Source organism: Pseudomonas sp. G3-39 (assembly GCF_054790485.1).
In genome coordinates this window covers 5827413-5885083 of record NZ_CP186497.1, presented here as the reverse complement: position 1 = coordinate 5885083, position 57671 = coordinate 5827413, and the positions used below count along the sequence as shown (strand labels likewise).

The following is a 57671-nucleotide window of genomic DNA, read 5'->3' as shown; positions in this document are numbered from 1 at the left end:
CTATCGCGAGCAGGCTCGCTCCTACAAGTTATTGCATCACAATAACTGACGGGCGCAGGGGATGCGCCCGTCATTCACCTGTCAGCGTTGCGCTGCAGGCACGCCTTGCGGCTCGACTGCGGTCTTGCCGGCGGCTGGCGCCTCGGTCGGCCAGGCCTTCAGGTCCAGATCCAGATCGGCAAATTTGCTGGAGTCGAACACGGGCTGCTTGATGCCGGCGCGGCGCTGTTCGTCGTAGTCGCGCATCACGCGCATGCCGACCTTGAACAGCATGGCCAGGGCCATCAGGTTGACGAAGGCCAGGCAGGTCATGGTGATGTCGGCGAAGGCGAACACGGTCGACAGATCCTGCATCGAACCCCATACCACCAGCGCCAGGACCAGACCGCGGAAAACCATCAGCAAGGCGCGGTTGCGGCTGAGGAACTGCAGGCTGTTTTCGCCCAGGTAGTAGTTGTAGAGGATGCAGGTGAAGACGAACAGCGACAGCGCGACGCTGACGAAGATGCGGCCCCAGTCACCGACCACGGCGGCCAGCGAGTTCTGGGTCAGGACGATGCCGTCACCTTCGAAGCCCGGGGTGTAGAAGCCCGACAACAGGATCAGCAGCGCGGTGCAGGTGCAGATCACGAAGGTGTCGAGGAACACGCTGAAGGCCTGAACCACGCCCTGGGCGCCCGGGTGTTTCACCGAGGCCACGGCGGCGACGTTCGGCGCACTGCCCAGGCCCGCTTCGTTGGCGAACACGCCACGCTTCACGCCCATGACGATGGCGCTGCCGAGCAGGCCGCCGAAGGCCGGGTCGAGACCGAAGGCGCTCTTGAAGATGGTTTCCAGCATCGCTGGCACGTGTTCGATCTGGGTGCCGATCACGTACAGGGTCACGCCGATGTACGCCAGGGTCTTGACCGGTACCAGCAGATCGGACACTGCAGCGATGCGCTTGATGCCGCCGATGAAGGTGATGGCCAGCAGCACCGCCAGGACGATCCCGGTGTGGCTTGGGTCGAAGGCAAAGGCGTTTTGCAGCGAGTGGGTCACGGTGTAAGACTGCAGGCCGATGAAGGCGAAGCCGTAGGTGACCAGCAGCAGGACCGAGAACACCACTGCCATGCCTTTCAACTTCAGGCCGTGCTGGATGTAGTAGGCCGGGCCGCCACGGTACAGACCGTCGCCATCGGCGCGCTTGTAGACCTGCGCCAGGGTGCATTCGAAGAAGCTGCTGGACATGCCGACCAGTGCGGTCACCCACATCCAGAACACCGCACCCGGACCACCGAGGGTCACGGCGATGCCGACACCGGCGATGTTGCCTGCACCGACGCGGCCGGCAAGGCTGAGCATCAGGGCCTGGAACGAGCTGAGTTGCCCGCCGCTGCTTTTCAGGCTGTCGCGGAACACCGCGAACATGTGGAAGAAGTGCCGCAATTGAACGAAACGCGAGCGAATCGTGAAGTAGCTACCGAGCCCGACAATGAGCACGATCAGTACTTTCCCTGAGAGGAAGTCGTTGATGACTTCGAGCATGGATTTTTCCTCGCTGTTTTTTGTGTAAGCAAATGCTGGATGTTCAGAAACATCGCGTTACACCGGTTTGCGCGCGGCACGACAGGTGAGGCGAAGGTTTCGTCCCGGATCCATTTCGCGGGTTTGTTATTAGTTCGGGTTTCGCATGGGTTATGGCCTCGTTACCGACGACCGCTCACGCGAAGAGGGGCGGCACTATACCGATCAGTGCGGCGCCCGTCTGCACGCTCGTGGTGCAAGCGACGAAACGAAGCGTTGAAACACCCGGCGTTACCGGCGCCGGGCTTGTGCGGGAACTGCTCTTCTGTTGATGCAAACCCTGTGGTGAGGGGATTTATCCCCCCTCATCACAATGACTCACCTCTACATTGTTCAGTCCCCAGACATACGGGTCTCAGGATCAGAAAGTTAAAAAAAAGGGCTTGGGGACAAATCCCCAAGCCCTCAAAAGGTGAGAGGTGTCTAGTCCCTCGACCTGGTGAGCGGTGCTACAAATAACGCGTCGGCTCAGGCTTTGAGCGGAACCAGACGCGGGGCAATCATGTTTTCCGGGCGCAGGATGTCGGCGAGCATGGCTTCGTCGAGCAGACCTTCTTCGCGCACCAGTTCCAGCACGCCGCGGCCGCTTTCAAGGGCGATACGGGCGATGCGGGTAGCGTTTTTGTAGCCGATGTACGGGTTCAGTGCGGTGACCAGACCGATCGAGTGCTCGACCAGTTCGCGGCAGCGGGCTTCGTTGGCGGTGATGCCGACGATGCAGTGCTCGCGCAGCATGTCCATGGCGCGTTGCAGCAGACGGATCGAGTCGAGGATCTTGAACGCGATCAGCGGCTCCATCACGTTCAGTTGCAGTTGGCCGCCTTCGGCTGCCATGGTCAGCGCCAGATCGTTACCGATGACCTGGAAGGCCACCTGGTTAACGGCTTCCGGAATCACCGGGTTGACCTTGCCGGGCATGATCGAGCTGCCTGGCTGACGCGCTGGCAGGTTGATCTCGTTGATGCCGGTGCGTGGGCCGCTGGACAGCAGGCGCAGGTCGTTGCAGATCTTCGAAAGCTTGACCGCGGTGCGCTTGAGCATGCCGGAGAACAGCACGAAGGCGCCCATGTCGGAGGTGGCTTCGATCAGGTCGGCGGCGGGCACCAGCGGCTGACCGCTGATCAGTGCCAGGCGTTGTACGGCCAGCGCTTGATAGCGCGGGTCGGCGTTGATGCCGGTGCCGATCGCGGTGCCGCCCAGGTTCACTTCGGTCAGCAGTTCCGGGGCCAGCGTCTTCAGACGGGCCAGGTCTTCGCCCATGGTGGTGGCGAAAGCACGGAATTCTTGACCCAAAGTCATCGGTACGGCGTCTTGCAGCTGGGTACGGCCCATTTTCAGGACGTGATCGAATTCTTTGCCCTTGGCCGCGAAGGCCTGAATCAGGCTGTCGAGGCTGGCCAGCAGCGCGTCGTGACCCAGCAGCAGACCCAGGCGGATCGCGGTCGGGTAGGCGTCGTTGGTCGACTGCGCCATGTTGACGTCGTCGTTCGGGTGCAGGTACTGGTACTCGCCTTTCTGGTGACCCATTGCTTCGAGCGCAATGTTGGCGATCACTTCGTTGGCGTTCATGTTGGTGGACGTACCGGCGCCACCTTGAATCATGTCGACCACGAACTCTTCGTGGAAATCACCGCGGATCAATCGGGCACAGGCTTCGCTGATGGCAGCGTGCTTGGCTTCGCTCAGATGACCCAACTCACGGTTGGCGTCAGCGGCGGCCTGTTTGACCATCGCCAGACCCACAACCAGTTTCGGGTAATGCGAAATCGGAACGCCGGAGAGACGGAAGTTGTTCACCGCTCGCAGGGTCTGGATGCCGTAATACGCTTGAGCCGGTACTTCGAGGGCGCCAAGCAGGTCGTTTTCTGTGCGGAAAGATGCAGCGGAGGACATGATAGAAATCATCTCGATATGGACCCGGTCTGTGCCGGAACGCTGCGAATGCTAGGCTTGTGGGATTTTTTGGGCCAATGCTGTTAAACACTGGCCTATGCACATTCGGCATAATGCCCGTGTGACGCCGCGTGTGCGGCAGACGTGTGACCTGTTTTGGTGCGTGTCCGGGAGGGCGTGATGAATCTGGAAAGCAAATGGCTCGAGGACTTCAGTGCCCTGGCCGCCACTCGCAGCTTCTCGCAGGCGGCCGAACGGCGCTTCGTGACCCAGCCTGCATTCAGTCGGCGGATCCGCAGCCTGGAGGCGGCGCTTGGGCTGACGCTGGTCAACCGCTCGCGCACGCCGATCGAGCTGACGGCAGCGGGACAGCTGTTTCTGGTGACCGCGCGCACCGTGGTCGAACAGCTCGGCGAAGTGCTGCGCCACCTGCATCACCTGGAAGGCGGGCAGGGCGAAGTGATGCAAGTCGCCGCCGCCCACTCTTTGGCGCTGGGCTTCTTCCCGCGCTGGATTGCGCAACTGCGCAACGAAGGGCTGAACATCGCCACGCGATTGGTGGCAACCAACGTCGGCGACGCGGTGCATGCATTGCGCGAAGGCGGCTGCGACCTGATGCTGGCGTTCTACGACCCGGACGCGGCGATGCAGATGGACCCGGAAATCTTCCCGTCGCTGCACCTGGGCCAGACCGAAATGCTGCCGGTGTGCGCGGCGGATGCCGAGGGCAAGCCGCTGTTCGATCTGGAGGGCGACGCCAGTGTGCCGCTGCTGGCGTACAGCGCCGGGGCGTTTCTCGGGCGTTCGGTGAATGGATTATTGCGCCAGCGTCAGCTGCGCTTTACCACTATTTACGAAACCGCGATGGCTGACAGCTTGAAGAGCATGGCGCTGGAAGGCCTGGGGATTGCCTGGGTACCGCAACTGAGCGTACGTGCCGAGCTGGCTCGTGGCGAGCTCGTCGTCTGCGGTGGCCCGCAATGGCACGTGCCGCTGGAGATTCGTCTGTATCGCTGCGCATTGGTGCGTAAAGCCAACGTGCGGCTGTTGTGGCGCAAGCTTGAAGGCGGCGCCGCACAAAATTCCTGACCCATCGCGGATCCAATTGTGGGAGCGGGCTTGCTCGCGAATACGGTGTGTCAGTCGAGATTCATGTATCTGACCTGACGCCTTCGCGAGCAAGCCCGCTCCCACAGGGGGGATTTGCGGTGTTCTGTCGCTGACCTTCAAGTCAATAAAACCGGGCCTTTCGCTGATTTGACGGATGGTCGTTTCGGGGGCTGTTTATTGCTTTCTTTGCGGTATACTGCGCGGCCTTCGGCCGGTACGTCCGGCCATTTTTCGTACAATCAAGCCACGCAATCCTGCGTGGCTTGTTGTTTTTGACGCGCCTGCGGGCGCCCAGAGAGAAGAGGCGCGACGATGAGTGCACTGGTTGGCGTGATCATGGGCTCCAAGTCCGATTGGTCCACCCTTAGCCACACCGCCGATATGCTGGAAAAGCTCGGCATCCCGTACGAGGTCAAGGTGGTTTCTGCTCACCGCACCCCGGATCTGCTGTTCCAGTACGCCGAAGAGGCTGAGGGCCGCGGCATCGAGGTGATCATCGCCGGTGCCGGTGGCGCAGCCCACTTGCCAGGCATGTGTGCGGCCAAGACCCACCTGCCTGTACTGGGCGTTCCGGTGCAGTCGTCGATGCTCTCGGGTGTCGATTCGCTGCTGTCGATCGTGCAGATGCCGGCGGGCATTCCGGTTGCCACCCTGGCCATCGGCAAGGCCGGCGCGATCAACGCCGCGCTGCTCTCGGCGAGCATCCTTGGTGCCAAGCATCCACAGTTCCACGCGGTACTGAAAACCTTCCGTGCCGAGCAGACAGACAGCGTCCTGGACAATCCAGACCCACGTATTGCCTGAGGTTGTTGAGATGAAGATCGGTGTAATCGGTGGCGGCCAGTTGGGCCGCATGTTGGCGCTGGCGGGTACTCCGCTGGGCATGAACTTCGCTTTCCTCGACCCGGCGCCGGACGCTTGCGCCGCAGCACTGGGCGAACACCTGCGGGCCGATTACGGCGATCAGGATCACCTGCGCCAACTGGCGGATGAAGTCGACCTGGTGACGTTCGAGTTTGAAAGCGTCCCGGCTGAAACCGTGGCGTTCCTCTCCCAATTCGTCCCGGTCTATCCGAGCGCCGAAGCCCTGCGCATCGCTCGCGACCGCTGGTTCGAGAAGAGCATGTTCAAGGACCTGGGCATCCCGACCCCGGCCTTCGCCGACATTCAATCGCAAGCCGACCTGGACGCCGCCGTGGCTGCCATCGGTCTGCCGGCCGTGCTGAAAACCCGCACCCTGGGTTACGACGGCAAGGGTCAGAAAGTCCTGCGCAAGCCGGAAGACGTGGTCGGTACGTTCGCCGAGCTGGGCAGCGTGGCCTGCCTGCTGGAAGGCTTCGTGCCGTTCACCGGCGAAGTTTCGCTGATTGCCGTGCGTGCCCGTGATGGTGAAACCAAGTTCTATCCGCTGGTACACAACACCCACGACAGCGGCATCCTCAAGCTGTCGGTGGCCAGCACCGATCATCCGCTGCAGGCGTTGGCTGAAGATTACTCCAGCCGTGTGCTCAAGCAGCTGGATTATGTCGGTGTGATGGCGTTCGAGTTCTTTGAAGTCGACGGTGGCCTCAAGGCCAACGAAATCGCCCCGCGCGTGCACAACTCCGGGCACTGGACCACCGAAGGCGCCGAGTGCAGCCAGTTCGAAAACCACCTGCGTGCCGTGGCCGGCCTGCCGCTGGGTTCGACCGCCAAGGTCGGCGAGAGCGCGATGCTCAACTTCATCGGCGTGGTTCCGCCGGTTGAGAAAGTGATCGCCATCGAAGATTGCCATCTGCACCACTACGGCAAAGCCTTCAAGGCCGGGCGCAAGGTCGGTCACGCCAACCTGCGCTGCGCCGACATGGCCACGCTGCAAGCACAGATCGTCAAGGTCGAAGCGCTTATCGCCGAGTAACCACAGTTTCATCTGGCAACGGCGGAACCTTCGGGAGCCGCCGTTCTCTCATGGCAGGATGCCAAAGTCTGACTAGGCTTTGGCATATCTACCATTCAGAGTCAGAGGGAAATGCCATGGGAATTATCGGAACCATCTTTATCGGCTTGATCGTCGGCCTGCTGGCACGCTTCCTCAAACCGGGCGATGACAGCATGGGCTGGATCATGACCATCCTGCTCGGTATCGGCGGTTCGCTGGCGGCCACTTACGGCGGCCAGGCCCTGGGTATCTATCAGGCAGGTCAGGGCGCAGGCTTCATCGGTGCACTGGTCGGCGCGATCGTGCTGCTGGTGATCTACGGCCTGATCAAAAAGAACTGATCCAAGCGACCAAGTCCTCTCTGCCAACGTGGCAGGGGGGGCTAGAATGCTCGGCGATTCAACGTCCTTCCTTTATCCGAGCATCTTTTACCGAGCACCTCCATGCGCCGTCTTCTGTTGACTCTTCTTTTGCTGGGCAGCGGTCTGGCCCACGCCGGCGAACTGCCGGAAACCGACTGGCTGGAACTGATGCCCAAGTCGGACCAGAAAGCCCTCGAGGCCATGCCCGAAATCGACCACAACTCCCCGGAAGCCACCGGCACCTTCACCGAGAAGGGCGGGATGAAACAGGCTAAAGGCCTGCCGGCGGTGATGTATTCGACCAAGACCGTGGCGTCGATGAACGACAAGCACATCCGCATCGGTGGCTACCCAGTGCCGCTGGAATCCGACGCCAAGGGCCGCAGCACGCTGTTCTTCCTCGTGCCGTATCCGGGCGCCTGCATCCACGTGCCGCCGCCACCACCGAATCAACTGGTGCTGGTGCGTTATCCCAAAGGTTTGAAGCTGGATGACATCTACACGCCGCTGTGGGTGACCGGCACGCTGAAGATCGAGAAGGTCAGCAATGACCTGGCCGATGCGGCGTATGCGCTGGAAGCTGACAAAGTGCGGGTGGTGCAGGAGTCTGATCTCTAACATCTGAACAATTGTAGCGAGGGGATTTGTCCCCGATGGGTTGCGAAGCGACCCCCGCTTTGAATCAAGGGCAGGGGCCTGCTCCGCAGGCCATCGGGGATAAATCCCCTCACCACAAAGGCTTTCACCCACATTGATATTGCGGTGTTGGTTAGAGCGGTTTGCTGCCGATGCTGACGCCCATCGTATGGCTCGCACCCGACGCCAGGTTCACCACATCATCCATCACATTCGCCGTCTCGATGCACAGCATGCGCTGCCAGCCATCGTTGTCCATGTCGGTCAGCGCTGCCGCGCGGTCGATCCACGGGTTCCAGATCACGGCGGTGCGTGAGCCAGTGGCGGTCAGCACGATGCGTCGTTCCCAGGTCGGGTCGACGATGCTCAACTGCGGCGGGGCGTCGAGGTAGATGCGATCGGTTTCGCCGGCAAAATAAAGGTCACCCTTCTGGGCGTTGGTCTTCCAGTTGTCCAAGGTCTCGATGTAATCCAGACCGTCCACACCGTCGACCTGCACGTTGCGAACATCGCTGACCGCGAAATAAGTGTGCAGCGCCTGGCTGATGCTGACGGTTTCGACACCCCGATTGTGGCTGGTCAGGCTGATGTGCAACTGATCACTCAGATGCAGGGTCAGGGTCAGATCGACCTGATGCGGCCAGCCCGGCAGGCCACCTTCGGGGTAGGGCAGCCTGAATTCAACCTTGACGCCGTCAGCCTCTGATTCGATGCCGCCCAGCTCCCAATCCATCGCCCGTACCAGACCGTGCGCGGGTGCTGGTTGCTCACCGGTGTACATGGCCTGCACGCTCTGCGGGTTGCGTTCGAACTTGCCGAACCATGGCCAGCACACCGGTACACCGGCACGGATGCTCTTGCCGGTCTTGAACACGGCCTTGTCGTTGAGCCAGATGATCGGCGGCTGGCCGTCGATCTGGTAACTGAGGATGTGCGCGCCTTGCTGGGCCACCAGCACTTCGGCCTGACCGTGGCGGATGCGCCAGCAGTTCAGTTCATCCAGTTTCACCGCTTCAACGTTGGGCGTGTTCATGGGGCAACTCTCGATCAGACACTTGGGACGACTATCGACCGCAAAACCGCGGCGATGTTTAACGCGCGCGCGGCGGCACCGAGCGGGTGCGACCGCTGCCGTCGATGGCGACGAAGACGAACACCGCCTCGGTCACTTTACGCCACTCGCTGGACAGCGGATCGTCGCTCCACACTTCGACCATCATCTGGATCGAGCTGCGGCCGATTTCCAGGGTCTGGGTATAAAAGGACAATTGCGCGCCCACCGCGACCGGCACCAGGAAGGCCATGCGGTCGATGGCGACAGTGGCTACGCGACCACCGGCCACGCGGCTGGCCATTGCGGTACCCGCCAGATCCATCTGCGCCACCAGCCAGCCGCCGAAAATATCGCCAAAGCCGTTGGTTTCGCGCGGGAGTGCGGTAATTTGCAAGGCCAGGTCGCCTTGCGGGATCGGATCTTCTTGTTCGAGCTCTATCATGCCGGGGGTGCCTCTGACCCGTGACTCTTCGTTGGTATTGCTGGTGGTAGCCGTCTTCAGGAAAAACGATTCAGCACCGAACATACTGCGTTCGTCACGTTTTCCATAGGCGCCTAAAGGGGAAACTCTGCGAAACCGGCTGATCCCGTTCAAAGGCCGGGCCAACGACGTTTTCGCACAGCAACCCCCTACAAACCGGAGCAAGGTTGCGAGTATATCGGTCGGTAGACTCCGCGACGACCATCGGGTTCTGATTTTGACCGGCAAATACGCGCCTCTATGTGCTTTTTCGAACAATTTGCTATGGTGCCGAACCTGCCCAAGCCACAGCCAGCGTTGTTGTGGCGGTAGATCCGCCTATAAGAGAAGCCCTTGCCATGACCACAGCGCCTTCGAGCCTCGCGCAGCCCGAGCAACCTGCACGCCCCCTGACCCGCAATGACTACAAGACTCTGTCGCTATCGGCCCTGGGCGGTGCGCTGGAGTTTTACGATTTCATCATCTTCGTGTTCTTCGCCACCGTGGTCGGCAAGCTGTTCTTCCCGGCCGACATGCCCGAGTGGCTGCGCCTGATGCAGACCTTCGGCATTTTCGCCGCCGGTTACCTTGCGCGGCCGCTGGGCGGCATCGTCATGGCGCACTTCGGCGACCTGCTGGGGCGCAAGAAGATGTTCACCCTGAGCATTTTCATGATGGCCGTGCCGACCCTGATCATGGGCCTGCTGCCGACCTACGCGCAGATCGGTATGTGGGCGCCGATCCTGCTGTTACTGATGCGAGTGATTCAGGGCGCGGCGATTGGCGGGGAAGTGCCGGGAGCGTGGGTCTTCGTTTCCGAACACGTGCCGCAAAAGCACATCGGCTACGCCTGCGGGACGCTGACCAGCGGTTTGACCGCCGGCATCTTGCTTGGCTCGCTGGTCGCCACGGCAATCAACAGCATTTATACACCGGGGGAAGTCGCGGATTACGCCTGGCGGATCCCGTTCCTGCTCGGCGGCGTATTCGGCCTGTTCTCGGTCTATCTGCGCCGCTGGCTGCACGAAACTCCGGTGTTCGCCGAGCTGCAACTGCGCAAGGCGCTGGCCGAAGAAGTACCGCTGCGTGCGGTGCTGCGTGACCATCGCGGGGCGATTGCGGTCTCGATGCTGCTGACCTGGCTGCTGTCCGCCGGGATTGTCGTGGTGATCCTGATGACCCCGACCGTGCTGCAGACGGTCTATCACTTCTCAGCGACAGTGGCGCTGCAATCCAACAGCCTGGCGATCGTGTTCCTCAGCGTCGGTTGCATCATCTCCGGTGCCCTGGCCGACCGCTTCGGCGCCGGCCGGGTGTTTGTCTTCGGTTGCCTGGGCTTGCTGATCAGCTCCTGGACCTTCTATCACAGCCTCGCCGATCACCCGAACTGGCTGTTCCCGCTGTATGCGTTGACCGGTCTGCTGGTCGGCACCATCGGTGCGGTGCCATACGTGATGGTCAAGGCATTCCCGCCGGTGGTGCGCTTCAGCGGATTGTCGTTCTCGTACAACGTGGCGTACGCGATCTTCGGTGGCCTGACGCCGATGGTGGTCAGCCTGCTGCTTAAAGAGAGTGCGATGGGCCCGGCCTACTATGTGGCGGTGCTGTGCGCGATGGGGATTCTGGTGGGGGCGTGGCTCTGGAAAAAGGGGCGCTGATCCGGAATTTCCTCCAGCAGTACCGGCTCTTTCGCGAGCAGGCTCGCTCCCACATTGGAATGCATTTCAACTGTGGGAGCGAGCCTGCTCGCGAATGAGGGCGACTCGAATCATTCAGTAAAACCCGGATGCTGGCCTTTCATCCAATTGTCATATTTCAGCCATAGAGTGTTCACACGGCCTGCTGATACTTGGCCCCGACTTAACACACCCTATCTGCTAGGAGTAAGGCATGAAACTGAAGCGTTTGATGGCGGCAATGACTTTTGTCGCTGCTGGCGTTGCGACTGCCAACGCGGTTGCCGCTGTTGACCCTGCTATCCCGAGCTACACCAAGACCACTGGTGTGTCGGGCAACCTGTCCAGCGTCGGTTCCGATACCCTGGCTAACCTCATGACCCTGTGGGCTGAGAACTACAAGAAAGAATACCCGAACGTAAACATTCAGATTCAGGCCGCTGGCTCCGCCACCGCGCCACCTGCGCTGACTGAAGGCACCTCCAACCTCGGCCCGATGAGCCGCAAGATGAAGGACACCGAACTGGCGGCCTTCGAACAGAAATACGGCTACAAGCCAACCGCTATCCCGGTGGCCGTGGACGCCCTGGCGGTGTTCGTGCACAAGGACAACCCGATCCAGCACCTGACCATGGAACAGGTTGACGCGATCTTCTCGTCCACCCGTCTGTGCGGCGCCAAAGCCGACGTGAAAACCTGGGGCGACCTGGGCGTGACCGGCGACCTGGCCAACAAGCCAGTGCAACTGTTCGGTCGTAACTCGGTATCCGGCACTTACGGCTACTTCAAGGAAGAAGCCCTGTGCAAAGGCGACTACAAGCCTAACGTCAACGAGCAACCAGGTTCGGCGTCGGTCGTGCAGTCGATCAGCTCCTCGCTGAACGGCATCGGTTACTCGGGCATCGGCTACAAGACTGCCAGCGTGAAGACCGTTGCTCTGTCGAAGAAAGGCAGCACTGACTTCATCGAAGACACCGAAGAAAACGCCCTGAACGGCAAGTACCCTCTGTCGCGCTTCCTCTACGTTTACGTGAACAAGGCCCCGAACAAGCCTCTGGCCCCGCTGGAAGCCGAGTTCGTGAAACTGGTTCTGTCCAAACAGGGCCAGGAAGTTGTGGTGAAAGACGGCTACATCCCACTGCCGGCCAAGGTTGCTGCAAAAGCACTGGCTGACCTGGGTCTGCAGGAAGGCGGCGCTGAAGTCGCAAAAAAGTAACAAACTGAGTCCGAGGTGAACCCCACCGGACTCAGGTAAAAGGCCGGCTCTGCCCGCAGACCGGCCTTTTACACACCTCAAATTTTCGATCCTCTGCCAGTCCCGCTGGCGGTGGATTTGCTGCGTCACTGCACTGTCATCTTTCTGTCATACAGGATCGCTAGGGTGAGCGCATGAATGATCTGGCCAATTCCCCAATGACTACGACTTCCCCTCCCAAGCGCATTGATTTCAATACGCCTGAGCTGCAACGCAAGCGCCGCATTCGCGCGCTCAAGGATCGCTTCACCCGTTGGTACGTCCTCGTTGGCGGTCTGGCGGTGCTGGCAGCCATCACCCTGATCTTCTTCTTCCTCGCCTACGTCGTTGCACCGTTGTTCCAGGGTGCCAGCCTGACCGCGAAAGAGGCCATTACCCCAGCCTGGATGCAGGACGCCGGCAAGCCGCTGATGATTTCGCTCGAAGAGCAGAATCAGGTGGCGATGCGCGTTTCCGACAAGGGCCAGGCGCTGTTCTTCGACATCGACAGTGGCGCTGAATTGAAGCGCGTCGATCTGCCGGTGCCTGCCGGCGCCAGCGTAACTTCCATTGGCGAAGATCAGCCAGGTCATCCGCTGGTGGCGGTGGGCCTGTCCAACGGCCAGGCGCTGGTGTTCCGTCACACCTATAAGGTCAGCTACCCCGATGGCAAGAAAACCATCACTCCAGCCATCGAGTTTCCTTACGGCAATACACCGATCGCGGTGAACGAGAGCGGCGGTGCGCTGGAGCACGTCAGCCTCAACGCCACCGATTCGACGCTGATGCTGGTCGGCTCGACCGGTTCGCAACTCAATGTGCTGGCGCTGACCAGCGAAGAAAACATGATGACCGGTGAAGTCACCAACGAGCAGAAGCGTATCGAGCTGCCGCAGATGACTGAACCGGTGAAAAACATCTTCGTCGACCCGCGCCAGCAATGGCTGTACGTGGTCAACGGGCGTGCCCAGGCCGACGTGTTCAGCCTGCGCGACAAGAGCCTCAACGGTCGCTACAAACTGCTGGAAAACGCTGACGCCGAAGTCACCGCGAGCACGCAACTGGTGGGCGGCATCTCGCTGATCATCGGTGATTCCAAGGGTGGTCTGGCCCAGTGGTTCATGGCTCGCGATACCGATGGCGAGCTGCGCCTGAAGCAGATCCGCACCTTCCAGATGGGCACCACGCCGATTGTTGAAATTACCGCCGAAGAGCGTCGCAAGGGCTTCGTGGCCCTCGATGCCAGCGGCAAGCTCGGCGTGTTCCACAGCACCGCGCACCGCACCCTGCTGGTCGAGCCGGTGGCCGAAGGCCAGGGCCTGTTCGGTCTGTCGCCGCGCGCCAACCGGGTGATCGTCGAGGCCGGCGGCAAGCTGCAACCGCTGCTGCTCGACAACCCGCACCCGGAAGTGTCGTGGAGCGCGTTGTGGAGCAAGGTCTGGTACGAGAACTACGACGAGCCTAAATACGTCTGGCAATCGACGGCGGCGAACACCGATTTCGAACCGAAACTGAGCCTGTCGCCACTGACCTTCGGCACCCTGAAAGCCGCGTTCTACGCCATGCTGCTGGCCGCACCACTGGCGGTTGCCGCAGCGATCTACACCGCGTACTTCATGGCCCCGGGCATGCGCCGCAAGGTCAAACCGGTGATCGAACTAATGGAAGCGATGCCGACAGTGATCCTCGGGTTCTTCGCCGGTCTGTTCCTCGCGCCGTATGTAGAAGGGCATCTGCCGGGCATCTTCAGCCTGTTGATGCTGTTGCCGATCGGCATTCTGGTCGCCGGCTTCACCTTCAGTCGTCTGCCTGAGTCGATCCGCCTGAAGGTCCCGGACGGCTGGGAAAGTGCGCTGCTGATTCCGGTGATCCTGTTTGTCGGTTGGCTGTCGCTATACATGAGTCCGTACATGGAGAACTGGTTCTTCGGCGGTGACATGCGCATGTGGATCTCCCACGACCTGGGCATCACCTACGACCAGCGCAACGCTCTGGTAGTCGGTCTGGCGATGGGTTTTGCGGTGATCCCGAACATCTACTCGATTGCCGAAGATGCCGTGTTCAGTGTGCCGCGCGGCCTGACCCTCGGTTCCCTGGCGCTCGGTGCCACGCCGTGGCAGACCATGACCCGCGTGGTGATCCTCACCGCCAGCCCGGGCATCTTCTCCGCACTGATGATCGGCATGGGCCGTGCGGTCGGCGAAACCATGATCGTGCTGATGGCCACGGGTAATACCCCGGTCATGGAAATGAACCTGTTCGAAGGCCTGCGCACCCTGGCCGCCAACGTCGCGGTGGAAATGCCCGAGTCGGAAGTCGGCGGCAGCCACTACCGCGTGCTGTTCCTCTCGGCGCTGGTGCTGCTGTTGTTCACCTTCGTCATGAACACCCTGGCAGAACTGATTCGTCAGCGTCTGCGCAAGAAATACTCGTCGCTTTAAGAAAGGTAGAAGTCTGTGAAACAGAACTCCCTGAATGGATGGTTCAAGAGCGGCGCCCCGGGCGTCTGGATCAGCGGTGGCGCGGTGTCCATCGCGGTCATCATGACCATTGGCCTGCTGGCGGTGATTGCCGTGCGCGGTCTGGGTCACTTCTGGCCGGCGGACCTGATCCACGCCAGTTACGACGTACCGGGCCAGGCCAATCATCTGGTCATCGGCGAAGTGGTACAGAAAGAAGAAGTGCCGCGTGCCCGCCTGAAAAGCGCCGGCCTGCCGGTGCCTGATCAGGGCCCGGAATTCATGACCCGCGAGCTGATCAAGGTCGGCAACCGTGACCTGAACGGCAACGACTTCACCTGGGTGGTCGGCGAGTGGCTGACCAAGCAGACCACGCCGCCGGAACTGATGGCGATCGAGCGTCGCGAGTGGGGCAACTTCTACGGCTACCTGGTCAACGTCAAACAGGACGGCAAGGTGATCGCCGAAGGCGAAGCGGCCTGGCCTGAGCTGCAAGCGCGGATCAACCGGGTGAACGGCCTTGCTGCACAACTCAAATCGCTGGAAAAGACCGACATCGGTGCGATCAACGCAGGGCTCGAGCGCATCCGTCTGCACGGGCGCAAACTGGAACTCGACGGCAAGCTCGACGCCACCGCGCAAGCGGACATGGACGCCGAGCGTGCCGAGCTGAACGCGCGTTATCAGGACATCGAAGCGCGTCTGAGCGATCTGCATGCGCAGTTCAACCGCGACGCGTTGACTGCCCGCGATGCCAACGGCAAAGAGATCGAAATCAGCCTGGGCAAAGTGGTTCACGCCTATCAGCCGAATGCCATGGGCACGATGACCAAGATCGGTTTCTACTTCAGCAAGGTCTGGGAATTCCTTTCCGACGACCCGCGTGAAGCGAACACCGAAGGCGGGATCTTCCCGGCGATTTTCGGCACGGTGATGATGACTTTGATCATGGCGATGATCGTCACCCCGTTCGGCGTGCTGGCGGCGGTCTACCTGCGTGAGTACGCCAAGCAGAACGCCCTGACCCGGATCATCCGCATCGCCGTGAACAACCTCGCCGGCGTTCCGGCGATCGTCTACGGCGTGTTCGGTCTGGGCTTCTTCGTTTACGTGCTGGGTGGTTCGGTCGACCGATTGTTCTTCCCCGAAGCACTGCCGGCGCCGACGTTCGGTACTCCGGGTCTGCTCTGGGCCTCGCTGACCCTGGCGCTGCTGGCGGTGCCGGTGGTGATCGTGGCGACCGAGGAAGGTCTGGCGCGTATCCCGCGCACCGTCCGTGAAGGCTCGCTGGCGCTGGGCGCGACCAAGGCGGAAACGCTGTGGAAGATCGTCCTGCCAATGGCCAGCCCGGCCATGATGACCGGGATGATCCTCGCCGTGGCCCGCGCCGCCGGTGAAGTGGCGCCGCTGATGCTGGTGGGTGTGGTGAAACTGGCGCCGTCGCTGCCGGTGGACGGCAACTACCCGTACCTGCACCTGGACCAGAAGATCATGCACTTGGGCTTCCACATCTACGACGTCGGCTTCCAGAGCCCGAACGTCGAAGCGGCGCGGCCACTGGTGTACGCCACGGCGCTGCTGCTGGTGCTGGTGATCGCCACGTTGAACCTGTCGGCGGTGTGGATCCGTAACCACCTGCGCGAAAAATACAAAGCTTTGGACAGCTGATTTTGCAGCACTGATTTCTATGTGGGAGCGAGCCTGCTCGCGAAGGCATCACCGCGGTTTCATAGACAAACCGCAGCGCCTGAATCGCCAGCAGGCTGGCTCCCACAAAAACCGAACCGAATTTGTTAGCACAGGGAGCCTCCCATGCAGCACGAAACACATACCCACGGCATCAACATGTCGGCCCTGGGTCGCGACAAGCAGAGCCTGAGACTTGAGCAGGAAACCGTGGCCATCGAAGTCCCGGGCCTGAGCCTGTTCTACGGCGAGAAGCAGGCGCTGTTCGACGTCAGCATGAACATTCCGAAACAGCGCGTGACCGCGTTCATCGGCCCGTCCGGCTGCGGTAAGTCCACGCTGCTGCGCACCTTCAACCGCATGAACGATCTGGTTGACGGTTGCCGTGTCGAAGGTGCGATCAACCTGTACGGCAACAACATCTACCGCAAAGGTGAAGACGTTGCCGAGCTGCGTCGCCGCGTCGGCATGGTGTTCCAGAAGCCCAACCCGTTCCCCAAGACCATCTACGAAAACGTGGTCTACGGGCTGCGCATCCAGGGCATCAACAAGAAGCGCATTCTCGACGAAGCGGTCGAGTGGGCATTGAAAGGCGCGGCACTGTGGGACGAAGTCAAAGACCGTCTGCACGACTCGGCACTCGGCCTGTCCGGTGGTCAGCAGCAGCGTCTGGTGATCGCGCGCACCATCGCCGTTGAACCGGAAGTGTTGCTGCTCGACGAACCGTGCTCGGCCCTCGATCCGATCTCGACCCTGAAAGTCGAAGAGCTGATCTACGAGCTGAAGTCCAAGTTCACCATCGTCATCGTGACCCACAACATGCAGCAGGCCGCGCGGGTTTCCGACTACACGGCGTTCATGTACATGGGCAAACTGGTGGAATTCGGCGACACCGATACCCTGTTCACCAATCCGGCGAAGAAACAGACCGAAGACTACATCACCGGTCGTTATGGCTGACAGTTGCGGTTATTCACAGAATTGACGCTGCGGCCCACCGCACCTTACCGGACGCTCCAAGGACGCCACCATGATTAGTAAAGAAGGCCTTACCCACCACATCTCCGCGCAGTTCAACGCCGAGCTTGAGGAAGTGCGCAGCCACCTCCTGGCCATGGGCGGGCTGGTCGAGAAGCAGGTCAACGACGCGGTCACCGCGCTGATCGAGGCCGACTCGGGTCTGGCTCAGCAGGTGCGCGAGATTGACGACCAGATCAACCAGATGGAACGTAACATCGACGAAGAATGCCTGCGCATTCTCGCCCGTCGTCAGCCGGCGGCATCCGACTTGCGTTTGATCATCAGCATTTCCAAGTCAGTGATCGATCTGGAGCGCATCGGCGACGAAGCGACCAAGATCGCCCGCCGTGCCATTCAGCTGTGCGAAGAAGGCGAAGCGCCGCGTGGTTACGTCGAGGTCCGTCACATCGGCGATCAGGTGCGCAACATGGTTCGCGATGCGCTGGACGCGTTTGCCCGCTTCGATGCCGATCTGGCCTTGTCGGTGGCGCAATACGACAAGGTCATCGACCGCGAATACAAGACCGCCCTGCGCGAGCTGGCGACCTACATGATGGAAGACCCGCGCTCTATCTCGCGGGTTCTGAGCATCATCTGGGTGCTGCGTTCGCTGGAACGCATCGGCGATCATGCGCGCAACATCTCGGAACTGGTGATCTACCTGGTGCGCGGCACCGATGTGCGCCACCTGGGCCTCAAACGCATGAAAGAAGAAGTTGAAGGTACAAGCGGCGAAACCGCTAATGTTCCGGGCAATGCTGACGATAAGTAAGATTGCCTGAGAAAAGCGCCCGGCCCTTTGGCCGGGCGTTTTTGTTTAGGGCGCCTGAATCAGGAAATCGAATTAAAAAGCAGCACCCGCGAACGAAAAGTCCCGGCGTGACTGAAGATTGTTGGCAATGTGCCATCAGTAAAAGCGGTATGCTTGCCGGGATTTTTATAGGGGTGTTGGATGAGCAAGATCAGTGTGTTGGTCGTGGACGATGCTTCGTTCATTCGTGACCTGGTGAAAAAGTGCCTGCGTAATTACTTCCCGGGGATCCGCACCGAGGACGCCGTCAACGGCAAAAAGGCCCAGGCCATGCTGGCCAGGGAAGCGTTTGACCTGGTGCTGTGCGACTGGGAAATGCCGGAAATGTCCGGCCTCGAGCTGCTGACCTGGTGCCGCGAGCAAGACAATCTCAAGACCATGCCGTTCGTCATGGTCACCAGCCGTGGCGATAAAGAGAACGTGGTGCAGGCGATCCAGGCCGGGGTTTCCGGCTACGTCAGCAAGCCGTTCACCAACGAACAACTGCTGACCAAGGTCAAGCAGGCGCTGAACAAGGTTGGCAAGCTCGACACCCTGATGAACAGCGCGCCGACCAAGATGAACTCGGCGTTCGGCAACGATTCCCTGAGCGCATTGACCGGCGGCAAGCCTGCCGTGGTCGGTGCTGCGCCGGCGGCCGCTGCTGCGGTCAATCCGTTCGCCAAGCCAGCGGTTGTCGCGCCAACGCCAGCTGCTGCGCCGTCGCGCGGTTTGCTTAACAGCCCGCCGGTGCAGGCACCGGCTGCCTCGAAAGCGCCAGTCGGTGGTCGTGGCCAGGGCCAGTTGCGCCTGCCAAGTGGCACCCAGCAATGCGTGATCAAGGCCCTGAGCATCAAGGAAGCGCTGCTGGTAGTGAAACGCACCGACACCCTGCCGCAGATCCTCGACAGCGCCGTGCTCGACCTGGAGCAGGGCGACAACGCCGAAATCGCCCGCCTCAACGGCTACCTGCACGCCATCGTTGCCCACGAGCAGAAAGCCGACAGCGACTGGCTGCAACTGACTTTCCGTTTCGTCGACCAGGATGCGCAGAAGCTCGATTACATCTCCCGCCTGATCGCCCGCGGCACGGCGCAAAAGCACTTCGTTCCGGGCGCTTGATCCTCGTCGCCTGACACACCGCCTTCGCGAGCAGGCTCGCTCCCACCCTTGAAATGCATTTCAAATGTGGGAGCGAGCCTGCTCGCGAAGGGGCCATCAAATGCACCACCCATCTCCCGCACCTACCAATTTGAAACATCTGTCGACTAGCCTGGTCTGTCTCAGCTGCTAGGCTCATTTCCAGGCCTTCCTTCGACAGACTCTTTGCCCATGCTCGCGCGCCTGCTGTTTTTCTGTGGTCTTTTCCTGGCCTCCACCTCGACTGTGGCCATGACCATCTACAAATCCACCGATGCCAACGGCGTGGTCTCGTACAGCGACCGGCCGAGCAAAGGCTCACAGGTGTTCGTATTTCAGGACCGCATGGTCGAGCACCTTGAGCGCCAGGTGTATCTCGATATCAAGAAACAGAAGGGCAGCGACGTGGTGTTTGTGCGCAACGATCTGTATGCGCCGGTCGAGATTGCACTGGCGTTTACCGGCCTGAGCAATGTGCGTGGCGCTCCGGCGCAGACGATTCGCCGGGTGCTGCCGGCGCGCAGCAATACGCGGTTGGCGTTGCTGACGGCGATCAGCCGGGGTCAGCCGCTGGTGTATTCGCCGCAATTCCAGTACTCGCTGGGTGATCCCACAGGAGCCGCGCAGAGCTATCGCTATCCGTTGCCGTGGCGGGGCGGGCCGTTCCGTCTCAGTCAGGGTGCCAACGGTCAGTACAGCCACTATGGGCCGAAGAACCGGTATGCGATGGACATCGCCATGCCGGTAGGGACGCCGATCATTGCCGCACGGGCCGGGGTGGTGGTGAAAACCGAAAATTCACAGAGCGGGCGCGGCAATGATGCCTCCGGCAATTTCGTCCGGGTGCTGCACGACGACGGCACGATGGGTGTGTACCTGCATCTCAAGCAGGGCTCGGTGAGCGTACGCGAGGGGCAGCGGGTGACGGTTGGCAGCCCGCTGGCGCTGTCCGGCAATACCGGCAACAGCAGCGGCCCGCACCTGCACTTTGTGGTGCAGCGCAATACCGGGCAGGGGCTGGTGTCGATTCCGTATCAGTTCAATCAACCACTGGGGGCGTTGCCCAACTTTGCGTTGGGCAAACAGTGATGTGTTGTATCTGTTGGCCCCTTCGCGAGCAGGCTCGCTCCCACCCTGGAATGCATTTCAACTGTGGGAGCGAGCCTGCTCGCGAAGGAATCGGCGCGGTGCCCGATCAGCCCATCAATCCAGCATCAACACCTTCGCCAGCACAATCTTCGGCCCTTTCATCTTCTTGATGATGATCCGCAGGCCTTCGACTTCCAGCACTTCTTCCTCTTCCGGCACTCGTTTCAGGGTCTCGTAGACCAGACCGGCGAGGGTTTCGGCTTCGATGTGATCCAGGTCGATTCCGAGCAGGCGTTCAACCTTGAACAGCGGCGTATCACCACGCACCAGCAGCTTGCCCGGCTGATACGCGAGGATCCCGCGCTCGGCCTTGCGGTGTTCGTCCTGGATGTCGCCGACCAGCACTTCCAGCACGTCTTCCATGGTCAGGTAGCCGATGATGTTGCCGTCGGCTTCTTCCACCACGGCGAAGTGCGAGCCGCCCTTGCGGAACTGCTCCAGCAGCTGCGACAGCGGCATGTGCCGCGACACGCGCTCCAGTGGACGGGTCAGTTCAGCCAGGTTGAACGACTCCGGAATGTGGTCCAGCGCCGCCAGCTCCAGCAGCAGGTCCTTGATGTGCAGCAGGCCGACGAACTCCTGGCGTTCGCTGTCGTACACCGGATACCGGCTGAACTTGTGGCGACGGAACATCGCGAGGATTTCTTTCAGCGGCGCGTTGAATTCCAGGGTGATCAGGTCTTCGCGGGAGTTGGCCCAGTCGACCACTTCCAGTTCGCCCATCTCCACCGCCGAGGCCAGCACGCGCATGCCTTGGTCGCTCGGGTCCTGGCCACGGCTGGAGTGCAGGATCAGTTTCAGTTCTTCGCGGCTGTAATGGTGTTCGTGGTGCGGGCCGGGTTCGCCCTGGCCGGCGATCCGCAGAATCGCGTTGGCGCTGGCATTGAGCAGGTAGATCGCCGGGTACATCGCCCAGTAGAACAGGTACAGCGGCACCGCCGTCCACAGCGACAGCAGCTCCGGTTTGCGGATCGCCCACGACTTGGGCGCCAGCTCACCGACCACGATGTGCAGGTAGGAAATGATGAAGAACGCGGTGAAGAACGAAATGCCTTTGACCACTTCCGGCGACTGCACGCCGACCGCGCTCAGCAGCGGTTCAAGAATGTGCGCGAATGCCGGCTCACCGACCCAGCCCAGACCGAGGGAGGCGAGGGTGATACCGAGCTGACACGCCGAGAGGTACGCATCGAGCTGACTGTGTACGGTGCGCAGGATATGCCCGCGCCAGCCGTTCTTGTCGGCGATGGCCTCGACTCGGGTCGAGCGCAGTTTGACCATGGCGAATTCCGCCGCAACGAAGAAGCCGTTGAGCAAAACCAGGATCAGAGCGAAAAGAATCATGCCGAAATCGGCGAAAATCGTAGCGAGGGACAAGCCAGGGGAAGGGTCCATGATGGAGTTTTGCGGGTTCCGTGTGATTCAAAAGAGAGAAAAGTCGCGCCTGAAAGGCAGGCGCAAGTCAGCCAATGTAGCGGCTGACCTGGCGATTGCCTAGTGCGACATTACTCAGCGGTGCTGATCGCCCGTGCGCTGGCCACTTGCGCCGGAGCGAAATGACAGGTGAACGTGCTGCCATGACCCGGCACGCTGCTGATCTCCATCCGCGCGCGGTGGCGCAGCAACACGTGTTTGACGATCGCCAGGCCCAGCCCGGTGCCGCCAGTGTTGGAGTTGCGGCTGGAGTCGACACGGTAGAAGCGTTCGGTCAGGCGCGGCAGGTGTTTGCTGTCGATGCCGATCCCGGAGTCCTGCACGCTCAGGTGCGCGCCTTGCTCGTCGCCCCACCAGCGAATGCGGATGTTGCCCTCGGCCGGGGTGTACTTCACCGCGTTGAACACCAGGTTGGAGAAGGCGCTGCGCAGTTCCGCCTCGCTGCCCTTGAGCAGGATGCGCGCATCGGCTTCGAGAGTGATTTTCTGGTTCTTCTGCCCGGACAACTGCTGGGCGTCGCTCTTGATTGACTGCAGCAGGGCGTCGATCTGCACTGGCTGGTTGTCCGACGGGTAATCGGTGGCTTCCAGTTTCGCCAGCAGCAGCAGGTCGTTGAGCAGCGTCTGCATGCGCCCGCCCTGTTGTTGCATCTGCTGCAGCGCGCGGCTCCAGCGCGGATTCACTTCCTCGACGTTGTCGAGCAGGGTTTCCAGGTAGCCGCAGATCACCGTCAGCGGCGTGCGCAGTTCGTGGGAGACGTTGGCAATGAAGTCTTTGCGCATCTGTTCCAGCTGATGGATGCGCGTGACGTCTCGCACCAGCATCAGGTGTTCGTTGTTGCCGTAGCGCGTCAGGTACAGCTGAATGCGCACCCGATCATTGGTCGGCGAGGGGATTTCCAGCGGTTCGGCATAGCTGTCCTGCTCGAAGTATTCCTTGAAGCGCGGATGCCGTACCAGGTTGGTCACCGGTTGGCCACTGTCCTGCGGGGTCTTGAGGCCGAGCAGGGTTTCGGCAGCGCGGTTCCACCATTCCAGGTTGCCGTCGCTGTCGAGCATGATCACCGCGTCTTTGAGCGCGGCGGTGGACTCCTGCACCCGGTCGATCACCGCTTGCAGGCGCCCGCGCACCCGTTGGTCGCGGCGTTGCAGGTGGTAGATGCTGTCGAACACCTCGCCCCACAGGCCATAGCCGTCGGGCGGTGCTTCATCGGGTTGGTGCAGGCGCAGCCATTCGTGCAGACGCAACAGTTGCTTGAGCGTCCAGGCCAGGTAAATACCCAGGCCGGCAGCGAGGCTCCAGCCGTAGTAGCCGGTGATCAGGCCAATCACCAGACACGCTGTGACCAGCAACAGCATGTGGCGAATCAGGGTGCCATGCCAGTTTTGATTCACGGAAAATACGGTCCTTGTCAGCGAGTCTGGCGGTCGGATCAGGCCTTGGTGGAAAACCGGTAGCCGGTGCCGCGCACGGTTTGTACCAGATTTTCGTAGGCGTCGCCGAGGGCCTTGCGCAGGCGGCGGATGTGCACGTCGACGGTGCGCTCTTCAACATAGACGTTGCCGCCCCAGACCTGATCCAGCAACTGCCCGCGCGTGTAGGCGCGTTCCTGGTGGGTCATGAAGAATTGCAGCAGACGGTATTCGGTCGGGCCCATCTCGGCCGGACGGCCGTCGATGGTTACGCGGTGGCTGATCGGGTCGAGCAGCAGGCCGCCGACTTCGATTGGCGCTTCGCCATCGGTCGGGCCGGCGCGGCGCAGCACAGCCTTGAGGCGTGCGACCAGTTCGCGTGGAGAAAACGGTTTGGTGATGTAGTCGTCGGCGCCGACTTCAAGACCCTGGATCTTGTTGTCCTCTTCGCCCTTGGCGGTGAGCATGATGATCGGGATGTCTCCGGTCAGCTCGTCGCGCTTGAGACGGCGGGCCAGTTCGATGCCGGAGGTGCCAGGCAGCATCCAGTCGAGCAGGATCAGGTCCGGTTTACGGTCAACAATGATGGCGTGTGCCTGCTGCGAGTTCTCCGCCTCGAGGCAGTCATAGCCGGCCATTTCCAACGCAACGGCGATCATTTCGCGAATGGGCGCTTCGTCGTCGACGATCAGAATGCTCCTGCCAACCATGCCTTAATCCTCTTGTCATTTAACTGTCTTGCGCCGCATTAGATAACGGAATTATTGCAGTCGTGTGACAGTATTTTAGTCGCCCGGCGGTTGGCGTGATCCTGGACTAAGCTCTAAGTCCGAATCCTGACAACCACAAAAGAAGGTTTCCATGACTCAAATGACTGCTTCTTTCAAAGCTCTGCTGATGGCTGCTGCCGTTGCTTTACCGACCATGGCGTTTGCTGCTGAGCCAGCGATGGAGAAGGACGGCATGTTTACCGATCACAAGGGCATGACCCTGTATACCTTTGCCAAAGACTCTGCGGGCAAGTCCATGTGCAACGACAAGTGTGCGGCGAACTGGCCACCGCTGATGGCCACGGCCGGCGACAAGTCCATGGGCGACTGGACCGTGATCAAGCGCGATGACGGCAAGATGCAATGGGCCTACGAGGGCAAACCGCTGTACACCTTCGTCATGGACAAGAAGGCTGGTGACATGACCGGTGAGGGCAAAATGGACGGCGCCTGGCACGTCGCCAAGGCCAAGTAAACGCAAATCCCCTGTGGGAGCGGGCTTGCTCGCGAAAGCGGTGTGTCAGTTGACGAAGAGGCCAACAGGCAAGACGCCTTCGCGAGCAAGCCCGCTACCACATGTGGATTTCATCGCAGCGCGTAATCCAGCACTATCCCGACAAAAATCGCCAACCCGGCCCAGTGGTTGTGCAAAAACGCCTTGAAGCAACGCATCCGGTCGCGATCACGGGTGTACCAGAACTCCCACGCATAGCATCCAGCGGCCACCAACAGGCCGAGATGGAACCCGATGCCCAGCTCGAACTTCGACCCGGCCAGCAACAGGCAGCCCAGCGACAGCGCCTGCAACGTCAGGATGATCACCCGATCCGCCTCGCCGAACAGAATCGCCGTGGATTTCACGCCGATCTTCAGGTCGTCGTCACGATCGGTCATCGCGTAATAGGTGTCGTAACCCACCGTCCACAGCAGATTGGCGATCCACAGCAGCCATGCCGCCGCCGGCAACTCACCGGTTTCAGCGGTGAACGCCATTGGCATGCCCCATGAGAACGCCGCGCCCAGTACCACTTGCGGGTAATAGGTGTAGCGCTTCATGAACGGGTAGGTGAACGCCAGTGCCAGACCGCCCAGCGACAGCCAGATGGTCGGCGCATTGGTGCACAGCACCAGCAGAAAACTCACACCCATCAGCAGCGCGAAGAACACCAGCGCCTCTTTCGAACTGATCTTGCCGCTGGCCAGCGGTCGTTGCGCGGTGCGTTTGACGTGGCCGTCGACCTTGCGATCGGCCCAGTCGTTGATCACACAGCCACCGGCGCGGGTCAGCACCACACCGAGGACGAAAATCACAATGTTGGCCAGCGACGGCGAGCCCTTACCGGCAATCCATAGCGCCCACAGGGTCGGCCACAGCAGCAAGTAAATGCCGATCGGCTTGTCCATGCGCGTCAGCTGAATGAAATCCCAGGCGCGCGGGTTCAAGCGGTTCAGGGACTTGAGCAGGCTCTGGTACATCAGCAGTTCTCCGGATGGGTGCGGGCGGCGCTCCACAGGGTCGGCAGGAAAATCTCCGCCACCAGTACGCTCAAGGCGCCACGGTCAAAGCGCGAGCGGCGGCCCCACAGCTCCGGGGCGCGGCAGGCTGGCGGCAGCCAGTCTTGCGGGTAATGACAAACCTCGATGGCGCGGCGCTGGAAGGCGTGGTCGCAAAACAGCAGTTCGCCCAGCGAGCGGCTGCCCAGTTCGTCCATGTGCAGGCCGTCGCCTTGCAGGGCGGCGCGTGACGCCACGCTACGGGCGAACACCCAAGCCTCGCCGTGACCGCGCAGATACACCTCGCGCACCCAGCCTTCGCTGCCTTCGGCCAGATCCAGCGCCGCGCATTCGTCGCTGCGCAGGGTGCCCCAGCCTTCGAACAACGGCGTGACACTGAAGCCGTCATTCGACAGCCGGGTCAGGCGGCGGGTCAGCGAGCCTTCGTCGAACAACCAGTTCAGGGTCAACGAATCGGTAAGGGGCGTCAGTCGGCTTTGAGTCAGCCAGAGCGGGGCCGGGCAGGCATTTGAATGTTGCACAATGAGTCATTATTGGCCGCAAATGAGGCGGCGAGCTTAACATGGCGTGCTGCGAATTTGATGGATCCGGGGCGCCGTTGCGCCGAACAGGCTTGCATCTGCCCGGCACCCTCAGTACAAAACGCCCTGAGCCGGATGGCAGCGCAACCACCATCGACCATCCGCGCCGACAAAAGCCTGAATTGAGGAAGTACCTGAATGAAAAAGTGGCAATGCATCGTCTGCGGCCTGATCTACAACGAAGCTGACGGTTGGCCGGATGACGGCATCGCGCCGGGCACCCTGTGGCAGGACGTGCCGGAAGACTGGCTGTGCCCGGACTGCGGCGTGGGCAAGTCGGACTTCGAAATGATCGAAATCAACTGAGAAAAACCAAGGAGTAAGGCATGAACGCACCTGTCGTAATTGTCGGCACCGGGCTTGCGGGCTACAACCTGGCCCGCGAGTTTCGCAAACTCGATGGCGAAACCCCGCTGCTGCTGATTACCGCCGATGACGGGCGCTCTTACTCCAAACCGATGCTCTCCACCGGTTTCGGCAAGAACAAGGACGCCGATGGCCTGAGCATGGCCGAACCCGGCGCCATGGCCGAGCAGTTGAAGGCCGAAGTGCGCACCCACACGCGCATCAGCGGCATCGACGCCGGCCACAAGCGTCTGTGGATCGGCGAAGAAGCGGTGTACTACCGCGACCTGATCCTCGCCTGGGGTGCGGAAACCGTGCGAGTGCCGATCGACGGTGACGGTGCTGATCTGGTGTTTCCGATCAACGATCTCGAAGATTACGCGCGCTTTCGTGCAGCCGCTGCGGGCAAGCGCCGCGTGTTGCTGCTGGGGGCGGGCCTGATCGGCTGTGAATTCGCCAACGACCTGATCCTCGGCGGCTACGAGGTGCAACTGGTGGCGCCGTGCGAGCAAGTTATGCCGATGCTGCTGCACCCGGCCGCTGCAGCAGCCGTGCAGGCCGGGCTGGAAAGCCTGGGCGCGCGTTTCCACCTCGGCCCGGTGCTGACCCGCCTGCAAAAAGTCGCAGACGGTCTGGAAGCGCATCTGTCCGACGGGCAGGTGATTGCCTGCGATGTGGTGGTGTCGGCCATCGGCCTGCGCCCGCGCATCGATCTGGCCGCGGCGGCCGGGGTGCAGGTCAATCGCGGTGTCGTAGTCGACCGGTATCTGAAGACGTCCCACGCCAATATTTACGCCCTGGGCGACTGCGCCGAGGTCGATGGGCTGAATCTGTTGTACGTGATGCCCCTCATGAGCTGTGCGCGTGCACTGGCACAAACCCTGGCCGGCAATCCGACGGCCGTAAGTTACGGCGCGATGCCGATCACGGTGAAAACCCCGGTGTGCCCGTTGGTCGTTTCGCCACCGCCACGGGGCAGCGAAGGCGTCTGGACCGTCGAAGGGCAGGGCGCCGACATCAAAGCCCTGTGCCACAGCGCCGATGGCCAACTACTCGGTTACGCGCTGACCGGCACGGCGGTGATGGAAAAACTCGCCCTGAACAAACAGCTACCGGCCCTGCTGGCGTAAATACCGGTCGTTCTGTCGGAATCACCCCGCTTTTGCCCCCACAAAGGTCGCGGGGAGACTGGCGCCGCCGGTATCCGCGTGCCATTCTCACTCCCGTCTGCCGCAGAGTAGAGCCTGCGGCGCCTTGGGCGCTGTTCCAACGAGAACAGCACGGACATAACAACAAAAAACCGTCAAAGGGGCTTCACTAATGCGTAAACCAGAACTCGCCGCTGCAATCGCTGAAAAAGCGGATCTGACCAAAGAACAGGCCAACCGCGTTCTCAACGCCGTCCTCGAAGAAATCACCGGCGCTCTGCACCGCAAGGACAGCGTCACGCTGGTGGGCTTCGGCACCTTCCTGCAACGTCACCGCGGCGCCCGCACCGGCAAGAACCCGCAAACCGGTGAGCCGGTGAAGATCAAGGCCAGCAACACCGTGGCATTCAAGCCAGGCAAGTCGTTGAAAGACAGCGTCAATCCTTAAATTGCGGCGAACTCCCTGAATGACGGGGAGTACCGCAATAAAAAATGGGCACACCGATTGCGGTCGGGTGCCCATTTTTTGTGGCTGCAAATGGCTTATTGACGCCGGAAGCAGGCCTTGCCGTTGCCGAAATCCACGGCCAGGCAATTCGGTTCGATCGCCAGTTGCAGATCCTGGAACAGGCCGGACAAATCGCTGTTCGACGCCGGTTTGGTATTGCTTTTCAGCGTCACGGTGTTGTTTTCCACCTGCCAGGTGCCCTTGGCAAACCCGTCAGCGCTGCCATACGCCACGCCCGCGTCAAACGTGCCGTCCTTGCGCAGCAGCAATTCGGCGCCCATTTCCATTGCGCCGGTCAGATAGTAATGACCGTCCAGTGACGGGGTATCTGCAGAGGCCTGAGTGACGGGTAGCCACATGAGTGCCGCGAACAACAGGGGTTTCAATTCCATGAGGTAAAGCTCCTTGGCGGCTCCGGGGTCAGGAGCCGAATGAGATGCAGGCTTCGGACCGTGGCTCAACAGTCAGCCAGTCTGGTTGACATTGCCGGTCGAAAAGAATTTACCAAGGCAAGCTGGCAACGTGGGAAATAAAACGATGTAAGAATTATCCCTGACATTTGTCAGAGTATTTTCGGCGTGGAAGTGTTGCGTAAGTGGTGGAAATGACTGTTGGATCGCACTTCGATAATTATTGAGTTGGCACTGAAGTACAGCATTCACGAGATGAATAAAGTTTCAGAAAAATGAATTGCCATCAAATTGATGGCACTTTTGTTGTTGCGCGTTGTCGCCGGTGAATTGTTTGTAAAATCCAGCGGGTTTTCGGAAGAATCCTACTTCTATTTTTTTCGAGAGTTGTCATGCTGGCCGCCGTGTAATGGAGCGGATGTTCGACGCGATTCGCGCAAGCTGGATCGGGCCGCTCTGGATCAAGGGTTCTGAGGCAGCAGGGCAAATGCAGGCAATATAATTCGCCATCAGGGATTCCCCTGCCACATATAGGGCGATCTCCTACACAGCCCAATGAACACTTCGTCTTGTTGTTTAAGCAGATGCTTGCTAGTGGCCATCATAGTGATTACGATGCGCCCACTTGAAAGAGCACATCTCAATTGGATGAGTCGCTTCACCGCTCTTCGATACTGTCCCGCGCCGCGGTTACTCCAATAGGCGCATGACTGTAATCCTAATTAAAGGCCATGGATGTCCTACTCAAGCAAACTTTCCGCCCATTACCTCGAACTCGCAAAAGTCTCTGTTTCCAAAGAGAATTTCGCGGGCGAAGACGTTCGTTTTTCGAGCGAATTCGAGGCGCTGGAAAGCGAGCTGGCCAAAGCCTCGTCGATGCACGAAAGCGGGCAGATCGACTGGCTGAAAATCCGTGAAAACAGCGAAAATCTGCTGCGTACCCAATCCAAGGATTTACGCGTCGGCGCCTGGCTGACCTGGTCGTTGTACCAGCGTGAATCCTTCCCCGGGCTGCTGGCCGGCCTCGGTCTGCTGCACCATCTGTCGGAAAACCACTGGGCCGACGTTCACCCGCTCAAACCGCGCACCCGTGCCGCCGCCATCGGCTGGCTGGTGCCGCGTCTGGAGCAGGTGCTCACCGAAAACATTGCGATCAAGGAACAGTTGCCGATGTTCCGGCAGTTGTCCGAGCATCTGGCCGGCCTCGATGCCGCCTGCACCGAGCATCTAGGCGACGACGCTCCGCTGTTGCTGCCGCTCTCGCGTCGCCTGAAAACCATGATCCAGCGTGCCGCCGACAATCAGCCGGCCCCCGGTGTGGTGGGCGCAGCGGTGGCGCAGGTCAAGCAGGCCGCGAGCCAGTTGCTGACCCCCGGCGCACCGATCGACAACGAAAAAGACGCCTACAAGGCTTTGCGCGCGCAGCAGGAAAGCGCGCGTCCGTTGTGTGCCTGGTGGCTCAAGCAGAAGGCCACCGACTTGCGCGCCCTGCGCCTGAACCGCACTTTGCTCTGGCTGCCGATCGACGCGGTGCCCGAACGCAACGCCGAGCAGATCACCGTGCTACGCGGCCTGCCGGTGGACAAACTCAAGCAGTACCAGGATCGCTTCGATCAGGGCAAATACGCCGACCTGCTGGTGGAACTGGAGGCGAGCCTGGCGAAGGCGCCGTTCTGGTTCGATGGCCAGCGGATGGTCTGGGAATGTCTCCAGAACCTCAACGCCGAGATGGCAATGCGCGAAGTGGAAATCCACTTCGCGCTTTTGGTTCAGCGCCTGCCCGGCATCATCGAATGTCGTTTCCATGACGGCGCGCCGTTTGCCGATCCGTCCACCCGGGCGTGGATCGCCGGCAATGTCATGCCGCACCTGCAAAGCGCCAGCGCGCCGCGCAAGGTCGAAACCGACGATGTCGAAACCCAGCCCGCCTGGGAAAAGGCCCTGCAGGACGTGCTGCCGCTGCTGCGCAAGGAAGGCCTCAAGCCTGCCGTGCAGACGCTCAAGCAAGGACTGCAATCGGCCCACGGCGGACGCGAGCGGTTCTTCTGGCAGTTCGCCCTCGCGCGGCTGTGCTTCATGGCCAAGAAGTACGAACTGGCCAAGAACCAGCTCGAAACCCTCGATCAGACATTACAGGACTCAGGCCTGCACGCCTGGGAGCCCGATCTTGCATTGGAAGTGCTGCACCTGCTGCACAGTTGCTGCGAGTTGTTGCCGCAGAACCATGCAGTGCGTGAACGCAAGGAAGAGATTTATCGCAGGCTGTGCCACCTCGATCTCGAAGTGGTACTCGAATAGGCCCCAGGGCCACAACCGCAAGGAGAAAAGCCATGGCCAAAGAAGGCTCGGTAGCCCCCAAGGAACGCATCAACGTCACCTTCAAACCCGCCACCGGCGGTGCTCAGGAAGAGATTGAACTGCCGCTGAAGCTGCTGGCAATCGGTGACTACACCCACCGCAAGGACGATCGCAAAATCGAAGATCGCAAGCCGATCAGCATCGACAAGATGACCTTCGACGAAGTGTTGGCCAAGCAAGAGCTGGGTCTGACGCTGAGCGTGCCGAACCGTCTGCAGGAAGATGGCGAGGCCGACGAGCTGGCTGTGCAATTGCGCGTCAATTCGATGAAGGACTTCAACCCGGCCAGCCTGGTCGAGCAAGTGCCTGAGCTGAAAAAACTGATGGAACTGCGCGATGCGCTGGTGGCCCTCAAAGGCCCGCTGGGTAACGCACCTGCGTTCCGTAAAGCGATCGAAGGCGTGCTCGCCGACGACGAATCCCGCGGTCGCGTACTCGGTGAGCTGGGCCTGAACGCCGCAGCCCCGGACGCCTGAGACTCCAGCCAAGGAAGCCAACACAATGAGCACTAGCGCAGCACAAGAGAAGAGCGCCGAAAGCGGCGAGTACAGCATTCTCGACAGCATCATCGCCGAAACCCGTCTGACTCCGGACGACGAAGCCTACGACATCGCCAAGCGTGGCGTGTCGGCGTTCATCGAAGAACTGCTCAAGCCGCAGAACAACGGTGAGCCGGTCAAGAAGGCCATGGTTGACCGCATGATCGCCGAGATCGATGCCAAGCTCAGCCGTCAGATGGACGAGATCCTGCACCACCCGGACTTCCAGGCGCTGGAATCGTCGTGGCGTGGCCTGCAGTTGCTGGTCGACCGCACCAACTTCCGCGAAAACATCAAGATCGAAATCCTCAACGTCTCCAAAGAAGACCTGCTGGACGATTTCGAAGACTCGCCGGAAGTCATGCAGTCGGGCCTGTACAAGCACATCTACACCGCTGAATACGGCCAGTTCGGTGGTCAGCCGGTTGGCGCGATCATCGCCAACTACTTCATGTCCCCAAGCTCGCCGGACGTGAAACTGATGCAGTACGTGGCCAGCGTTTCCTGCATGTCCCACGCGCCGTTCATCGCCGCCGCCGGCCCGAAATTCTTCGGTCTGGAAAGCTTCACCGGCCTGCCGGATCTGAAAGATCTGAAAGACCACTTCGAAGGCCCGCAATTCGCCAAATGGCAGAGCTTCCGTACTTCGGAAGACTCCCGCTACGTCGGCCTGACCGTGCCGCGTTTCCTGCTGCGTAACCCGTACGATCCGGAAGAAAACCCGGTCAAATCGTTCGTGTACAAGGAAACCGTTGCCAACAGCCACGAGCACTACCTGTGGGGCAACACCGCGTTCGCGTTCGGCACCAAGCTGACCGACAGCTTCGCCAAATTCCGCTGGTGCCCGAACATCATCGGCCCACAGAGCGGTGGCGCGGTTGAAGATCTGCCGTTGCACCACTTCGAAAGCATGGGCGAAATCGAAACCAAGATCCCGACCGAGGTTCTGGTCTCCGACCGTCGTGAATACGAACTGGCCGAGGAAGGCTTCATCTCCCTGACCATGCGCAAAGGCTCCGACAACGCGGCGTTCTTCTCCGCCAGCTCGGTGCAGAAGCCGAAGTTCTTCGGCATCAGCGCAGAAGGCAAGGCGGCAGAGCTGAACTACAAGCTCGGCACCCAGCTGCCGTACATGATGATCGTCAACCGCCTGGCCCACTACTTGAAAGTGCTGCAGCGCGAGCAACTCGGTTCGTGGAAAGAGCGTACCGACCTCGAGCTGGAACTGAACAAGTGGATCCGCCAGTACGTCGCCGACCAGGAAAACCCGAGCGCCGAAGTGCGTGGCCGTCGTCCGCTGCGCGCTGCGCAAGTGATCGTCAGCGACGTTGAAGGCGAGCCGGGCTGGTACCGCGTGAGCTTGAACGTGCGTCCGCACTTCAAGTACATGGGGGCCGATTTCACCCTGTCGCTGGTTGGCAAGCTGGACAAAGAGTAAGAGCGACTCATGGACGGATACGGCAGCCTGTTCGAGCGTCTCAACGGCGACGCGCAACTACGCAAGGGCAACAGCCTCGAGGCTTGTGCCATGGCGTCAGTGGCTGCCCATCTGGCCAAAATGCTCAGCACCCGGGCCGGCAGCGTGCAAACGCTGGCCGACTACGGGTTGCCCGATCTCAATGACATGCGTCTGAGCCTGCACGACTCTCTGAGTCAGGCCCGTCTGGCCATCGAAAACTTCATCGAAGCCTACGAGCCGCGCCTGAGCAACGTGCGTGTCATTTCCCTGCCGCGTGACCACGACCAGCTGCGGCTGGCCTTCAGCATCGAAGGCCTGCTGGAAGTCGAGGGTTTCAAGCGTCAGGTCAGTTTTTCCGCGCGCCTGGATGGCAGCGGCCAAGTGAAGGTCACCTAAGGAGATTCCCGATGTCTGGCAAACCCGCAGCACGCGTATCCGACCCCACCGCTTGCCCACTTCCTGGCCACGGTACCAACCCGATCGCCGCCGGTTCCGGCGACGTGTTCTTCGACGGCCTCGCGGCCGCCCGCCAAGGCGATGCTTCGGCGTGTGGTGGTGCGTTGGTTGGCGATCTGGCGACCACGGTTTTGATCAACGGAAAACCGGCTGCGACCGTAGGTTCGGTTGGTGCTCACGGCAACAAGGTCACCGCCGGTTCCGGGACGGTGATTATCGGCAATTCGCATTCGCCGGCGCCGTTTGTGCCGCCGTTACCGGTGGAGCTCAGTTGGCCATTTAATGAGCACTTCGTCATCAATTGTCAGGACACCGGAAAACCGTTGTCCGGAATCGAATACACATTGAAAACAGCATCCGGAAAAACCGTGACCGGTATTACAGGCGCCGATGGCAAGACAAAGATGATCCATTCGGATATTGCCGAACCTGTTGAGCTGATCATTGAACAGCAAACTAAAGTGGCGATCGCTTGAGAATGCACAGAATGGCTCTCCGCCGTCTGTGGCAGGGCGGGCGAGTAACAGTGACAGGGATGTTGAAATGGCAAATACAACAGTAACTGCGACGCTGTCGCCGGCGAGTAATAAGACTGGACAGACGGCAACTGCACGTCGATTTTCAGTCTCAGACATTCCTGGGGCGATGGACAAAATAAACTGGCCTGTTGCTGCCGGTTTAATGCGCTATTGGTTCAAAGGTAAACCATGGGCCACCGCAGATGGTGGGATGGATGAACTCACCAAGGATCATAAAAAAGAGCCGCTCGACCCCTATGTAGAAAGTTCGATTGTAAAAATGGCTTGGGTGTTAAAGTTTGAGCGCGCCAATAAGGTATTTAAAGAGCTGAAGCTGAAATGGAATAGTCCGAATGCGCTGATTCGAATGCGTAATGATTTTCCTACGAAGTTTGCGGGTAAAGTCGACGGTGCCTATCAGCAAAAATTTGCAAGTGCAAGAGACGCTGAGAAGTTTGGGTATACCAATACAATCCCGATTCAGACCTCAAATGCTAATATTTTCCTGCTGGATGAGCTGAGGGGTGCCCTTGCAAATTTCAATATGAGGGTGATTGCCGAAGGTGAAATTATTATTGCTTCAGGAAAAATCAGCTTTCTGGTTACTCGTCTAGGGTATTACGTTGATGATAGTTACGACTTCAGCGATGTAGGTAACCGTTTCAGTCAACCTTTGGGTTATTGGAATTATGATGGTGTAGCTGATCCAGTAACAAGCAATGGGTCCAATTTTCTCGCAGCGGTGGGTAAAGCAGAAATGGCCAGAACCGCTGCAATGCGCGGGGAGGACGTACAGGCTCTATTTAAGGATATAGACGGTAAACGTTATCACTTGATCCAAAACAGCGACTTTGTGGAGTACCGGACGACACACGGAAAAGGAGGAGATTTTACCGTGTATTCCGATATTTTATATGAGGACGTAACTCCGCCTGTTTTAATCAAGGTAGTTGAATAAATGCGTTTCAAAACCGCAGGTCTGATTTTGTCAGCGACCCTGATAATCGGGGCGCTATGGTTTTATTTGTTTGTCGATAATCTTTCTGTGCGGCGTCCAGATGTTATCGAATTGACTGACTCCAGGCAGTATATTGTTGAGCGCGTACACTTTCCGTCTCTCTTTTTCGAGGAAGATCTTTCTTATCTGCGAATTATCGATCAAGATGCGCCTAAGTATATTTACCGTAGTCCTCTGTATCCAACCCGGCTCTTGGTCCTGCAGGTGAAAGAAAGCAAGGGAAGGGTAAGTGTTCCCAATATAGAATTTCTAACGACTGAGAAGATGTTTGTTTTTCATGATCGCCGCTGGGAAGATCGTGCGATGAATTATTTTGTGAGCAATACATCGTACGTTGTCGAGTCATTAAGTGAGGGTGATAAGTAATGGCTAGGCTGAATTATTTGATATTTAATAAGCACAGGAAGGCAGCTTCCTGTGTGGCTGTATTGTTTGTGGTGTTTTCTGTTTCATTACTTTTTGTTGTATCTGCCATGCGGAATTATCCTGCTAGTTCGACGGTAATCAGCCCATCCGGCCGATACGTTATGGAAAACGTGCGGGTTGGGAAAATTCTTACCCTCGGTGGAATGGCCTATCTGAGAGTTATTGACAGGCAAAATCCGCAAGAAGTTTATCGTACCCCATTGTATGACACTCAGTCGTTGGACATGAGGACGTCAGAGAGTGAGTCAACTGTCGGTATTGCATGGATATATTTTAATAAGAGTAAGAGAACGTTCGAGATAGCGATGCCTCAATGGGAAAGCCATTGGTTGAATATGTTCATCAGTAATACACCCTACGAGATTCTGGAAAATTGATAGCAGTATGAACAGCTACGTTCGTCTCACCCTATGCTTATTAATCCACGCCCTCGGATGCGTGGCTTATGCATTTTTGAATGACGCGGTTGTGCATGCTTACAGGCTTTTTAACGGCGGATTTACCTCCCATGGTGTCGCCATCGGCATTGCGAGTTACGCACTGTTTTACATTTTTCTGGGCGTCAACCTGATCGTTGCGCTGATTCCAGGTCTGGTCGCCAAGCTGGCCATCCTTTTTCTGATGGTGGGCTTCATCCTGCTCTGGATGCTACCCGACAACCCGTTAAGAGCCCTGTTTTACGGCGTAGCTCAAGGCTGCGTCACGTTGCTGGCGATCCTCACCACTCAAGTCATCGAGTTGCGTTGGGCTTTGCGAAACATCGCAGGTCGCATTCAGCCAACTCAGCCTGCAGGTGCAATCCAATGACCAGGTCGGACATCGAGCGTAATCCGCAGGACAGTTATTCCATGAGTTCCACTACCAGGCAGGTAACCCGTGTCCTTTAACCACTACTACCAAAGCGAACTCACCGCACTGCGCCAGTTGGGCCGCCGTTTCGCCGAGCGTAGTCCGGCGCTGGCGCCGTTCCTGGGGCAGGCCGGGCGGGATCCGGATGTGGAGCGGTTGCTGGAAGGTTTTGCGTTCCTCACCGGGCGTCTGCGGCAGAAGCTCGATGACGAGCTGCCGGAGCTCAGCCATTCGCTGATGCAGCTGCTGTGGCCGAACTACATGCGCCCGCTGCCGGCGTTCAGCATTCTGCAGTTTGATCCGCTGAAGCGTTCTGGCCCGGCGCTGGTGGTCGAGCGCGATACGCCGATCGAAAGCAAACCGATCGAAGACGTGCGTTGCCGCTTCCGCACCTGCTATCCGACCGAAGTCTTGCCGCTGGATCTGGCTGCGCTGAATTACTCGGTAAAGGGCGACGGTTCGCTGCTCAGCCTGCGTCTGGAAATGAGCGCCGACGGCCACCTCGGTGAGCTGGAGTTGAGCAAACTGCGCCTGCACTTTGCCGGCGAACGCTATATCAGCCAGATGCTGTACCTGAGTCTGCTGCGTAACCTGGAAGGCATTGAGCTGATCCCACTCGACGGTGCCGGCAAGCCGATCGATGGCGTGTCCGGCAAGCCGATGGCGTTCAAGATTCCCGGTGACCGGGTCAAGCCGGTGGGCTTTGCCGAAGAAGAAGCGTTGATCCCGTATCCGCTGAACACCTTCCGTGGCTATCGCTATCTGCAGGAATACTTCGCCTTCCAGGACAAGTTCCTGTTCGTCGACGTCAACGGTCTGGACATCCTCAAGGCGCTGCCGGAAGACACCCTCAAGCAGATGCGCGGCCTCGAGCTGCGTTTCGATATCCGCAAGAGCGGGATCATGCGCATGCGGCCGACCCTGGATAACGTGAAGCTGTTCTGCACGCCGATTGCCAACCTGTTCGCGCATGACGCGCTGCCGATCCGACTCGATGGCAAACAGGATGAATACCTGTTGCTGCCGGCGGAATACGATCTGGAAAACTGCGGTGTGTTCTCGGTGGAAACCGTGACCGGCTGGAAGCCCGGCGGCCTCGGTTATCAGGAATACGTACCGTTCGAATCCTTCGAGCATGACCCGAGTTTCGACGTGCCCAACAGCCGTCCGCATTACAGCATCCGCCAGCGTTCGTCGTTGCTGCATGACGGCCTCGACACCTACCTGAGCTTCGGCATCCGCCACACCGAAGCCCACGAAACCCTGTCGATCGAGTTGATCTGCACCAACCAGAACCTGCCGCGCAAGCTCAAGCTCGGCGACATCTGCATGGCCTGTGAAGAGACCCCGGAGTTCCTGAGTTTCCGTAACATCACCCCGGCCACGTCGAGCTTTGCGCCGCCGCTGAACCGTGACTTCCTGTGGAAGCTGATCAGCAACATGTCGCTCAACTATCTGTCGCTGGCCGACGTCAACGCGTTGAAGGTGATTCTCGAAACCTACGACCTGCCGCGCTACTACGACCAGCACGCGGAAAAGGTCAGCAAACGCCTGCTCGGCGGCCTCAAGCACATCAAGCACCACCACGTCGACCGGCTGCACCGTGGCTTGCCGGTGCGCGGTCTGCGCACCGAACTGACCATCGACCCCGAAGGGTATATCGGCGAAGGCGACCTGTTCGTTTTCGCTTCGGTTCTTAACGAGTTTTTCGCGCTTTACGCCAGTCTCAATTCGTACCACGAGCTGCGGGTAAAAAGCACACAGGGAGAGGTGTACCAATGGACACCACGTATGGGCCTGCAGCCCCTGCTTTAAGCGGGCTGACCAAGGTAATACGCGAGTACTCGCTGTTTCAGGCCGTGCTGCTGGTGATCGACCGGCTGCGCGAGGCGCACCCGTACCTGAGCGAAGACGATCTGTACGATCAAGTGGAGTTCCAGGCCAACCCGAGCCTGGGCTTTCCGCGCAGCGACGTCGATCGCGTGGAGTTTTTCGAAGAGCACGGGCAGATGCGCGCGCGCATGCGTTTCAACCTGATCGGGCTGGTCGGCTCCGGTTCGCCGCTGCCGGCGTTTTACGGCGAGCAGGCGCTCGGCGACAGCGAGGACGGCAACCCGACGCGCAACTTCCTCGACCTGTTCCACCATCGCCTGCAACGACTGATGCTGCCGATCTGGCGCAAGTACCGCTATCGCGCCAGCTTCCAGAGCGGCGCGATCGACCCGTTCTCCTCGCAGCTGTTCGCGCTGATCGGTCTGGGTGGCGACGAGATCCGCAAGGCCAAGGAGCTGAACTGGAAACGCCTGCTGCCGTACCTCGGTTTGCTCAGCTTGCGCGCGCACTCCGCGGCGCTGATCGAAGCCGTGCTGCGTTACTACTTCAAACACGAAGACCTGGTCATCGAGCAGTGCATCGAGCGCCGCGTGGAGATCCTCGACGAGCAGCGCAACCGCCTCGGACGCGCCAACAGCCTGCTCGGTGAAGATCTGGTGCTGGGCGAGCGGGTGCGCGACCGCAGCGGCAAATTCCGCATTCACATCACCGAACTCGACTGGGAGCGATTCCACGAATTCCTGCCGATCGGTTTCGGTTACCAGCCGCTGTGCGCGCTGGTGCGGTTCACCTTGCGTGACCCGCTCGATTACGACATTCGCCTGGTGCTGCGCCCGGAAGAAATCCGCGAACTGCGCATTGGTGAGAAGAACGACTGTCGCCTGGGGTGGACCAGTTGGCTGGGCTGCGAAAAAGCAGACGGCGTGGTCACCCTGGGCAGCAAAATTCATTAAGGACGTGAGCCATGATCAACGTAGACCTGCAACAACTCATCCAGGCGCTGGACGCCGAAACCCGTCGTGACCTGGAACGTTCGGCCGAACGTTGCGTGGCCCGTGGCGGCAGCAAGATCCTTGTTGAAGACCTGCTGCTGGGTCTGCTGGAGCGTCCGAACGGCTTGCTGTCGCGCGCGCTGCAGGATGCGGATGTCGACGCCGGTGAACTGAGCGCCGCACTGCAATCTCGCGTTGAACACAGCGCCTCGCGCAACCCGGTGTTCGCCCCGGAACTGGTGCAGTGGCTGCAAGACGCGCTGCTGGTGGCCAACCTCGAACTGGGCCAGACCCAGGTCGAAGATGCCGCGCTGATCCTTGCGCTGCTGCGCAACCCGATGCGCTACGCCGGCAGCCGTTATCAGCCGCTGCTCGCCAAGTTGAACATCGATCGCCTGAAGGAATTCGCCCTGTCGCAACAGGAGCAACCGGCGGCCAACGGAAAGCCAGCGGCGCAGGGCGAGTCGCTGCTGCAGCGCTTCACCCACAACCTGACCCAGCAGGCCCGCGACGGCAAACTCGACCCGGTGCTGTGCCGCGATGGCGCGATCCGCCAGATGGTCGACATCCTCGCCCGTCGCCGCAAGAACAACCCGATCGTGGTCGGTGAAGCCGGCGTCGGTAAAACCGCCATCGTCGAAGGCCTGGCCTCGCGCATCGCTGCCGGTGAAGTGCCGCAGGTGCTCAAGGGCGTCGAGCTGCTGTCGCTGGACATGGGCCTGCTGCAGGCTGGCGCCAGCGTCAAAGGTGAGTTCGAGCGTCGCCTCAAAGGCGTGATCGACGAAGTCAAAGCCTCGCCGAAACCGATCATCCTGTTCATCGACGAAGCCCACACCCTGATCGGCGCGGGCGGCAACGCCGGCGGTTCCGACGCGGCCAACCTGCTGAAACCGGCGCTGGCTCGCGGTGAACTGCGCACCATCGCTGCGACCACTTGGGCTGAGTACAAGAAATACTTCGAGAAAGACCCGGCGCTGGCCCGTCGTTTCCAACCGGTGCAGTTGCATGAGCCGACCGTCAGCGAAGCGGTGACCATCCTGCGTGGTCTGGCGCAGGTCTACGAGAAGAGCCACGGCATCTACCTGCGGGATGACGCGGTGGTCTCCGCTGCCGAGCTGTCGGCCCGCTATCTGGCCGGTCGCCAACTGCCGGACAAAGCCGTCGATGTCCTCGACACCGCATGCGCCCGCGTGCGCATCAGCCTCGCCGCTGCCCCGGAAAGCCTCGAACGCCTGCGTGGCGAACTGGCCGAAGGTGGCCGTCAGCGTCAGGCCCTGCGTCGCGATGCCGAGGCCGGTCTGCTGATCGACCACGAAGCATTGGACGCACTGGAAGCGAGGCTGGACGAAGCCGAAAGCGAAATGGTCGCGCTGGAAACCCTGTGGACTGAACAAAAGCAGTTGGCCGAGCGCCTGCTGGAACTGCGTCAGCAACTGGCCAAGGCCCGCGAAGCTGCCGCTGTCGAGCCGACCGTCAGCGTTGAAGAAGACGCCGAAGGCACGGTGATCGAAACCATCGCCGCCGAGGTCGAGGAAGGCCAGAGCGTTGAAGCGCTGGAAGCCGAACTGCACCAGACCCACAGCGCTCTGACCGCTGCTCAAGTCAAAGAGCGTCTGGTCAGCTTCGAAGTCTGCCCGCGTCTGGTGGCCGAAGTGATCAGCGCCTGGACCGGCGTGCCGCTGGCGCAACTGGCCCGCGAGCACAACGCCAAGGTCGCCAGTTTCGCCACCGACCTGCGCACGCGCATCCGTGGTCAGGAACAAGCCGTGCACGCACTGGATCGCTCGATGCGCGCCACCGCCGCTGGTCTGAACAAACCGGATGCGCCGGTCGGCGTATTCCTGTTGGTCGGCCCGAGCGGCGTCGGCAAGACCGAAACAGCGCTGGCCTTGGCTGACCTGCTGTACGGCGGTGACCGTTTCATCACCACTATCAACATGTCCGAATTCCAGGAGAAGCACACCGTATCGCGTCTGATCGGTGCGCCACCGGGCTACGTCGGTTACGGCGAGGGCGGCATGCTCACCGAAGCCGTGCGCCAGAAGCCGTATTCGGTGGTGCTGCTCGATGAAGTCGAAAAGGCTGATCCCGACGTGCTCAACCTGTTCTATCAAATCTTCGACAAGGGCGTGGCCAACGACGGCGAAGGTCGCGAGATCGACTTCCGCAACACTTTGATCCTGATGACCTCGAACCTCGGTAGCGACAAGATCAGCGACCTCTGCGAAGACGGCGCCCGTCCGACCGCCGAGCTGCTCGAAGAGACCATTCGCCCGGTGCTGAGCAAACACTTCAAACCGGCGCTGCTGGCGCGGATGAAAGTGGTGCCTTACTACCCGGTCGGTGGCCCGGTGCTGCGCGAGCTGATCGAGATCAAACTCGGTCGTCTCGGCGAGCGCCTGAACCGTCGTCAGCTGGATTTCAGTTGGTGCCAGAACCTCGTCGATCACCTGTCCGAGCGCTGCACGCAAAGCGAAAGCGGCGCGCGCCTGATCGACCATTTGCTCGATCAGCACGTGCTGCCGCTGGTGGCCGACCGCTTGCTCGATGCGATGGCCACCGGTGAAAGCCTCAAACGTGTGCATGCCACGCTCGACGGCAACGCCAGCGTGACGTGCGAGTTCGCCTGAGGTGGGTGTGATGTTCACTCAAGTGCCGCAGCCACTGGTCTATGCCGAAGCCTTGCTGGCGCAGTTCGCCAGCCTGTCGCGCGCGGCGGACGGTGCTGCGCTGCTGGGTGACTTCGTGCGCGGGTTGGCCGAACTGAGCGGGTGCGAATTGACCCAGCTGTACCTGCTCGACGCCACCCACACTTGCCTGGGGATGAACGCCGAATGCCTCGACGGCGCGCTGCAACCGCGCGCCGCCACCAGCCTGCCGGCGGACTACAACGGTGAACAACTGCTGCAGTTCGCCCTGTGCCAGAACCGCGTGGTGTGCCTGGATGATCTGGGCGCCAGCCTGCACGAAACCAGTTTCCTGCCGGCCACCGCTGGTGCCTGGCAATCGCTGCTGTGCGTGCCGCTGGTCAATCAGCAGAAGGCGGTTGAAGGCCTGCTGCTGTGCGCCAGTCGTCGTCACGTCGACCTGCAGGGTTTTGCCGACTCACTCGGCCAGCTCGGCTCGTTCGTCCTTGGTCAGTTGCACTTGCTGCAGCGTCTGCGCCAGCCGCCGGCAGAGTCGGCCACGGTGGCGCGCAGTGTGCCGAGCATCAACGGCTATGGCCTGATCGGCAAAAGCGCCGCCATGCGCCAAACCCATTCGCTGATCAGCAAAGTCTTGCACAGCCCTTACACCGTGCTGTTGCGCGGCGAGACCGGCACCGGCAAGGAAGTCGTGGCCCGGGCGATTCACGATTGCGGCCCGCGCCGCTCTCAGGCGTTCATCGTGCAGAACTGCGCGGCCGTCCCGGAAAACCTGCTGGAAAGCGAGCTGTTCGGCTATCGCAAAGGCGCCTTCACCGGCGCTGACCGTGACCGCGCGGGGCTGTTCGATGCGGCCAACGGCGGCACGCTGTTGCTCGACGAGATCGGTGACATGCCGCTGTCGCTGCAAGCGAAGATTCTGCGGGTGTTGCAGGAGGGCGAGATTCGTCCGCTGGGCTCCAACGACACGCACAAGATCGACGTGCGCATCATCGCCGCGACGCACCGCGATCTGTCGACGCTGGTCAGCGAAGGCAAATTCCGCGAGGACCTGTATTACCGACTGGCGCAGTTTCCGATCGAGCTGCCGGCCCTGCGTCAGCGCGAAGGCGACATCCTCGAGCTTGCTCAGCACTTCGCCGAGAAGACCTGCGCGTATTTGCAGCGTGATCCGGTGCGCTGGTCGAGCGCGGCGCTGGAACACCTGTCCGGTTACACCTTCCCCGGCAACGTGCGCGAACTCAAGGCACTGGTCGAACGCGCGGTGCTGTTGTGCGAGGGCGGCGAATTGCTGGCCGAGCATTTCTCCCTGCGCATGGAGCCGATGCCCGAAGACCACAGCGGCCTGAATCTCCGCGAGCGCCTGGAAAAAGTCGAACGCACGTTGTTGCTCGACTGCCTGCGCAAGAACGACGGCAACCAGACCCTCGCCGCCCGCGAACTGGGCCTGCCGCGCCGCACCCTGCTGTACCGCCTCGGGCGGTTGAATATCAACCTGGGTGACTTCGATGGTTGATCTGAAACTGATCGCTGCGTCGAGCCGTATTCCTGTGGCCAATGATTTGCTTGGGGCTTGCAGATTTCCTGTGGCGAGGGAGCTTGCTCCCGCTCGGCTGCGCAGCAGTCGCAATCCGGTCCACCCGGTTTCCCTGATGCACCACGGTGTCCGGTTTTGGGGCTGCTGCGCACCCCGGCGGGAGCAAGCTCCCTCGCCACAGAGGATCGGTATATCCCTTCTGGTGGCTCGAAGGCCCCGATGTAGAGCCTTCGAGACCACCCGAAGAATTAATTTCAGCGCCGCCCGCAAGGGTCGGCGCTTTGTGCTTTGTCTACCCCTGGAGACCCTCTGATGTCTGTTCGTCACTGGCACGCTGTCCTGCTGACCCTCGTCGTTCTATGCGGCCTTGGCGGCTGTAGCGGCAATTACAAATTCAACGACAACGACTATCGCCCGTTGGGTGATCCGCAAGCGGTCAATCGCGGCAAGTGACCGCAAGGAGCATCAAACATGGAACTGGTTTTCGAAATGCTGAACACCAAGCAGTTCGTGCCCACCGAGTTGTGCCAGAAGACCTTCAAACAGGCCGGCGGCGTGATCGGGCGGGGCGAGGACTGCGACTGGATCATTCCTGACCGCAAGCGGCATCTGTCCAATCACCACGCGATTGTCAGCTACCGCGAAGGCATGTTTTTCCTCACCGACACCAGCAGCAACGGCGTCCAGGACGGCGGCAGCGGCGCACGCCTGCACAAGGGCGAACCGGTGCGCATCGAGCACGGCAGCACCTACGTGCTCGGTGACTTCGAGATTCGTGCGCGGCTGGTGCGTGACCCGGCGACCTTCGACGGTGAAGTCGGCCGTCCGCGTGCCGCCGGCAGCATCATTCCGGACGACGCCTTCCTCGACCTCGATCCGTTGAACGCGATCGAACAGCAAGAGCGCGTCTATTCGGAAATCGACGAACTGTTGGCCCCGACCGCCAAGCCCGAGGACTCCCGTCAGCGCGCCGACTACGCGCGCATCGACATGGAAAGCCTGATGGTGCCCGAGCTGATCGCCCCGGTTGAGCCCGAGCCTGCTCCGGCCCCGAAGGTCGTCGAGCGGCAGAGCGAGGGTTTCTGGGAGCATTTCGGCGCAGCGCTGGGCGTGGATGTCAAAGGCCTCGATCACGACGCCCGCGAAGCCCTGGCGCTGAACGCCGCGCGTCTGCTACGGCAGAGCATCGGCGGTTTGCAGCAGAGCCTGCGCACCCGTTCGGAGTTGAAAAACGAACTGCGTCTGGCCCAGACCACCGTGCAAGGCACCAACAAGAACCCGCTGAAATTCGCCGTCGATCCGAGCGAAGCGCTGGAGATTCTGTTGCAGCCGCACAAGCCAGGGCACCTGCCGGCCGAGCAGGCGATCTCCCGTGCATTCCGCGATCTGCAAGCGCATCAGGTGGCCTTGCTCACCGCCAGCCGCGCCGCCGTGCGCGGCACGCTGGAGCACTTCTCGCCAGAGCAGTTGACCCTGCGTTTCGAGCGCGACAACAAGCCGTTGATCGCCACCTCGGGCGGACGCTGGAGAGCGTTCGGCCGTTACCACCAGGCACTGCGTCAGGACGATGACTGGAGCGAGCGTCTGCTGGCCCGCGATTTCGCCCAGGCCTACGAAGAACAGATCCGCCTGATCTCCACCCTCCACACCGACCACCAAGGATGATGCGCATGTCTCGCCGCTCGACCGCTTTTTTCAAGACGCTGACTGCGCTCACCGTGCTGGTGCTGCTCGCCGGTTGCTCGTCGCTGTCGCCGTACTCGAAAGTGACCAAGATCAATCTGAAGCTGACCGGCAGCGATCAGCTCAACCCGGACCTCAACGGCCGTCCTTCGCCGATCGTCGTGCGCCTGTTCGAACTCAAGCACCCGGTGACTTTCGAGAACGCTGATTTCTTCAGCCTCTACGAGCGCGCCAAGGAATCGCTCAACCCGGATCTGGTGGCCAGCGAAGAACTCGAACTGCGCCCGGGTGAAACCGTGGAAATGAAACTCAGCGTGGAGGAGGGCAGCCGCTACGTCGGCGTTCTCGCCGCCTACCGCGATCTGCCGGAAACCAAGTGGCGCTACACCGTTCAGGTCACCCCGCTGGAGCTGACCGAGGCCGATCTGACCCTCGATCAGGCCGGTATCCGCAACACCCATGAAGCGCTCGCCAAGGCGGATGACTGAACATGAATACCCATAAAGTCATTTGGCAGGAAGGCATGTTGCTGCGGCCGCAGCACTTCCAGCACAACGATCGCTATTACGATCACCAGATGAAAACCCGCACCCAGTTGCTGGGTGGCTACACCTGGGGTTTCCTCAATCTGGAGATCGACCTGCAGTTCCTCAACATGGGCAAACTGGTGATCAGTGCCGCCTCGGGGATCCTGCCGGACGGCAGCCTGTTCGAACTCGGCGGCAACACCGAGCCGCTGGCGCTGGACGTGCCGCCGAACACCGGTAACACGCCGATTTACCTGGCGCTGCCGTTGGTCACCGGTAACCACATCGAGGCACGCCGTCCGGAGCAGTCCGATGTGCTCGCGCGGTACACCGCGTACGACGCCGAAGTGGCCGACTCCAACGCCGGTGACGATTCCGCCAGCCAGGTCAGCTGTGGTCGCCCGGATTTCAAACTGTTGCTCGGCGAGCAGCAGAGCGATCAGGCCTACGTAAAGCTGAAGATCTGCGACGTGCTCGACACCACGCCGGACGGCGTGATCAGCCTCGACCCGGATTTCGTGCCGACCTACATCCAGGCCCACGCGTCCAGCTATCTGCTGTCGTGCCTGAAAGAAGTCATCAGCATGCTCAACCACCGGGGCGACACGATTGCCGAGCGGATCCGCTCCAACGGCAAGGTCGGCGGCGCGGAAGTCGGTGACTTCATGATGCTGCAACTGATCAACCGTACCGAACTGCTGCTGCGCCACTACCTCGGTCTGGAGCAGGTGCATCCGGAAGAGTTGTATCGCACGCTGCTGACCATGCTTGGCGATCTGGCGACCTTCTCCAGCGACAGCAAGCGCCCGCGTCTGGACAGCCGTTATTCCCACGCCGACCAGGGCGCGAGCTTCCGCAAACTGATGGAAGCGATTCGTCAGGTGCTGTCGATGGTGCTCGAACAGCACGCCATCGAACTGATCCTGCAAGCGCGTCAGTACGGCATCATTGTGTCGCCGTTGCACGACCACAAACTGCTCGGCTCGGCATCGTTCGTGCTGGCGGCAAGTGCCAATTGCGACTCCGAAGAACTGCGCCACCGCTTGCCGGCGCACCTCAAGGTCGGCCCGGTGGAGCGCATCCGCCAACTGGTCAACCTGCACCTGCCGGGGATCAAGGTCAAACCGTTGCCGGTGGCCCCGCGGCAGATCGCGTTCCACTCGAACAAAACCTACTTCATCCTCGAACTCAGTTCCGAAGACCTGGCGCAACTCGAGCGCTCCGGCGGCTTCGCGTTCCACGTGTCCGGCGAATTCGCCGAGCTTGAACTGAAATTCTGGGCCATCAGGAACTGACCGACATGATCAAGGAAACGGATTACAACCAGGACGACAAAACCGTCCTGCTCGATCGTCAGGGCCACGGACCGGCAGCCAGTCCGCTGACCGACTTCGCCGCGCCGCCGCGCTTCGAGCAACTGGAAGAACGGATGATCTACGCCGCGCGCCTGCGCCCGGCGGAGGCCTTCAACATCAGCCTCAATTCGCTGGTGGCGGCGTCGTCCGAACTGCTCTCGGAAGTGGTGCGCCTCAAGCACAGCGAAACCCGCGAAGACCTCTACGCGCTCAACGAGCGCCTGACCGCCGGGCTCAAGCTGTTTGAAGTGCGCGCGTTGCACAACGGCGCCGAAAGCAGCCAGGTGATGGCCGCGCGTTACGTGCTCTGCACCGTGGTCGACGAAGCTGTGGTGACTACGCCGTGGGGCAACGAAAGCGAGTGGTCGCAGATGAGCCTGCTCAGCAGCTTCCACAACGAGACCTTCGGTGGCGAGAAGTTCTTCCAGCTGCTCGATCGCCTGTCGAAGAACCCGGTCAAACACCTGCCGATGCTCGAGCTGATGTACCTGTGCCTGTCCCTTGGTTTCGAGGGCAAGTACCGCGTGCAGGCCCGTGGCATGCTTGAGCTTGAAGGCATCCGCGACGCCCTGTACCGGCAGATCCGTCAGTTGCGTGGCGACGTGCCGCGCGAGTTGTCGCCGCACTGGGAAGGCCTCAACGACCAGCGCCGCAACCTGGTGCGCATCGTGCCGGCGTGGATGGTGGTGCTGTTCACGTTGGTCTGCCTGGTGGTGATGTATTCGGGCTTCGCCTGGGTCCTGGGCGAGCAGCGCGACACCGTTCTGCAACCCTATCAGCCGATCGATCCGGCCGCGGTGCAACCGCAGTCGCAGCCGTAAACAGGGACGTGTGATGAAAAAGTTTTTCAAGAAAGTCGGCGCCTTCCTGCGCCAGACCTGGGTCTGGACCCTGCTGCTGGTGCTGTTCGTGGCACTGCTGGTGTGGTTCGTCGGCCCATTGTTGGCGGTGGATGACTACAAGTTCTGGGAAAGCGCGACCTCGCGTCTGCTGACCATCGCCGTGTTGTTCCTGATCTGGGGCCTGACCATGGTCTTCGTCAGCTGGCGCGCGGGCATCCGCAAGAAAGCCGTCGAAGAAACCGAAGATGGCCAGGATCGCATCCGTCGTGACGAGCTGATCGAAGAAGAGCAGAAAGAGTTGAAGGCGCGCTTCAAGGACGCGCTGAAAACCCTGAAGACTTCGAGCCTGTATCGCGGCCGCAGCGAACGCTGGCGCAACGACTTGCCGTGGTACCTGCTGATCGGTCCGCAGGCCTCCGGCAAGACCAGCCTGCTGGACTTCTCCGGGCTGGAATTCCCGATCAACAAGATCGACCGCAAGCTGACCCGTGACACCCTCGGCACCCGGCATTGCGACTGGTACTTCGCCGATCACGGTGTGCTGATCGACACCGCCGGGCGCTACACCACCCAGCCGGACGCGGAAGTCGACGGCAATGCCTGGACCACCTTGCTCGAACTGCTGCGCAAGCGTCGTCGCGGGCGTCCGTTGAACGGTGTGCTGGTAACCATTCCGGTGGAATCGCTGATCGGTGGCAGCGAGCAGGACATCGACACCCTGGCGCGCCAGGTGCGCGGTCGTCTGCAAGACGTCTATCAGAAACTGCACGTCGACGTGCCGGTGTATCTGGTACTGAGCAAGGCGGACAAGCTGCTCGGTTTTGACGAGTTCTTCGATCAACTGACCCGCGAAGAAAGTGATCAGGTGCTGGGTACCAGTTTCCGCAAGGATCAGGTTGGTACCGACGTCGCGGTACTGCGCGGCGAATTCGAAGAGCTGCTGCGGCGCCTGAACAATCAGGTGATCATGCGCATGCACTCCGAGCGCGATACCCAGCGCCGTGGCCGCATCCTCGACTTCCCGCATCAACTGGGGCAGATCGGCGAGCGCCTGTGCCTGTTCGTCGACATGGCGCTCACGGGCAACCGGTATCAGCGCGCGTCGCTGCTGCGCGGTTTCTACCTGACCAGCGCTCCGCACCTGACGCAGGAAATGGACGCAACCACCGCCGGCATCGGCGCCAACCTCGGCATGAATGCCGGTGTGCTGCCAACCCTGCGCAGTGGCCGTTCGCGCTTCATCCATCATCTGTTCAGTCGGGTGATTTTCCCCGAGTCGGATCTGGCCGGCCTCGACAAGCGTGAGCGCAGCCGCATCCATTGGGGTCAGCGTGCGTTGTACGTTGGCGCACTGGCGGCATTGACGCTGTTCGGCATGCTCTGGGCCGGTGGTTTCTCGGCCAACTATGAGCGTCTGGAAAACCTTCGCACGCTGGCGCAGAACTGGACCCAGCAGCGTTCGGCGCTGACCCCGCGTGATGATGCGATGGGCGTGCTGAAAACCCTCGATACCAGCTACGCCGCGACTCAGGTGTTCCCGAAGAAAGGCGACGTCTCGTACCACGAGCGTGGCGGCCTGTATCAGGGCGAAGACGTCAATCCGGTGGTCAAGCAAGCCTACGAGCACGAGCTCGAAGCGCAATTGCTGCCACGGGTCGCGACGATGCTCGAAGGGCAGATTCGCGCCAATATGAAGGACCGCGACAAGCTGCTCAACAGCCTGCGTGCGTACCTGATGCTGAACATGAAAGACCGTCGTGACGCCGTGTGGCTCAAGGACTGGGTCGCCACTGACTGGTCGCAGCGCTACACCGGCAACACCGCGGTGCAGAATGGTCTGAACACCCACCTTGAGCGCCTGCTGAAGCAGCCGTTCATCTACCCGCTGAACGATCAACTGGTGACTCAGGCACGTCAGGTGCTGCGCGCCGAATCGCTGGCCACCGTGGTGTACCGCATGCTCCGCGAGCAAGCGCGCAACCTGCCGGAATACCGTTTCAGCCAACACCTCGGCCCGCAGGGTTCGCTGTTCATCGGCACCGAATACGTGATCCCGGGGTTCTACACCCAACAGGGTTATCAGCAGTATTTCTCGGTGCAGGGTTCGGCGCTGGTCACCGACATCCTGCGTGACAACTGGGTGCTGGGCGAAGGTGCGGGCATCAGCGACATGGACTTGCGTCGCCTGATGGTCGAGCTGGAGCAGCTGTATTTCCGCGACTACGCCAACTACTGGAGCGAGGCCGTTGGCCAGGTGGCCTTGCCGCCGATCAGCGACGCCGGTGAAGGCGCCGAGCAACTGGCGGGCCTGACTTCGGCCAACTCGCCGGTGCTGGCATTGCTCACGGAAGTGCGCGAGAACACGCGCTTCCCGGCTGCTGCCGATCCGGTGGACGAAGCCGGTGATGCCGCCGATGCACTGGCAGGGCAGAAGGGCAAACTGGGCAAGGTCGGCAAACTGGCGTCTGCCGTGGCGGACAAGGCTTCGGCGATGGCCGTGGCGAAAAGCCTGCCGGACACCGCGAAGAAGTCGCTGCAACGCCGCTTCGAGCCGCTGCACCGTTTGCTCGATGACAACAACGGCCCGGCCGCAGACCTGACCCCGGCCATCAGCGCGCTCAACGACCTGCAACTGCAACTGTCCGGTCTGGCCCGCTCCAGCACGCCGGAACAAGCCGCGTTCGAAATGGCGAAAACCCGCATGAGCGGCCAGCGTGATGCGCTGACCAACCTGCGTGCAGCCTCGGGTCGCCTGCCGCGTCCGCTGAGCGTGTGGTTCAATGTGCTGGCCGAAGACTCGTGGCGCCTGGTGCTCAACGATGCTTACCAATACCTGAACGGCCGTTATCAGAACGAGCTGTACAGCGTGTATGGCAAAACCATCAGCAAGCGTTATCCGTTCAGCGCCAGCAGCACCAGCGACGTTGCGATCAGCGACTTCCGCGAGTTCTTCCGCGCTCAAGGCACCGTCGATCGCTTCTTCGACAGCTACATGCGTCCGTTCGTCAGCGGTGATCCGGGCAACTACCGGATGCGCAGCGTCGACGGTCACAGCCTGCCGGTGTCGAAGATGTACCTCGACCAGATGGCAGCAGCCCTGACCATTCGCCAGAGCTTCTTCTCGATCAACCCGGCCGAGCCGACCGTGCAGTTCAAACTGGAGCCGTACACCCTCGATCCGGCGGTGAGCCGTTCCGAGTTCAAGTTCGGCGACAAGACCATGGAGTACCGCCACGGTCCGATCCTGCCAATGACGTTCAAGTGGCCGACCGACGCTGAAGACGGTCGCACCAGCCTGGTGATGGACAAGATGGCCGGGCGTCCGATCGGTATCGAGAAGAACTCCGGCCCATGGTCGCTGTTCCGTCTTTTCGACCTGATGCAGACCGAGTACCTGACCGGTCGCGACGTGCTGGTGCTGAAAGCCGACGTGGGTGGCCTGCGTGCCAACTACCTGCTGACCAGCCAGCGCACGCCGAACCCGTTCGACATGGGCGTGCTGCGTACCTTCCGTATGCCGGTGCAGCTCTGATGCTGGTGGCCAGTCCCTGGCGCAGCGCGGCGCGTACCGACCCGGGCAAGGTGCGGGCGCGCAACGAAGATGCCTTCCTCGACAATCCGCAGCAGGGGCTGTGGGTGGTCGCGGACGGCATGGGCGGTCATCAGGGTGGCGACATCGCCAGCCAGTTGATCGTCGCCAGCCTGGCTGAACTGCCGCAACACGAGGACTTCGACGAACGCCTCAAAGCCATCCGCCAGTGCCTGCACTGGCTGAACCGGCGCTTGGGGCAAGAGTTGACGGTCACCGCCGGACGCCACGACAGCATCATGGGCAGCACCGTTGTGGCGCTGCTGGTGGAAGGCAACCGCGCGGCCTGCATCTGGGCCGGCGACAGCCGTTGTTACATGTGGCGCGGGCAGCGGCTGTATCAGCTGTCCAAGGATCATTCGCTGCAGCAGCAACTGATCGACGAGCAACAGATGAGCGTCGAACAGGCGGCAGCACACCCGGCGGCTCAAGCCTTGACCCGAGCCGTCGGCGCCGCCGAACAGCTGACCCTGGATGTCCTCGAACTCGAGGTCTATCCGGGCGATGCGTTTTTGCTGTGCAGCGATGGTTTGTATCAGGGCCTGAGCAGCGATGCCCTCGGCAACGCCCTCAGCCTCAGCGCGCCGCATGTGGCGCTGGAACGTCTGTTCGACGGCGCCCTGCGTGGCGCCGCCCGGGATAACCTGACTGCCGTGGTGATCCGCCAATGACTGAAATCGAATCCTCAGTCGATGACTTGCTGATGAGCGAAGAGCAGGCCAGCAACCTGACCTACTTCGCCTTCGCCAAGGCAAACAACGCCGAGCCGTTGCTGGCGCCGACCAAGGCCAGCATCGGTGCACTGCCGGACGTACTCGCCGGCCGCTACCACCTCGAGCGTCTGCTCGGGGCGGGCGGCATGGGCGCGGTCTATCGGGCACGGGATCTGCTGCACGAGCAGTTCGGCGATCCCGACCCTTACATTGCGCTGAAAATCCTCAGCGAAGAATTTGCCGAATCGCCGGACGCCAGTGCCTTGCTTTACAGCGAGTTCGCCCTGACCCGACGCCTGCGCCACGACAACGTCGTGCGTGCGCACACTTTTGAAGTCGATACCGACTGCCAGCGGGCCTTCATCACCATGGAATACATGCGTGGCCTGACCCTGGACAAATTGCTCTGCGAGCGGCCTCTCGGCCTGCCGTGGAAAGAAACGCGCGACATCGCGTTGCCGCTGCTCGACACGCTGGCCTACGCCCACCGTCGCGGCGTGCTGCACGGTGACATGAAACCGAGCAATGTCATGCTCAGCGAAGACGGCCTGCGCCTGTTCGACTTCGGTCTCGGCCAGGCAGACGAGGGCGTGTTGCCCGGCCTGCCGCACCTGAGCCGCGAGCGCTTCAACGCCTGGACCCCGGGCTACGCCGCCCCCGAACTGCTTGAGGGCCAACCGTTGTCGGCCAGCGCGGACGTGTACGGCGTGGCTTGCGTGATCTATGAACTGGCGAGCGGCAAACACCCGTTCCGCCGCTTGCCCTCGACCCAGGCCCGCGACGAGCACCTGGAGCGCGAGCTGCGAGCCCCGGCGAACTTACCGAAACACGGCTGGCCAGCGCTGCGAACCGCGCTGAGCTTCAATGCGGCAGAACGCACCATCACTGCCCAACAATTGCGTGACGCCTTGGGCGCCACTTCGTCCTGGCTGCAACGGTTGCGACTTCGGGCGTAACGGACGACATTCGAACAGGGAGCGCTTTATGTTCAACCCAGCTAACGAAACCCACTTCAGCCTCAAGGTCGAAGACTACGTGGGCGACCTGCAAGTGCTGTCGTTCACCGGCACCGAAGGCATCAGCCAGCCGTTTCGCTTCGACCTCGAACTGGTCAGCGAAAACCCCGATCTGGATCTGGAAAAACTCCTGCACAAGCAGGCGTTCCTCGCATTCGATCCACAAGGGTCAGGCATTCACGGGCAGATCTACCGCGTCGCCCAGGGTGATGCCGGCAAGCGCCTGACCCGCTACAAGGTCTCGCTGGTGCCGCAACTGCAATACCTGCATCACCGCACCAACCAGCGCATTTACCAGCAGATGTCGGCGCCGAAAATCATCGCGCTGATCCTCGACGAACACGGGATCAAGGGCAACGCCTACAGCTTCCAGCTGAGCCAGCCGTGCCCGGATCGCGACTACTGCGTGCAGTACGACGAAACCGATCTGCACTTCGTCCAGCGCCTGTGCGAGGAGGAGGGTATTCACTACCACTTCCAGCACAGCGACAAGGGCCACCTGCTGGTGTTCGGCGACGACCAGACCGTGTTCCCCGACCTCGGCCAGCCGACCGCCTACATACAGGGCAGCGGCATGGTCGCTGAAGAGCCGGTGATCAAAGGCTTCAAACTGCGCCTGGAAACCCGCACCAGCCGCACCACGCGCCGCGACTACGACTTCGAAAAACCACGTCTGCAAATGGAAGCGGCGTACAAACCGGATGGCGAGAGCACTGAACCGGATCTGGAAGACTACGACTACCCGGGCCGCTTCATCGACCGTGCGCGCGGCAAGTTCCTCAGCCAGCGCGCCCTCGAACGCCATCGCGCCGACTACCGCCAGGCCGAAGGTCGTGGCGACCAGACCAAACTGGTCAGCGGCCACTTCATGGCCATGTCCGACCACCCGCGCAGCGAGTGGAACGACCTGTGGCTGCTCACCGAAATCTTCCACGAAGGCAAACAGCCGCAAGTCCTCGAAGAAGGCGTGACCAGCGACACCACCGACAACAAGGACGACTTCCACCAGGGCTACCGCAACACCTTCCTCGCCACCCCGTGGGACGTGTTCTACCGCCCGGCCCTCGAACACCCGAAACCGCGCGTGCTCGGCAGCCAGACCGCCATGGTCACCGGCCCCAAAGGCGAAGAAATCCACTGCGACCAATACGGCCGCATCAAAGTGCAATTCCACTGGGACCGCGAAGGCCTGGCCGACGACAAAACCAGCTGCTGGCTGCGCGTCTCCAGCTCCTGGGCCGGCGACCGCTACGGCGCCATCAGCATCCCGCGCATCGGCATGGAAGTCCTCGTCACCTTCCTCGAAGGCGACCCCGACCAACCCCTCGTCACCGGCTGCCTGTACCACAAGGAAAACCCGGTGCCGTACGCCCTGCCGGCAAACAAAACCCGCAGCGTCTTCAAAACCCTCAGCTCCCCGGGCGGCGGCGGTTATAACGAACTGCGCATCGAAGACAAGAAAGGCGCGGAGCAGATCTACATCCACGCCCAGCGCGACTGGGACGAGAACATCGAGCACGACCAGAAGATTCGTGTCGGCAACGAACGTCACGACACCGTGGTGAAGAACACTTACACCGAGCTCAAGGCTGAAGAACACCGCACGACGATTTCCGACCGCAAGGTTGAAGCGAAGCTGGATGATCACCTCACGGTTGGGCAGAACCAGCATGTGAAGCTGGGGACTGCGCAGCTCACCAGCGTGGGGAAAGAGATTCACCTCAAGGCTGGGGACAAGATTGTTATTGAGGCGGGGACGGAGCTGACCATTCTTGGTGGTGGGAGCTTTATCAAGCTTGATGGCGGTGGTGTGACGGTGGTTGGGCCGGTGGTGAAGATTAATGCGGGTGGGTCGCCGGGGAGTGGGACTGGCATCGGGATTAAGCCGCCGGTGCTGCCGGGGGCGGCGGATAAGGATAAGGCGGGGAGTTTAATGGATCAGGCGTTGGGGAATGCGGTGCCTGAGAAGGTTAAGCCGAAGGCTTTTTTTGTGTTTTCTGAGTGATCGACATGAATGGTTTTTTGAAGAAGAGCAATGGCGTCGCGATGGCGGTTTCCACCGCGTCGCTGTTGAGCCTGTTTCATGGCAGCGCTTATGCGGATGAATGCCCGTCGGAAGATTTTTCCCAGTTTCTTCCGGCATTCTCAACCAATGCTGAAACCCAGCAGCGTTTGACTGCGATGACGATCAAGTCGCTGGTTTTGAAACCCGAAGGAGAGGGGGGGACTCTTCAGCCGCAAACGACAGAGATCAGCAGTTCCACATTGGCGTTTCCGCTGATGGCACCTTTAGCCACAGACAAGACAGACGGGGTTGAAGTCGAAACAATCGACGACAGTCACGTCAACGTTGTGGACAAGCGAGCTGGTAACAGCAACATCAAGATTTTCAATTTTTCTCGTCAGGCATGCTGGGTACTCGAGGGCGTCGAGAACTGGTCGATCAATGATAAAGACCTTGTTGAAGCGACCACGCCGACCCTGAGTACCGCCGAGAACTTTTGCTATCAGCGTGCGCGAAGTTACGGGCGCCTTGGTGGCCTGGACAAATACTCCCTGACGGGAGAACTCTTTGAAGCAGCATTGGAAAACTACCTGTGTGCAGCAGCTTCCGGCGATCCTCAGGCAAGTCTCAGTGCTGCCAGTCTGAGTCTTTCTGGAATGGCATCTCAATTGGAAACAGAGAAAGTCGAAGCCCTGTTCAAGGCCGCCGCTACTACTCTGGCAAGCGGAGCTTCTGCATTGTCCACTTTCTATTGTTATGGCAATGACACCGACCCCGAGGGTCCTTGTCAGCATCCTGAAGAAGCAGAAAGGGAATTGATTCGCGCCGCATCGATGGGCTCTTCCGATGCTCAAAATAAACTGGGTGATACGTTCGAGACCGGAAGATTGGTAACCAAGGATGCCTCCAGAGCACTGGATTGCTATCGCTTGGCCGCCAGTAAAGGAAATGCCATCGCCCTGAGTAATTTAACCAGATTGAAATCGCAAACCGCTGACGCCACAGAAATCAGCCATTGCTATTGATTTGCAGGATGCAGAAATGACAGAACCATTAGATTTAACGGGTAATTACGAAAACCGTGGCTACGTGTACAAGATGGGTGGCGATGGCATAAAAACAAATGCGGCCGGTAATAAGTTGATCGACTGCTCGCACATGGTTAATTTGTTGCTGACCGGGGCTGGCTACAAAATCCCGTATCAAGATACGCGAGTAATGGTTGATTCCTCGTACTACACGACCGTTGTTCCGCCAGACGTCAAGAAAGGTGATATCGCTCTTTGGATTAATGAAGATCCGCTGGGTGGTGGGGACAAGTTATTTCATACCGGCATTGTTGTTGACGTTAATCCCACCGGTACCGCAGGAAAGTTCTTCGGCGCGCAGACGAGGAAAGGGCCATCATTTACTTATTTTGGCACTAAAGATCCGGCCTTCTACTGGCCTATTCCTACAAAGTTTCTCAGGGCTAAAGAAGAGTTTCGAACAGGTGAAGCTTCGTCCCCCGCACCAGTTCCTGCACCAAAACAGAATAGCCCTGCACCAATAATGACTTTTCAGTTTCCAATTCGAAAGGCGGATGGGAGTCAATATGAGAGCTCGGACGAAATCTATTCGGTGCTTGAAAAAGAAGTATCAGGAAACTATTTGCTGGGTGGGCATAGTTTTTGGCATGGTGGCATCCATGTAAGTGAGCTGAGTGCGCCACAATGCACCGACGTCCAACCTGTTCGGTGTATTGCTGACGGCGTTGTAGTTGCCTATCGTTTGAATGAAGACTACGTAAAATCAGTATTTGAGCAAGATGGCGCAAGTACCGAATTGCGTTATTCAAGTTCGTTTTGCTTGGTGAGGCATGATTATAAGTTTCCTGGTAGGCCTGTTGAAAAAGGTGGTGTGATTTCAGAAGATGTAATGACTTTTTTCAGTCTTTATATGCATCTGCTGCCTTTTGCGCAATACCCATCAGAGTCTAAAACTGAGAGGTTGAGACCTGTATATTGGCAGGGTAAGGTTCGAGCTACAGTCACCGCGAAAGGCCTGCAATTGCGTAATCCGCCAGAGTCACAAGTTAACGGTGCAAAAGCAGGTAGCCCAATAAGTTCAGAAATGGTTTTGTGTACTTCTAGTGTTATCGAGTTTGACAGTGAAAAAGTTCTGAATTTAGATGTGAGAGGTAAGCTGCTGAAAATGGCTGAGTGCACTTTTGTACCTAGTAGCTCAGGCGCTCCTACTGGATTGAAAAAAGGTGGATCTGTTCCATCTACATTTTGGGCTTGTGTGGAGAATGATAAGTCAAATCATCTTGTTGATTGGGCGCCAGTTATACCTGTTAATTATGATCGCGTGGTTCTTACTAATATTGCAATCAAAGCTGGCGACCCGATTGGTTACCTGGGTTTGAATGAGGTGTTGGCGGGGCCAAGTGGCGGGAAAATAAGTAAGCGTCAGGTCCATCTTGAAGTCTTCAGTAGTGATGATATCGCTAGCCTTATAAAAAATCCGAAAGGGTTAACAGGCGGTAATCAGCATCTCGTTCTTGAAAGTGGCACCGTACTATATGAAAAAACTGACGCGGATGGAAAAATCTCTTTTTCTCCAAAGCAGCCACCTCTTGGGGAAAAAATAATTGTAGCTTTGAGTAAGGTGAAAGTTACAAAAGATTCAAGCGGAAAAGAATGGTTTGGGCTTTCAGTAAAGGGGGAGACTACTTCGCTTGAAGGTTTCTTGCAAAAAGAGAGTGCCACGGTAATCAGTCAACATGATTGGGAAAGGCTAGGATTCAGCATTGTCAAAGAGAATAACGAAAGTGCTGATGGTTTTCTCGATGTTGATGCGATGCCGGATTTCTTTAAGAAGATTTACTCGGAAATCGACAGCAAGGGTGTGGCGGACGGTAATGTTACTGTTGAAGAGTTGCAGTCGGCGCTCCGAGACGCAGAACTACGGAGTCGCTGGACCAAACTTATTGCCTATCATCCTACGGAGTGGCAGGCAAAATCATCTGAACCGAAGTGGGCACGCTTAAAAAA

At 60.1% G+C, this 57671-nt stretch carries 50 protein-coding genes (1 of these 50 only partly in view); 40 read left to right on the top strand and 10 right to left on the bottom strand.

Going from position 1 to position 57671, the window contains the following annotated elements:
- Nucleotides 1–81 precede the first annotated feature (81 nt).
- Nucleotides 82–1527, bottom strand: coding sequence for an alanine/glycine:cation symporter family protein (locus ACOYXG_RS26640; protein ID WP_097089448.1), 1446 nt, complete (start codon nt 1525–1527; stop codon nt 82–84).
- 507 nt (nt 1528–2034) lie between these two features.
- Nucleotides 2035–3459, bottom strand: coding sequence for an aspartate ammonia-lyase (gene aspA / locus ACOYXG_RS26635; protein ID WP_027610364.1), 1425 nt, complete (start codon nt 3457–3459; stop codon nt 2035–2037).
- A 180-nt stretch (nt 3460–3639) separates the two neighbouring features.
- Here aspA and ACOYXG_RS26630 point away from each other — a divergent pair, with 180 nt between their 5' ends.
- The 5 genes from ACOYXG_RS26630 (at nt 3640) to ACOYXG_RS26610 (ending at nt 7467) form a co-directional block, all read left to right on the top strand.
- Nucleotides 3640–4548 (top strand): LysR substrate-binding domain-containing protein, encoded by a 909-nt coding sequence (locus ACOYXG_RS26630; protein ID WP_095137742.1) that lies wholly within the window; start codon nt 3640–3642, stop codon nt 4546–4548.
- Nucleotides 4549–4881: 333 nt separating this feature from the next.
- Nucleotides 4882–5373, top strand: coding sequence for a 5-(carboxyamino)imidazole ribonucleotide mutase (gene purE, locus ACOYXG_RS26625; protein WP_003229641.1), 492 nt, complete (start codon nt 4882–4884; stop codon nt 5371–5373).
- Between the two features lie 10 nt (nt 5374–5383).
- Nucleotides 5384–6466: a 5-(carboxyamino)imidazole ribonucleotide synthase gene (locus ACOYXG_RS26620; protein WP_201236259.1), complete on the top strand. Its 1083-nt coding sequence runs from the start codon at nt 5384–5386 to the stop codon at nt 6464–6466.
- 116 nt (nt 6467–6582) lie between these two features.
- On the top strand, nt 6583–6828 hold the full coding sequence (locus ACOYXG_RS26615; RefSeq protein WP_003229635.1) for a GlsB/YeaQ/YmgE family stress response membrane protein: 246 nt from the start codon (nt 6583–6585) through the stop codon (nt 6826–6828).
- A 102-nt stretch (nt 6829–6930) separates the two neighbouring features.
- Entirely contained in the window at nt 6931–7467 is a 537-nt protein-coding gene (locus ACOYXG_RS26610) for a DUF3299 domain-containing protein (RefSeq protein WP_027610367.1), read from the top strand.
- A gap of 151 nt (nt 7468–7618) precedes the next feature.
- On the opposite strand, the gene ACOYXG_RS26605 is transcribed toward ACOYXG_RS26610, so the two are convergent.
- Nucleotides 7619–8518, bottom strand: a complete 900-nt coding sequence (locus tag ACOYXG_RS26605) for a D-hexose-6-phosphate mutarotase (protein WP_460354921.1) — start codon at nt 8516–8518, stop codon at nt 7619–7621.
- Nucleotides 8519–8576: 58 nt separating this feature from the next.
- Nucleotides 8577–8981 (bottom strand): acyl-CoA thioesterase, encoded by a 405-nt coding sequence (locus tag ACOYXG_RS26600; protein WP_003229628.1) that lies wholly within the window; start codon nt 8979–8981, stop codon nt 8577–8579.
- Between the two features lie 377 nt (nt 8982–9358).
- Between ACOYXG_RS26600 and ACOYXG_RS26595 the strand changes: the two genes are divergently transcribed.
- From ACOYXG_RS26595 to ACOYXG_RS26560, 8 genes are all read left to right on the top strand, one after another.
- On the top strand, nt 9359–10657 hold the full coding sequence (locus ACOYXG_RS26595; protein WP_183783283.1) for an MFS transporter: 1299 nt from the start codon (nt 9359–9361) through the stop codon (nt 10655–10657).
- A gap of 232 nt (nt 10658–10889) precedes the next feature.
- A complete protein-coding gene (locus ACOYXG_RS26590; RefSeq protein ID WP_011336616.1) occupies nt 10890–11891 on the top strand; it encodes a phosphate ABC transporter substrate-binding protein PstS in 1002 nt (333 codons plus the stop codon).
- A 425-nt stretch (nt 11892–12316) separates the two neighbouring features.
- Nucleotides 12317–14350: an ABC transporter permease subunit gene (locus tag ACOYXG_RS26585; protein WP_460358557.1), complete on the top strand. Its 2034-nt coding sequence runs from the start codon at nt 12317–12319 to the stop codon at nt 14348–14350.
- A 15-nt stretch (nt 14351–14365) separates the two neighbouring features.
- A complete protein-coding gene (gene pstA / locus ACOYXG_RS26580; protein WP_007962288.1) occupies nt 14366–16036 on the top strand; it encodes a phosphate ABC transporter permease PstA in 1671 nt (556 codons plus the stop codon).
- A gap of 144 nt (nt 16037–16180) precedes the next feature.
- On the top strand, nt 16181–17014 hold the full coding sequence (pstB, locus tag ACOYXG_RS26575) for a phosphate ABC transporter ATP-binding protein PstB (RefSeq protein ID WP_150370033.1): 834 nt from the start codon (nt 16181–16183) through the stop codon (nt 17012–17014).
- Nucleotides 17015–17084: 70 nt separating this feature from the next.
- Complete coding sequence (gene phoU, locus ACOYXG_RS26570; protein ID WP_003229617.1) at nt 17085–17846, top strand: phosphate signaling complex protein PhoU; 762 nt, start codon at nt 17085–17087, stop codon at nt 17844–17846.
- Between the two features lie 180 nt (nt 17847–18026).
- On the top strand, nt 18027–18986 hold the full coding sequence (locus ACOYXG_RS26565) for a response regulator (protein WP_027610371.1): 960 nt from the start codon (nt 18027–18029) through the stop codon (nt 18984–18986).
- A gap of 210 nt (nt 18987–19196) precedes the next feature.
- Nucleotides 19197–20093 carry a peptidoglycan DD-metalloendopeptidase family protein gene (locus tag ACOYXG_RS26560; RefSeq protein WP_096795413.1) on the top strand — a complete coding sequence of 299 codons (897 nt, stop codon included), beginning with the start codon at nt 19197–19199 and terminating at the stop codon, nt 20091–20093.
- Between the two features lie 114 nt (nt 20094–20207).
- Here ACOYXG_RS26560 and ACOYXG_RS26555 read toward each other — a convergent pair whose 3' ends face one another.
- The 3 genes from ACOYXG_RS26555 to phoB form a co-directional block, all read right to left on the bottom strand.
- Nucleotides 20208–21548 (bottom strand): hemolysin family protein, encoded by a 1341-nt coding sequence (locus ACOYXG_RS26555; RefSeq protein WP_003229612.1) that lies wholly within the window; start codon nt 21546–21548, stop codon nt 20208–20210.
- Nucleotides 21549–21658: 110 nt separating this feature from the next.
- Nucleotides 21659–22945: a phosphate regulon sensor histidine kinase PhoR gene (phoR, locus tag ACOYXG_RS26550; protein WP_256214113.1), complete on the bottom strand. Its 1287-nt coding sequence runs from the start codon at nt 22943–22945 to the stop codon at nt 21659–21661.
- Nucleotides 22946–23019: 74 nt separating this feature from the next.
- Entirely contained in the window at nt 23020–23709 is a 690-nt protein-coding gene (gene phoB, locus ACOYXG_RS26545; protein WP_003229608.1) for a phosphate regulon transcriptional regulator PhoB, read from the bottom strand.
- A 151-nt stretch (nt 23710–23860) separates the two neighbouring features.
- On the opposite strand from phoB, the gene ACOYXG_RS26540 reads away from it, so the two are divergent.
- Nucleotides 23861–24244 (top strand): COG4315 family predicted lipoprotein, encoded by a 384-nt coding sequence (locus ACOYXG_RS26540; protein WP_027610374.1) that lies wholly within the window; start codon nt 23861–23863, stop codon nt 24242–24244.
- A 110-nt stretch (nt 24245–24354) separates the two neighbouring features.
- Here the strand turns inward: ACOYXG_RS26540 and ubiA are convergent, their stop codons facing one another.
- Together ubiA and ACOYXG_RS26530 are read right to left on the bottom strand one after the other, a co-directional pair.
- A complete protein-coding gene (gene ubiA / locus ACOYXG_RS26535; RefSeq protein WP_460354914.1) occupies nt 24355–25245 on the bottom strand; it encodes a 4-hydroxybenzoate octaprenyltransferase in 891 nt (296 codons plus the stop codon).
- Complete coding sequence (locus ACOYXG_RS26530; protein WP_460354911.1) at nt 25245–25805, bottom strand: chorismate--pyruvate lyase family protein; 561 nt, start codon at nt 25803–25805, stop codon at nt 25245–25247. The genes ubiA and ACOYXG_RS26530 overlap by 1 nt, the downstream gene beginning before the upstream one ends.
- Before the next feature lie 198 nt (nt 25806–26003).
- Here ACOYXG_RS26530 and ACOYXG_RS26525 point away from each other — a divergent pair, with 198 nt between their 5' ends.
- From ACOYXG_RS26525 to ACOYXG_RS26515, 3 genes are all read left to right on the top strand, one after another.
- The gene (locus tag ACOYXG_RS26525; RefSeq protein WP_003229600.1) at nt 26004–26171 is read left to right on the top strand and encodes a rubredoxin; all 168 of its coding nucleotides are present in this window, start codon (nt 26004–26006) and stop codon (nt 26169–26171) included.
- A gap of 20 nt (nt 26172–26191) precedes the next feature.
- Nucleotides 26192–27340: an NAD(P)/FAD-dependent oxidoreductase gene (locus ACOYXG_RS26520; RefSeq protein WP_460354908.1), complete on the top strand. Its 1149-nt coding sequence runs from the start codon at nt 26192–26194 to the stop codon at nt 27338–27340.
- 190 nt (nt 27341–27530) lie between these two features.
- Nucleotides 27531–27806 carry an HU family DNA-binding protein gene (locus tag ACOYXG_RS26515; protein ID WP_003213368.1) on the top strand — a complete coding sequence of 92 codons (276 nt, stop codon included), beginning with the start codon at nt 27531–27533 and terminating at the stop codon, nt 27804–27806.
- A gap of 95 nt (nt 27807–27901) precedes the next feature.
- Here the strand turns inward: ACOYXG_RS26515 and ACOYXG_RS26510 are convergent, their stop codons facing one another.
- Nucleotides 27902–28258 carry a hypothetical protein gene (locus ACOYXG_RS26510; RefSeq protein WP_150370041.1) on the bottom strand — a complete coding sequence of 119 codons (357 nt, stop codon included), beginning with the start codon at nt 28256–28258 and terminating at the stop codon, nt 27902–27904.
- A 753-nt stretch (nt 28259–29011) separates the two neighbouring features.
- On the opposite strand from ACOYXG_RS26510, the gene tssA reads away from it, so the two are divergent.
- The 23 genes from tssA to ACOYXG_RS26395 form a co-directional block, all read left to right on the top strand.
- Nucleotides 29012–30574 carry a type VI secretion system protein TssA gene (tssA, locus tag ACOYXG_RS26505; RefSeq protein ID WP_103368526.1) on the top strand — a complete coding sequence of 521 codons (1563 nt, stop codon included), beginning with the start codon at nt 29012–29014 and terminating at the stop codon, nt 30572–30574.
- Nucleotides 30575–30606: 32 nt separating this feature from the next.
- Nucleotides 30607–31110, top strand: a complete 504-nt coding sequence (tssB, locus tag ACOYXG_RS26500) for a type VI secretion system contractile sheath small subunit (RefSeq protein ID WP_003229587.1) — start codon at nt 30607–30609, stop codon at nt 31108–31110.
- Nucleotides 31111–31135: 25 nt separating this feature from the next.
- Entirely contained in the window at nt 31136–32611 is a 1476-nt protein-coding gene (tssC, locus tag ACOYXG_RS26495) for a type VI secretion system contractile sheath large subunit (RefSeq protein WP_003229584.1), read from the top strand.
- A gap of 9 nt (nt 32612–32620) precedes the next feature.
- On the top strand, nt 32621–33028 hold the full coding sequence (gene tssE / locus ACOYXG_RS26490; protein ID WP_007920274.1) for a type VI secretion system baseplate subunit TssE: 408 nt from the start codon (nt 32621–32623) through the stop codon (nt 33026–33028).
- Between the two features lie 11 nt (nt 33029–33039).
- Nucleotides 33040–33564 (top strand): PAAR domain-containing protein, encoded by a 525-nt coding sequence (locus tag ACOYXG_RS26485; RefSeq protein ID WP_150370042.1) that lies wholly within the window; start codon nt 33040–33042, stop codon nt 33562–33564.
- Nucleotides 33565–33631: 67 nt separating this feature from the next.
- Nucleotides 33632–34564, top strand: coding sequence for a DUF6402 family protein (locus ACOYXG_RS26480; RefSeq protein WP_147304787.1), 933 nt, complete (start codon nt 33632–33634; stop codon nt 34562–34564).
- Nucleotides 34565–34990 (top strand): hypothetical protein, encoded by a 426-nt coding sequence (locus ACOYXG_RS26475; RefSeq protein ID WP_115988603.1) that lies wholly within the window; start codon nt 34565–34567, stop codon nt 34988–34990. It abuts the gene before it with no gap.
- A gap of 444 nt (nt 34991–35434) precedes the next feature.
- Complete coding sequence (locus tag ACOYXG_RS26470; RefSeq protein WP_460354899.1) at nt 35435–35857, top strand: hypothetical protein; 423 nt, start codon at nt 35435–35437, stop codon at nt 35855–35857.
- Between the two features lie 69 nt (nt 35858–35926).
- A complete protein-coding gene (gene tssF, locus ACOYXG_RS26465; RefSeq protein ID WP_115988606.1) occupies nt 35927–37714 on the top strand; it encodes a type VI secretion system baseplate subunit TssF in 1788 nt (595 codons plus the stop codon).
- The gene (tssG, locus tag ACOYXG_RS26460; protein ID WP_041071592.1) at nt 37678–38685 is read left to right on the top strand and encodes a type VI secretion system baseplate subunit TssG; all 1008 of its coding nucleotides are present in this window, start codon (nt 37678–37680) and stop codon (nt 38683–38685) included. The genes tssF and tssG overlap by 37 nt, the downstream gene beginning before the upstream one ends.
- 11 nt (nt 38686–38696) lie before the next feature.
- Nucleotides 38697–41354, top strand: coding sequence for a type VI secretion system ATPase TssH (gene tssH / locus ACOYXG_RS26455; protein WP_282412664.1), 2658 nt, complete (start codon nt 38697–38699; stop codon nt 41352–41354).
- 10 nt (nt 41355–41364) lie between these two features.
- Nucleotides 41365–42885, top strand: coding sequence for a sigma-54 interaction domain-containing protein (locus tag ACOYXG_RS26450; protein ID WP_097089472.1), 1521 nt, complete (start codon nt 41365–41367; stop codon nt 42883–42885).
- A 333-nt stretch (nt 42886–43218) separates the two neighbouring features.
- Complete coding sequence (locus ACOYXG_RS26445) at nt 43219–43359, top strand: hypothetical protein (protein WP_003229566.1); 141 nt, start codon at nt 43219–43221, stop codon at nt 43357–43359.
- Between the two features lie 18 nt (nt 43360–43377).
- Nucleotides 43378–44571 (top strand): type VI secretion system-associated FHA domain protein TagH, encoded by a 1194-nt coding sequence (gene tagH, locus ACOYXG_RS26440; protein ID WP_115988609.1) that lies wholly within the window; start codon nt 43378–43380, stop codon nt 44569–44571.
- Nucleotides 44572–44576: 5 nt separating this feature from the next.
- Entirely contained in the window at nt 44577–45077 is a 501-nt protein-coding gene (tssJ, locus tag ACOYXG_RS26435; protein WP_007962325.1) for a type VI secretion system lipoprotein TssJ, read from the top strand.
- 2 nt (nt 45078–45079) lie between these two features.
- Entirely contained in the window at nt 45080–46411 is a 1332-nt protein-coding gene (gene tssK, locus ACOYXG_RS26430) for a type VI secretion system baseplate subunit TssK (protein WP_007962327.1), read from the top strand.
- A 5-nt stretch (nt 46412–46416) separates the two neighbouring features.
- Nucleotides 46417–47292 carry a type IVB secretion system protein IcmH/DotU gene (icmH, locus tag ACOYXG_RS26425; protein WP_095668000.1) on the top strand — a complete coding sequence of 292 codons (876 nt, stop codon included), beginning with the start codon at nt 46417–46419 and terminating at the stop codon, nt 47290–47292.
- Nucleotides 47293–47305: 13 nt separating this feature from the next.
- Nucleotides 47306–50845: a type VI secretion system membrane subunit TssM gene (gene tssM / locus ACOYXG_RS26420; RefSeq protein WP_460354892.1), complete on the top strand. Its 3540-nt coding sequence runs from the start codon at nt 47306–47308 to the stop codon at nt 50843–50845.
- The gene (locus tag ACOYXG_RS26415; RefSeq protein WP_003229555.1) at nt 50845–51573 is read left to right on the top strand and encodes a PP2C family protein-serine/threonine phosphatase; all 729 of its coding nucleotides are present in this window, start codon (nt 50845–50847) and stop codon (nt 51571–51573) included. Before tssM ends, ACOYXG_RS26415 begins: the two co-directional genes overlap by 1 nt.
- Nucleotides 51570–52571: a serine/threonine-protein kinase gene (locus ACOYXG_RS26410; RefSeq protein WP_096795405.1), complete on the top strand. Its 1002-nt coding sequence runs from the start codon at nt 51570–51572 to the stop codon at nt 52569–52571. The genes ACOYXG_RS26415 and ACOYXG_RS26410 overlap by 4 nt, the downstream gene beginning before the upstream one ends.
- 28 nt (nt 52572–52599) lie before the next feature.
- Complete coding sequence (locus tag ACOYXG_RS26405; protein ID WP_460354888.1) at nt 52600–54636, top strand: type VI secretion system Vgr family protein; 2037 nt, start codon at nt 52600–52602, stop codon at nt 54634–54636.
- A gap of 5 nt (nt 54637–54641) precedes the next feature.
- A complete protein-coding gene (locus ACOYXG_RS26400; protein WP_460354886.1) occupies nt 54642–55661 on the top strand; it encodes a tetratricopeptide repeat protein in 1020 nt (339 codons plus the stop codon).
- 16 nt (nt 55662–55677) lie between these two features.
- On the top strand, nt 55678–57671 hold the 5' portion of the coding sequence (locus ACOYXG_RS26395; protein ID WP_460354883.1) for a glycoside hydrolase family 24 protein. 712 nt of this gene lie beyond the right edge of the window; the window shows 1994 of its 2706 coding nt (coding positions 1–1994); its start codon is at nt 55678–55680; its stop codon lies beyond the right edge, outside the window.

Excerpts from the sequence above, each read along its gene's own strand:
- ACOYXG_RS26640 (WP_097089448.1), bottom strand. The coding sequence starts at position 1,527 with ATGCTCGAAGTCATCAACGACTTCCTCTCAGGGAAAGTACTGATCGTG.
- aspA (WP_027610364.1), bottom strand. The coding sequence starts at position 3,459 with ATGTCCTCCGCTGCATCTTTCCGCACAGAAAACGACCTGCTTGGCGCC.
- ACOYXG_RS26630 (WP_095137742.1), top strand. The coding sequence starts at position 3,640 with ATGAATCTGGAAAGCAAATGGCTCGAGGACTTCAGTGCCCTGGCCGCC.
- purE (WP_003229641.1), top strand. The coding sequence starts at position 4,882 with ATGAGTGCACTGGTTGGCGTGATCATGGGCTCCAAGTCCGATTGGTCC.
- ACOYXG_RS26620 (WP_201236259.1), top strand. The coding sequence starts at position 5,384 with ATGAAGATCGGTGTAATCGGTGGCGGCCAGTTGGGCCGCATGTTGGCG.
- ACOYXG_RS26615 (WP_003229635.1), top strand. The coding sequence starts at position 6,583 with ATGGGAATTATCGGAACCATCTTTATCGGCTTGATCGTCGGCCTGCTG.
- ACOYXG_RS26610 (WP_027610367.1), top strand. The coding sequence starts at position 6,931 with ATGCGCCGTCTTCTGTTGACTCTTCTTTTGCTGGGCAGCGGTCTGGCC.
- ACOYXG_RS26605 (WP_460354921.1), bottom strand. The coding sequence starts at position 8,518 with ATGAACACGCCCAACGTTGAAGCGGTGAAACTGGATGAACTGAACTGC.
- ACOYXG_RS26600 (WP_003229628.1), bottom strand. The coding sequence starts at position 8,981 with ATGATAGAGCTCGAACAAGAAGATCCGATCCCGCAAGGCGACCTGGCC.
- ACOYXG_RS26595 (WP_183783283.1), top strand. The coding sequence starts at position 9,359 with ATGACCACAGCGCCTTCGAGCCTCGCGCAGCCCGAGCAACCTGCACGC.
- ACOYXG_RS26590 (WP_011336616.1), top strand. The coding sequence starts at position 10,890 with ATGAAACTGAAGCGTTTGATGGCGGCAATGACTTTTGTCGCTGCTGGC.
- ACOYXG_RS26585 (WP_460358557.1), top strand. The coding sequence starts at position 12,317 with ATGCAGGACGCCGGCAAGCCGCTGATGATTTCGCTCGAAGAGCAGAAT.
- pstB (WP_150370033.1), top strand. The coding sequence starts at position 16,181 with ATGCAGCACGAAACACATACCCACGGCATCAACATGTCGGCCCTGGGT.
- phoU (WP_003229617.1), top strand. The coding sequence starts at position 17,085 with ATGATTAGTAAAGAAGGCCTTACCCACCACATCTCCGCGCAGTTCAAC.
- ACOYXG_RS26565 (WP_027610371.1), top strand. The coding sequence starts at position 18,027 with ATGAGCAAGATCAGTGTGTTGGTCGTGGACGATGCTTCGTTCATTCGT.
- ACOYXG_RS26560 (WP_096795413.1), top strand. The coding sequence starts at position 19,197 with ATGCTCGCGCGCCTGCTGTTTTTCTGTGGTCTTTTCCTGGCCTCCACC.
- ACOYXG_RS26555 (WP_003229612.1), bottom strand. The coding sequence starts at position 21,548 with ATGGACCCTTCCCCTGGCTTGTCCCTCGCTACGATTTTCGCCGATTTC.
- phoR (WP_256214113.1), bottom strand. The coding sequence starts at position 22,945 with ATGCTGTTGCTGGTCACAGCGTGTCTGGTGATTGGCCTGATCACCGGC.
- phoB (WP_003229608.1), bottom strand. The coding sequence starts at position 23,709 with ATGGTTGGCAGGAGCATTCTGATCGTCGACGACGAAGCGCCCATTCGC.
- ACOYXG_RS26540 (WP_027610374.1), top strand. The coding sequence starts at position 23,861 with ATGACTCAAATGACTGCTTCTTTCAAAGCTCTGCTGATGGCTGCTGCC.
- ubiA (WP_460354914.1), bottom strand. The coding sequence starts at position 25,245 with ATGTACCAGAGCCTGCTCAAGTCCCTGAACCGCTTGAACCCGCGCGCC.
- ACOYXG_RS26525 (WP_003229600.1), top strand. The coding sequence starts at position 26,004 with ATGAAAAAGTGGCAATGCATCGTCTGCGGCCTGATCTACAACGAAGCT.
- ACOYXG_RS26520 (WP_460354908.1), top strand. The coding sequence starts at position 26,192 with ATGAACGCACCTGTCGTAATTGTCGGCACCGGGCTTGCGGGCTACAAC.
- ACOYXG_RS26515 (WP_003213368.1), top strand. The coding sequence starts at position 27,531 with ATGCGTAAACCAGAACTCGCCGCTGCAATCGCTGAAAAAGCGGATCTG.
- ACOYXG_RS26510 (WP_150370041.1), bottom strand. The coding sequence starts at position 28,258 with ATGGAATTGAAACCCCTGTTGTTCGCGGCACTCATGTGGCTACCCGTC.
- tssA (WP_103368526.1), top strand. The coding sequence starts at position 29,012 with ATGTCCTACTCAAGCAAACTTTCCGCCCATTACCTCGAACTCGCAAAA.
- tssB (WP_003229587.1), top strand. The coding sequence starts at position 30,607 with ATGGCCAAAGAAGGCTCGGTAGCCCCCAAGGAACGCATCAACGTCACC.
- tssC (WP_003229584.1), top strand. The coding sequence starts at position 31,136 with ATGAGCACTAGCGCAGCACAAGAGAAGAGCGCCGAAAGCGGCGAGTAC.
- tssE (WP_007920274.1), top strand. The coding sequence starts at position 32,621 with ATGGACGGATACGGCAGCCTGTTCGAGCGTCTCAACGGCGACGCGCAA.
- ACOYXG_RS26485 (WP_150370042.1), top strand. The coding sequence starts at position 33,040 with ATGTCTGGCAAACCCGCAGCACGCGTATCCGACCCCACCGCTTGCCCA.
- ACOYXG_RS26480 (WP_147304787.1), top strand. The coding sequence starts at position 33,632 with ATGGCAAATACAACAGTAACTGCGACGCTGTCGCCGGCGAGTAATAAG.
- ACOYXG_RS26475 (WP_115988603.1), top strand. The coding sequence starts at position 34,565 with ATGCGTTTCAAAACCGCAGGTCTGATTTTGTCAGCGACCCTGATAATC.
- ACOYXG_RS26470 (WP_460354899.1), top strand. The coding sequence starts at position 35,435 with ATGAACAGCTACGTTCGTCTCACCCTATGCTTATTAATCCACGCCCTC.
- tssG (WP_041071592.1), top strand. The coding sequence starts at position 37,678 with ATGGACACCACGTATGGGCCTGCAGCCCCTGCTTTAAGCGGGCTGACC.
- tssH (WP_282412664.1), top strand. The coding sequence starts at position 38,697 with ATGATCAACGTAGACCTGCAACAACTCATCCAGGCGCTGGACGCCGAA.
- ACOYXG_RS26450 (WP_097089472.1), top strand. The coding sequence starts at position 41,365 with ATGTTCACTCAAGTGCCGCAGCCACTGGTCTATGCCGAAGCCTTGCTG.
- ACOYXG_RS26445 (WP_003229566.1), top strand. The coding sequence starts at position 43,219 with ATGTCTGTTCGTCACTGGCACGCTGTCCTGCTGACCCTCGTCGTTCTA.
- tagH (WP_115988609.1), top strand. The coding sequence starts at position 43,378 with ATGGAACTGGTTTTCGAAATGCTGAACACCAAGCAGTTCGTGCCCACC.
- tssJ (WP_007962325.1), top strand. The coding sequence starts at position 44,577 with ATGTCTCGCCGCTCGACCGCTTTTTTCAAGACGCTGACTGCGCTCACC.
- tssK (WP_007962327.1), top strand. The coding sequence starts at position 45,080 with ATGAATACCCATAAAGTCATTTGGCAGGAAGGCATGTTGCTGCGGCCG.
- icmH (WP_095668000.1), top strand. The coding sequence starts at position 46,417 with ATGATCAAGGAAACGGATTACAACCAGGACGACAAAACCGTCCTGCTC.
- tssM (WP_460354892.1), top strand. The coding sequence starts at position 47,306 with ATGAAAAAGTTTTTCAAGAAAGTCGGCGCCTTCCTGCGCCAGACCTGG.
- ACOYXG_RS26415 (WP_003229555.1), top strand. The coding sequence starts at position 50,845 with ATGCTGGTGGCCAGTCCCTGGCGCAGCGCGGCGCGTACCGACCCGGGC.
- ACOYXG_RS26410 (WP_096795405.1), top strand. The coding sequence starts at position 51,570 with ATGACTGAAATCGAATCCTCAGTCGATGACTTGCTGATGAGCGAAGAG.
- ACOYXG_RS26405 (WP_460354888.1), top strand. The coding sequence starts at position 52,600 with ATGTTCAACCCAGCTAACGAAACCCACTTCAGCCTCAAGGTCGAAGAC.
- ACOYXG_RS26400 (WP_460354886.1), top strand. The coding sequence starts at position 54,642 with ATGAATGGTTTTTTGAAGAAGAGCAATGGCGTCGCGATGGCGGTTTCC.